The following is a 57,671-nucleotide window of genomic DNA, read 5'->3' as shown; positions in this document are numbered from 1 at the left end:
CTAATTTCTCTACCTAGTGACTTTTCTGGTCTAGCTGTCGATGGCTTTAAAGATCAGTTTGAAGAAGTTGCGCACGGCAAACAGCAAAGTGTGGTACTCGATTTTAGCTCTACCACGTTTATTGATTCATCTGGTATTGGTGCCATGGTGTTCCTATACAAACGCATCGAGAAAAAAGGACAAAAATTATCACTGCTTAATGTGTCTGGGCAACCACACAAATTAATGAGTCTATTAAGAGTTGATAAGACGATTCCATTTATCGAACAAGCTGATATCGCGTGAGGTGATTTATGAAGCACATACTATTTACAATCATTTTGCTAACGCTTGGTGGATGTGCTTCTTGGCCTGATGAGGGGCAAGGAGGCTGGGCTGAAAAATATCAAAATTATCCGCTTACTGATGAACAACACGAGATGATTTACGACACACAAGAAACCGTGGTGCTAAGCGAATTTGAACATCATGTTTTAAAGTTAGATTTATTAAAAGCACAAGGTATACAGCAATGTATGCCAGCACAACTGCTAAAAGCACAAATATACGAAAACCGTATAAGACGTCTAATAGCAGCGCAAATGTGGTCTGATGCTGAGCATGATTTATTGATTCACTATCACGGTTTAAATCAGCTTGCCAAGCACTTTGAAACTGTTAATGCGATGAGCCAATGTGCAGGTGTTACTGACACTGAAAAAAACATGACAGCATCACTTAAAGACCAGATCACTGAGCTTCTAAATAGTGATAACCAGTTTTCGTTGAATGATTTTCAGGTTACTCCTAAATACATCACACGTTTAGCACAAGCGGCTGACTTAATTAAACAAGTTGATGAGGTTAACTTATTGCTTGTTGGTCATGCTGACATTAGTGGTCAGCAACAAAACAACTATGAGTTAGCACTTAAGCGTGCAGAAACAGTAAAACACTGGCTAGGTATTTATGGTGTAAACCCAGCAACAATAACAACCTTAACACAAGGTAGTTTAACGCCGTACAGCGACGAACCTGACTCACGCTCAAAACGTCATTCAGATAGACGAGTAGAGGCAATTATTATCGACATGAGTGACGATAAAGCCACTAAACAAAAACATGCATTATCCAGCTGGACCAAAATCTTAAATGGTCCTAAGGAGCAATAACATGAAACAGTTAATCTTACTTTGCTTACTTATATTCGCGTTACCTTGACGTGGTCAACCAAATTCAGACACCTCAGTTAAGCAACCATAGTTAATTCTTCAGCCACCAATTCAAAGTTATTTGGACTTTGATAATTCAGATAAGAATGAAGCCGTTGGCTGTTGTACCACATCGTTATGTAATTCATAACATCTTGCTGCGCTGCATAGCGGGTTTCATAGTGACGCCAGTGAACACGTTCCTGTTTCAAACTGCCGAAGAAGCTTTCTGCAACCGCATTATCCCAGCAGCAACCTTTTTTACTCATGCTACCAATAAAGCTATGTTTTTCTAATAATCGCCGATATTGATGGCTCGCATATTGAACGCCTTGATCTGAATGAACAATCAATCCCGATAGTGGCTGACGTTGCCAAATAGCCATAGTCAACGCATCACAAACCAGTTGAGCTTTCATTCTCGCTCCCATACTCCAGCCGACCACTTTACGAGAATATAAATCAATGACAACCGCTAGATATAACCAGCCTTCGGTTGTCCAAACATAACTGATATCCTGCACCCACGCTTGATTGGGTGCTGCAACAGTAAAATTTTGCTTCAGTTCATTGGCGTAAACAGGCTTATTGTGGTCACTGTTTGTTGTCACTTTGTATTTCTTTTTATAACGAACCCATACACCCGCTTCTTTCATGAGCTGCGCGGTTTTTTGCCGACTCACGGGATAACTCAGCGCGTTTAACACTTTTTGAATACGTCGCTCGCCATAGGTGTTATCGCTGAACTTGGCAATATCTTTGACCCAATCAAGCATTTCTTGATGCGTTGGGTCTTCCGGTTTGTTAACGTTACGTTTTTGATAACTATAATAATTATTACTCTTAACACCCAGTACATGGCACATTATGACCACAGGCCAGATCTTCTTATGTTGGGCAATAAACGAATACTTTACTTCGTTTCTTTGGCAAAGAAGACCGTTGCCTTTTTTAATATTTCACGCTCCATTTCGAGGCGTTTTACTTGTGCTTTTAAGCTGCGGATCTCTTCTTGCTCTGGGGTTAGTTTGCCATTCCCCCGAAAAGCATGACCATCATCATTTTCGGCTTCTTTGATCCAACGGCCGAGCATGTTGGGATTAATCCCCAGGTTTCTCGAAGCTTCCGCTTGACTATAGTTTTGCTCAACGACCAATGCAATCGCATCCAATTTGAATTCTTTTGAATATTTTTTACGTTTTGTCATTTTCGATCTCCAATTAAGATTATTATCTCTTAACTGGGGTAGTCGAATCCATTAAACCACGTCACCTACTTTCGCAGAAGAGATTGAAGTCGGTAATAAACTTTACTTATACCTACCAGGCGAAGCTGAATTTAGCGAACCGTTTGAAGTTGATAAAGAAGGGGCTATTACCTTACCAGAGCTAGGTCGTTTTAAAGTAGCAGGCTTACAACTAGATGATGTGCAAAGCCAGCTCCGCACAGCATTAAGTGAAATGTATGTAGCGATGGATGACTTTTATGTGGAAATTCACTCTCGAGATATTTTCATCAATGTCATGGGCTATGTGAATGACCCATCACAAGTAAGTATTCCTAAAGATGGCAACATTCAAATGGTCATCGCCCGTGCTGGCGGCTTAAAACCAGGCGCTCAATTAGACCGTTTACAAATTCGCCGTGGCACAGAGATGATTGAATTTAACTATAAAGCCTACTTAGACTCAGGCAACATTGATTTATTACCTGCATTACAAAGCGCTGACACTGTCTTTGTGCCTGTTTCTCCACTGTTAGGTAACGTCCAAATTGACTTTGATGCACAAACCTTAAGTGCATCAGGTGATGCAAGTGATAACAGTGCTATTACTTTACTTGGTGAGGTGCACAACCCTGGTAGCTTTTCATTTAAAGAAAACATGAGTGTACTCGATGCGTTAATGCGTGCTGAGGGTGTAACCCGCTATGCAGATGTAACCAAAATTCGCGTTATCGTTGATAAAACCCCAGTAGTATTCGATTTAAAAGCGTATTTAGATAAACCTAATAACGACACTATGCCTGAGCTAAAAGCGGGTTCTACTATTTATGTGCCTATCATGGTTGATGATGTAAATACCACTTCAAGAACAGTTTATATCATGGGTGAAGTACAAAAGCCGGGCGCTTATGAAGCAGGTGAAAGCACCAGCTTTTTGGATATTCTGGCTAATGCAGGTGGCCCAACCCGTTTCGCTGAAACTCGTCAGATTAAAATCTTAACTCCAGCAGGAGAAAGCATCCTATTTGATTTACAAGGTTACAGCGAAGGCATAGTTACAGTAAAAGTGCCAAGCCTTAACCCAGGTGATGTAATATTTGTACCAGAGAAAACCGATCAAAACGAAAAAAGCTGGTTAAAAGTACCGCCAAAACGTGCCATCAAAATTATCGGTGCCATTTTATCTCCTGGTCGTTATGAGTGGAGCCCTGAAATGGACTTTACTGATTTACTTGCTCATGCCGGCGGCCCAACTAAGGGTGCCAATATCAATGATATTAAAATTGTAAGAAACGGTGAGGTGACCAAACGTTTCGATTTAGAGCAATACACTATTAATGATTCGGGCAAATATACACTACCAAATTTAATGGCTGGCGATACCATTATTGTTGAAGAGTTACCGGTTGACCCTGCAGACAATAAATCTCAATGGATCCGTCAAGAATCAAGCAAGTCTATTTACATTATGGGGCAGGTGGGCTCACCAGGTCGCTATGCATTTAATACTAATATGCACTTTATCGACATTTTAGCCGCTGCTGATGGCCCTACAGATAACGCTGATTTACGCAATATTCGTATTACTCATCGTAACGGCAATGCAGCAAGAGTCAGCAAATTAAACCTTGCACTCTATTTTGAAACCGGTGATGAAACCTTATTTCCACACGTTTTACCGGGCGATACCATCTATATCCCAGAAAAAGATAAAGACTGGTTACGTACGCCAAAAGAGCAAGTAGTTCGCATCATGGGTGCTGTTGAAAAGCCAGGTCGTTACAGCTTTGATGACACCATGACGGTACTTGACGTACTAGCAGAAGCGGGCGGCCCATCAAGCTCAGCGCTTATCGACAAAATCGTGGTGGTAAATCATTCATGCTGTAAAGAACAGTCTCGTGTATTTGATTTAGAAGAATTCGTTAAAAACCCTAACTCAGCGTATATCCCTGTGTTACGTGCTGGCGATACTTTGTATGTACCAGACAAAGGCCAGGATTTAATGAGCCAGTTTAAATCAAACTTCTTAGATTTTATTACTGTTGTAGCTTTAGTGGTGGGCTTATGAAACTAATACCAGCGCAATACCAAGAACTTGAAGCCGTGTGTAACGAAATAGATAACAGCAAAGCCCGTTGCATCTGCTTTATTTCGTTAACCGGCAACGAAGGCTCTACATCACTTTGTGCTAGTGTTGCACAGCGCTTAAGTTTGCAAGCCGCCAAAGTACTTATAATCGACTTAAATCCGTTAAATCCATTTAAGTTTGATGAACCAAAAAAACCAGAATCTTGGTGCTTCAGCGATATTTCGTGTCAGCTGAATATCATCAATACTGAACAGGTAGACCTGCTCACCATGGCGCATCTTAAAGAGCTTGAATCGGTGAAAAACAAAAGCGTACTAAATGATGCAATAGAACGCATAAAACAAGAATATGACTATATATTTTTAGATATGAGCCCAGCTCTTAAATGTAATCGGGGCAATGTACCGCTGCATGCGCTTAGTTTATGTACCGAACTGACATTTTTAACGGTATCGCTTGGTTATAACGACGAAGAAGCTCTATGTCACGGTATGGCAAATCTTGAACACGCAGGCGTCAATAACGTAAAGATTGTTGTTGCGCAGCATCAGTTTGCTCCATTGGGTAGCCGCATCGTGAAAACGCTCAAAGCGTTTCAACCAAAATGGCCTAAACTCACAGAGTACTTATTAAACAAAGTTATTAAACAGCGCTGGTTGTTTTTACCTTATTGAGAACCTGTATGGACTGCTTATATCAAAAATCATTTAGTCTAGATTGGCCCACAGTCAGTGAGATTCGCCATATTTTAAAACATGTTTTGACGGCGATCAGTGTTAAAAATCAAGATATAGATGCAGCAGGGTTAGTAGCAACCGAATACCTAACTAATCTGTTACGCCATAGCCAAGAAACGTCAATGCATGTGCAGTTTGCTATGCATAAACTGCCCGATAAACAGCTGCTAATTGAATTTAAAGACAGTATGCCAAGCTATGATTTATTTAATCAACAACCATCAGGGTGGCAATTAGACAGTGGTGAATTAGTTGAAGGGGGTATGGGGGTGGCGCTCATCAAGCATTACTTTCCAAACGCTTGTTATAAAACTGTTGGCCAACAGAATACATTCTCTTTTTGTTTAACCAATATCGATAAACGACCCACGCTTATCTACATAGATGATGATAAGGCACAACTTGCTTTATTGAATGCTTATTTATCTGAGCATTTTCAGGTTATTTGCTGTGAGGATAGTGAATCGGGGTGGCAAGAAATTCTCACCTCTGGGGCAACAATTTTATTACTCGATCATAAACTTAAAAATGGTACTAGTGAGCCTTTACTTAAAAAGCTCAATCAATCCAACCTAAAAACTAATTTATCTGTGGTTATGCTGACAGGTGATGACAGTGAAGAACTTATAAAACGTATAAACCTATTAGGGGTTGATGATTATTTAGTAAAACCCGTAAGCAAAACTCGCTTATTACAAAGTATTGAACGCATTGTGCATCGTTTTTCTGCATTAAAGTATTTAATTAACGAAGAGCGCATGCAAACAAGGCAAAAAATAGGGGAGTTTAATGCCTATAATTTTGGCTCCATTATCAGCCAAAATGGGGGGGATTTTTGTATGTATCCCCACCAGCAGCAAGCGCCTGTGATCATTGGCGATATGATGGGGCACGGTATAACAGCACTAAAAGAAAGTTTTGCCATAAAGGGCTTTTTAAGTGGCTGTTTAGCAACAGAAGTACCAATACAAAACGTTTTAACAACCTTGAACCAAGCCCTGTATGAACAGCGGTTATGTAAAACTAGTTTAGTCACTTTACTAATAAGTTTTATTGAAAATAACACACTTCACTGGTTTAACGCAGGTCATCCAGCCCCCTGTGTGATAACCAAAAATGGTAAATTGATCCAGCTAAGCGGCACTGATCCCTTACTGATGATCATGTTTATCAACATTATAGTTATAACTTAAATGACGTTGAACACATTTTATTATTCACCGATGGTTGGCTTGATAATCAGCAATTAAGTGATGTAGACCAAATTATTACTAAATTAACTGACGAAAATGTGCAAAGTGAAGAGTTTGCTTATGCACTTTGGCAGGCAAGCCAAGTTGAGTTAACTGCTGAAATAGACGATGCCTCGTTAATTGTGATCAATAAACACTAAAGTTTGAGTTTACAAACCGGTCAAATACGCACTAAGCTACTAATAAGGAACTGTTAAATAATCACTTTATCTCAGCATTAAACGATAATAAAGGAAGTCTGTAATGCCACCTAAAATACTCATTGTTGAAGATACAGAATCGCTAGCGCTGATGTACCAATCATATTTGATCCCAACCGGGGTCGAAACACGCATTGCCTACAATGGTGAACAAGCCGTCGTTGCTCTGCAGGAGTTTGAGCCTGATTTAGTGATTTTAGATGTTATGTTGCCAGATATGAACGGGCTAGATATATTATCCTCTTTAGACCCTGACTCAGCTCCACAAGTGATTGTTTTAACAGGGCATGCCACTAAAGAAATGGCAATCAAAGCTATTAAACTCGGGGCCAGTGACTTTCTAGAAAAACCAATCGAAGCCGATCGTTTTCGCATTACAGTAAACAACGCATTAAAACTTAAAGATTTAAAACAAACAGTCAAAAGCTATCAAACAACTTACGAGAACGGTAAATACTATGATTTGATTGGTAGCTCATCAGAAATGCAATCTGTTTACCAAATCATAAAATCAGCATCGGCAAGTAAAGCCACTGTGTTTATCACTGGTGAAAGTGGAACCGGTAAAGAACTGTTCGCCCGTGCGGTACATTTAGCGTCACCGCGTGCGAATAAACCCTTTGTAGCCCTTAACTGTGCAGCAATACCAAAAGATCTAATCGAAAGTGAAATATTCGGTCACTTAAAAGGGGCGTTCACTGGCGCGATTGCCAATCGTGAAGGGGCGGCTGGCCAAGCTGATGGTGGTACGTTGTTTTTAGATGAACTATGTGAAATGGACATCAATCTGCAAAGTAAGCTACTGCGCTTTATTCAAACCGGTTGTTACCAGCAGGTAGGCAGCGAAAAAGAAGTTAAAGTTGATGTGCGCTTTGTGTGCGCCACCAACCGCGACCCATTATTAGAAGTGCAAGAAGGCCGTTTTCGTGAAGACTTATATTATCGCCTACATGTTATCCCTATTGCCTTACCACCGTTGAATCAGCGTGGCAAAGATGTGATCGAAATTGCCGATGCATTATTTAAAAAAATAAGTAAAGAAGAAGGCCGTGCATACAAAGGCATGTCAGAAGGCGTTAAAAATCTATTTTTGAGCTATGGCTGGCCTGGTAATGTTCGCCAATTAGAAAACACCATACGTAACATTCTTGTTTTGCATGATGAATCCTACATTGAAGCGAGTATGATACCAGCACTACCAAACGCACAAAATCAATCACAACCAGTAGCAGCAACTGTAAATACTGTAGCCTCGGAGGTGATGCTGTCACAAAGCTTTACATCGCCATCAACTGAAGCCACTCCTGTTATCAGCGAAGTTGCAACAGCATTTTCTCAAGCCGATATTGAACCGCTTTGGTTGGTAGAAAAACGTTATATTGAGCAAGCCATTGATGCTTGTGATAACAATATTCCTAAAGCTGCAGCTCTTTTGGATGTGAGTCCATCTACGATTTATCGTAAAATTAAAAGCTGGGAAGAGATGCAAGTAAGCTAGAGCTATAGACTCTATCTAGCTGCTTAAATTGCTGCTCTCCAGAAAAACGTTGTTTAACAAGTCTTTGTGCATTGCCTAGCATGTAGCTTCTTTGATCAACACTCAACATAATTACGTTGTTCAGCTGTTTATGCAAAGCATCGCTTGTACTTTCAGTCATCATTAACCCATTGGATAGGTGATTAATTATCTGAGGTAACTGACCAACAGGCGATGCAATAACGAGTACCCCGTGTGCCATTGCTTCTAATGCCACCATAGGTAGACCTTCAGCCCGAGAGCAGATCACCAATACATCAAGTTGTTGCCATATTTGTTGTTGCTCACACTGTCCATGATAACTCACCGCTGACATATCAAGCTCATTGAGCATAGGGCCATCACCAAACATATGAAATTTTAAGTTTGCCGTGTTGAATCGCTTGGCTGTTTCAATAAAAATGTCAGGGCCTTTTTCATGGGATAAACGACCAACAAATCCGACGTTTAATTCATTATTATGTTTAAGACCTAAAACTTTGGTAGATTCATTTACCTGAATAAAATTTTCGAGTAATTCAGCATTGTACAGCTCTTCGGTGAGTTTGCTAGACACAGCAAAGTTAAGTGAAAAGTAACTTAGTAGTTTGTCGAGCTTATTGTAAAAATAAACCTTACCCGTGCCTGCTTCACCGGCATGATAGGTTGAAATACAAGGGCGGTTTTGCCAGCGACACACTAACTTGCCCATGATACTTGCCTTGTACCCATGGGTATGGAGTAACGCTGAGCGAGGAAACATTTTTAGTATTTCGTTCAAGCTTTTTAAATTTCCGCCAGCAAAACCGAAAGTGATATTTGCATTTTCTAAGCGATTATATAATTCACGGTTATTATGATCTTGATAAAATAGTACCGAGCTCATAATATTATATCGTTCTAACAGCTTACTCATGGCAATCAAATGGCTTTCGATGCCACCAATTAAGCTTGAATCTACGAATAAAATAACACTATATTTCATATTCACTCCAAGGTGAGACCATGATAGATACTGCGACCTATACGCAATTACAACAGGATGTTGGTGACGACCTAGCAAAACAACTTTTGCAGGTATATATCACTGAGTCCCGCCAAATCGTTGCTGATCTTGCTGACGCAACGAAACAGTCTGAAATCGAAATAAATGCCCACAGTTTAAAAAGCAGTAGCCGTAGTTACGGGGCATTAGCCGTAGGCGGCCTTGCAGAACAAATTGAGCAAAAGGCTAAGGCATCACAATTTGACGATGAACTACAAAGCTTAATAGCCTTACTGCAAGACCAATTTGCACAAACGCTAACTCACGCGCAAAGTTTGATTGCTACTGACTAGTTCCTCAGCTTCTAGGCTTAACGGCATTTTTAATATTTCGCCAAATACATTACTTAGCTGCTCAATGTCGTGCTGCTGGTTTGGCGATTTAACAACATCGTCAAAGTGAGACACAATTTCACTAAGCGCATCTAAAGAGATACTCATGTCACAAAACCGGTAACCAAGCATGCCTTCGAGCCAATCAACCGGTTTCATATCGAGCGATTTAATTACGCTGGCTTCTTTGGCAATATTTTCGATAAACAATCGGCATGCTGATGTTTGTTGCACCGCTTTAGCTATGTCTTCAACTAACATGGCAGGCATTACACTGGTAATTAAACTTCCAGGGCCAATTATTAGCATATCGGCGTTTTCAATAGCTTGAACCACACCAGGAGCAGCATTCACATCTTGTGAGAGCGTTAAATAGTCTGGGAGCTCTTCTTGTGAATCAATATCGCATTCACCAAATACTTTTATGCCTGATGACATAACAGCTAGTAAATCGGTCGGCTCGTCTGACATGGGTAGAATCGTTTCTGAATTACCCAACATGGCATTGAACCATGCAACCGCTTGAGTTGCTGAGTTAGTTTGTTGGGTTAAGCTTAATAAGGCTAAATTACCAAGGCTGTGGCCATTGAGTTCACCCCCATCAAAACGGTGGTGAAAAACTTGGTGGATTAATGAGTCACTATCAGCTAATTGCAAACAACAACGTCTAATATCACCAAGGGCAACTACATCTTGGCTTTGACGTAATTTACCTGTGCTGCCGCCGTTGTCTGTGGTTGCAACGATAGCTGTCAGTTCGGCGCAGTGAGGTCTAATTGCACTTAACATATGGGATAAACCGTGTCCGCCGCCTATGCATACTATTTTCATAACAGTCACCTTGGTTAAACTTGATTAATATTTAGTTTGCATGGCCCGTACCAAGTGTTCGGATTTATATAACACAATGAAATTTAAATAATTTATTTTGATATTTTTATGGCTAAACTGATAACTGTTTTCTATATTTGCAATATGCGATGCAATATTAACTAGGAATGGCAATGGCAGAGTTAAACTTAGAGCAATTACAACTTGAGCTAACGGCATTTCATGGCATAAATGATAGCCGTGCATTAAAAGCTCAACTTGAAAAAGTGCTTCTGCCATATTTTTCGTTTAAAGAGTTTTGTTTAATAAATTTCGAAGATTCAAAAGCATCCCTCGAAATGCGTACTATTAAGTACATTGAATTTGACGAAACAATATTAAAGTCAAAGATACAACAAGCGCAGTCACAGTGGTTATTTAATGAAGATAACTCACTGTTTTATAGTAATGAGTTCGTAAATAACCTAATTTTTCATGTTGATATCTCTGAACACACAACGCAGTGCTTGGTCTTTTTCGATATAAAAGAGCAGGCTAGTTTTAATGATAAATCACAAACCGCAATCAAAATCTTATTACAGCAAGTAGCGGTTCAATTAGCTGCGCAAACAAGGCTTAACCGGCAAAAGTTTCACTCAACCTCTTTACTAACAAGACTAGGCGAGTTATCTGAGTTATTTAGAGACTTTGCCAGCGAATGGTTTTGGCGTACTAATAAAGATGAGCACTTTATTAATGTTTTAACTACCGCCAGCCACAGTAACTTATACAAACGTCATTTTTTACATAAAAATTTTGATGCCATCATCACTGAGCAGGAACAAAATCAGTTAAAAAAGTGGTCGCACTTTAAACACTTGCTGGCTGAGCATGCCGAGTTTTTAGATTTTGAATTTGAAGTTAATTCGTCGCCTCCGGCCTGGGTCTCTTTAAGTGGTAAGCCACAATTTGATTCAAGCGGGAAATTTCGCGGCTATTTAGGTATTGCCAAAGATATCACTGTCAATAAAGACCGCGAGCAAGCACTACAATTAGCAAAAGAAAAAGCAGAAGAAGCAAACCAAGCAAAGTCTCAGTTTTTAACGGTGATGTCTCATGAGATCAGAACACCTATGAACGCCATTGTAGGCATGTTGGAGTTGTTAGCCGATTCAGAACTTAATGACAAGCAAACACGTTGGCTCGATTACGCAAACTCAAGCGCTGATTTATTACTTGATTTGATCAGTGATGTGCTGGATTTTTCAAAAATTGAAAGTGGCTCGATGGAGCTTGATGTTAAAGCGACAGATATAAATGCGTTAGTTAAAAATATAACCGCACAGTTTCAAGAAACAACTCAAGGCTCTAATGTCTTGTTTACCACAGAGATAAGCGATGGCTTACCCAACAAAATTAATATTGATGGGGTTCGGGTCGGGCAAATTCTGTTTAATATTTTAGATAATGCCTTCAAGTTTACCAAAGTAGGCACAGTCAATTTCAGAGCAGATTTTAATGATACCCATTTGTTATTTGAGATAGCAGATACTGGGCAGGGGATATCTCAATCTCAAATAGCCAGCATTTACGATGCCTTTAAACAACATGACTATGGTGTTAATCGACAAGTAGAAGGGATTGGCCTTGGGCTTAGCATTACCAAAAGCCTTGTTGATTTAATGAAAGGCGAGATTAGAGTAGCTAGTGCAATCAATATTGGTACTAAATTTAATATTTACATACCATACTCTATCGTCGCCGATGATCAGCAATCAATAGAGCATGAACAAACTCTTGAGCCCATGTCTATTCTTGTTACTGAAGATAACAAAACCAACCAAGTGCTAATCAAAACCTTTTTAGAAAAGCTCAATCACCATGTCACCCTTGCAGATAATGGCCAACAAGCAATCGATAAAGTACAACAGCAAAACTTCGATTTAGTTTTAATGGATATGATGATGCCAGTGATGGATGGTATTACAGCAACTAAATACATGCGTGAAGAATTAAAAATGACTTTACCCATTGTCGCCTTAACAGCCAATGCATCTCATCAAGATAAAGCCACTTGCTTAGAAGCAGGAATGAACAAAGTGCTGACAAAACCCATTCGCTTTCATGATCTAAACCGCGCACTGCGTATTTTGTTTAGCCAATAAAAAAGCCCCAAATGGGGCTTTTAAAATGAAACTCGACTTTACAACACCATTGCCGCAACCCAGCCAGCAACAAGTAGCGGAATATTAAAATGGATGAAAGTAGGTACTACTGAATCCCAAATATGGTCGTGTTGACCATCTGCATTTAGGCCAGATGTTGGGCAAAGTGTTGAGTCGGAGGCAGGGGAGCCTGCATCACCTAGTGCTCCAGCAGTACCAACCAGTGCTGCAGTAGCCATAACAGAAAAGTTTAATTCCATACAAAGTGGTACAAACAAGGTGGCTATAATTGGCACCGTCGAAAACGAGCTACCAATGCCCATGGTGATTAATAGCCCAACGAGTAAAATTAACGCAGCGGCAAGGGGCTTGTTACCTTCAATCATTCCTGCAGCAGAGCTAACTAATGAAGCTACATCACCCGTTGCTTTCATCACCGAAGCAAAGCCTTGCGCCGAAATCATAATAAAGCCAATCATCGCCATCATAGCAATGCCTTTGCTAAATACATCGCCGTTTTGCTCAAGCTTTACAACACCAAATAAGGTAAATATAGCTACCCCAACAAGACCACCTAGGATCATAGAGCCGCTAATATTTTGTGCCACTAATGAACAAAGTACGGCGGTAATTCCCACTGCTAACACCTTTTTAGGCTGCTCAATGACAACCTCTTGCTGTTGCTCTGTTAGGCTGTGAGACTCGTAACTACGGCGTTTTCGATAAGATATAAACACCGCAACCAATAAACCAAATGACATCCCAATGGCTGGAATGATCATTGCCATCGGCACTTGAGTATTAACAATCTCTAGGCCATTTTCAGTGAGGTTCTTGTGTAGTATCGAGTATAAGTAAATGCCACCAAAACCATAAGGTAGCACCATGTAAGAGGTGGCTAAGCCGAAGGTTAAGATACAGGCAATGGCACGTCTATCAAGGCGTAACTTGTTAAACACCACAAGTAGAGGCGGAATTAGAATTGGGATAAAAGCTATATGTACGGGTATCAAATTTTGCGACGAGATCGCACACAGCAAAATAATACTCAATATAAGATAACTAAGCGTCGTTTCGCCTTTGTGGCCATTCTCGTTTACTTGCTTTAGTAACTTAGACGCTAAAATACGTGTTAAACCTGACTTAGAAATAGCCACCGCAAATGCACCTAACATCGCATAGCTAAGTGCTATTTCAGCGCCGCCCGATAAGCCATCATTAAATGCATTAACGGTTTGTGATAAACCAAGGCCTGCGGTCAAACCCGCAATAATTGCGCTTACCGTCATCGCCACAATGACATTAATTCGACAAAGTGTCAGGATCAGCATCAACATAACGCCGACAATTACTGCATTCATATTGTTCTCTATTTGGCTGTTTTGAGAGAGTTTAACAGAACTCGTACGCGGTTTTTGCGATTTTGGTTATATGATTGCTGTTGATAACGTACTTCGATGATTATTTGCTCAAACTCACTTAAATATGCCTCTGTTCTAGGCTTTTGCTGTTTAATTAATGCAATATTTTGTAGTGGCGTGTTGGTATCAACTGGCTCAATGCCTTGCTTTTTTGCCCACAGGTAAAACTCAGTGATGTCATCAACAAGCGGCTCTCTACTTCGAATAGGGCGTTTGTTATATAAGAAATAGCCAGTAAAGATCAGTAATAATGTACCTAACACAATTAAAGGCGTTAGCCATGCTGACTTATTACCAAACAGTGAATCAAATAAATTTTGTTGTGATTCTTGGTCAAACGTAAGCACCCAGTTAGTCCATTTATAGTCGAGCTCTTCAAGATGAATTCTAAGCCAGTTTATTGCTTTAAAATGACTCCAGCGCTTTAGACCAAAGTTAAGATTGTCGTTAAAGTTTTCGTTTAAATCACCCAGTTGTGATAACGAACCGTTTAAACGCTCAGGAGCAACAACAGCGGTAGCATCAAATATGTGCCACTTTTCATCAAAGAACACTTCGACCCATGCATGGGCATCGTATTGATAAATGTTAAGCGTAGCAGCTTTAGTTTGTTCTCCGCCTAAATAACCAGACACAACACGGGCGGGGTAACCGGCGACACGAAACATAAATGCAGCGGTGCTGGCATAGTGACCACAAAAGCCACGTTTGGTATCAAACACGAACTGGTCTAGCGTATTATCACCATACATTGGTGTAGGCGTTAATGTATAAGCAAACTGTTTCTGATTAAAGTAATCAAGAAGCGCGTTAAAGTAAGCTTGCGCATTTTCATGCTCAGCAGCCAGCTCGTTTGCCAGTGCCGTTGTTTGCGGATTGGTTGTTTTCGGTAAGCGGGTATATAAGCGTTTTTCAAAGTTATTTAGGCTCAGCGAGGCTTGGCTACTAGTTACCGCGTATTTAATGTTTTTGTTTAAGTTACCTTTACGTTTTAACAAGCCATTGTAGGTTGAGTGCACATCAGAATTAGCACTTTGCGCAAAGCCAAGCCCAAACAACCAGTTTGATGATGAGGGCTCTGCAATAACCTGATAATTAACGCTATTACTTTGAGTAATTGTACGGCGAATTGGGTTAAATTGTTGAGAGTTCAAAATGTCCGATATTAACCATTCACTGCCATTAAACTCATCATGAATAAGGCTGCGCCAGTAATAGGGGGCTTGTAGGTCTTGCCCTGGCTGTTGCTCTACCCGAAAAACCAAGTCATCTGACTCAGCTAATTTCGCAATAGAAAAGGGGTTAACTTGCTCTGATAAACCCGTTTTAGCAAGCTTTGGCCCCGGTAGCTGCCAAAACGCTGGAATTTTAGGTAAAAATAAAATCAAAAACGCCGCTATGGGTAAGGCTAGTAGTATGGTTTTAAAACTTTGTTTGTTAGCGGCCTTAAAGCTTTGCGGGCTAGTTAAATAGCCAAGTACCGCGAAGTTAACAATATAAAGTACACTGACTACCAAGGTTACAAATAACCCTTGATGAAACAAATACACCGTTGAAAGGTTAAAAAACACCAGTAAACACACAGTTTGATACTGTTTAACAGTTTTCGCTTGTAGCAATTTAAAGCTGCTAGCAAGTAGCATCATGGATACAAATAACTTGACCGTATCGCTCAAACCAACCAGAACAAATAAGGCAACTAAGCAAACCGCAGCCAAAATATTCGCCACCAATCCATTTAGTTTTTTATAAAACTTACCTAAAAAAAAGTTTAAAAAGCTTAGGCCCGCCAATATGGCTAAGAATGGAGTAGGTACTTCAGTAAACAAAAAGCCACTGGTAACAATAAACAGCAGTGATAAAACGGTATTTATAAGCGGTGTATTCATAATTAAAACTCCGCTAATGCTTGCAAGCAGGCTTTTTGATGGTTGACCCCTTGGCCTTTCGCTATGGGTTTATTGGGTAAGGTTAACGAAAACGCCATTTGTTGGTCGGTTAATTGGTTCACCAAAAAACATAACTGGCTTAATCTATGCTCATTATTGCCACTCAACATATTGAAATTAAGCGCTAATTCCTTTGATGCGTCACTGGTAAATTCTTTCGTTAATAGTTGCTGAGTTTTAGCGTAGTGTTTCCACGATACCTTATTAAGCGCTGTTCCTTGCACAAAAGGGGTAAGCTGATAAAAGTCATCATTACCGGCTTTAACTTGTGCGTTATCGCCATCGTGTTCGTCATTGTCATGGAGCTGAGTATCAAGCTTTTCAGCGGCGATAGGTTGTGGGTAAACATAAACCGTTTCGGTTGGCTCTATATAACTCCACACAGACACCAAACCAAATGGAAAGTGGCTAATGATTTTTATTCTATCAAAGCCATATGCACCACGTTCACTGCATTTTAGCGCTATTTCAACGGTCTTTTTCTCTTTACTTTGCAGTGACACAGTTTCAGATTCAAAGTTGTCATTAATCAGTTTTATAAGTTCACAGTATGATTGTGCTTGAATTTGAAAACGCGCAATAGGGGCTTTTGGCGCATAACTTTCGTTTACTGACAGGTATTTAACCGACAAACCTCTCAAATTTTTATAGCCGGTGAGTATCGCAAACACCAAAACTACCACCATTAAATACGCCATGGCTAAAATCAGGTTGTTTTGATAGTTAATGCCCATTACAAAGTTTAGTAAGGCAATTAGTAAAAACTGCCCACCAAGTTTTGAGGGTAATACATAAATCGTTTTATGTTGAAGCTCAATTTCGTTGGTTTTATGTTTGTTTTTTAATAACTTATTAAAAACAGACTGACGAAATTGATCAATAAAAGCAGGGCGCTTAAACATGTTTTATAAGCTTACAGGCACATGTTTAAGTGCATAGCCACTGTCACCAGCGTTTAAGCCAAGCCTGTGATCAGTCACGCTAGGAAAGACAGCTTGTACATCTTCAGGCATTACAAAATCACGACCTTCAATATACGCCCATGACTTTGCAGCTCGGGCAAGCGCAATGCTGGCTCTTGGAGATAGTGGGTTTACAAAATGGTTATCTTGGCGAGTAAACGCAACTAGCTCAAGGATATAATCAACCACCGAGTTGCTGATCGTTACTTTGTTAATTTCTTTTTGAATAACAGCAAGTTGCTCAGGATTAATACGAACAGGCAAGTCGTCATAATTACGATTGTTTAGGCCTAAAATGAGGTTTTTCTCAGCTTGTTCATCAGGAAAGCCTAAACTAATACGCATGAAAAAGCGGTCTAATTGTGACTCAGGTAACGGATAAGTACCAGATTGATGCACTGGATTTTGCGTAGCAATCACAAAAAATGGTGATGGTAGGGCATGTTTAACCGAATCTACCGTAACTTGTTTTTCTTCCATTGCTTCTAACAGTGCACTTTGTGTTTTAGGACCTGCACGGTTAATTTCATCACCTAAAACAACTTGGCTAAATACTGGGCCTTGATGAAATGAAAAACTATGTTCTTTAGCATCAAAAATGTTTGTACCAAGAATGTCAGAAGGTAATAAATCGCTAGTGAATTGAATGCGTTGATATGACAAGCCAAGAACTGCGGCAAGTGCATGAGATAAAGTGGTTTTTCCCATGCCTGGTAAATCTTCAATTAACAGGTGGCCTTCACTAAATAAACACGTAAGGGCGAGTTTGATTTGTTGTTGTTTACCAAAAATAACCGTTGATAAGTCATCTATAATGAGTTGGATTGTCGAATTCATAAACTACTTAGTTTGTTATGGTTTCCATCAATTCTAGACGTTTCATAACAGAGTCGACTTTTTTTGCGTTGAATGGTTTAGCGATAAAACCTTTAGCACCTAATTCCCAGGTGTTTTGCACATTCTCAAGACTATTATGGCCAGAGCACATAACAACATGAGTATGAGGATGGCGGTCATTTAAGTATTCAAGAATATCCGTACCGTCAGTATTAGGTAGTTCAATATCAAGAAAGATAACGTTAGGCGACTTTTCTTCAATAACGGTTTTAGCTGATTCAAAATCTCGACTTTCTAAAATATCGTCAAAACCAAGACCAGTTAAAATTTGATTTAGATAGTCGCGGATATCTTGCATATCATCGATTATCAAAATAGGTTCTAACGGCTTCACAAATTCCATATCGTTTACATCTTATCGTTACATCTCAAGTTGATAGTTTTAATATAAGTCATGAGATAACTAAGCTCAAGAAACAAGCACTAATAAAATGAATAATATGATAAAACATCACCTTAATGTCCGATACCGTCTAGTATTGGACTTAACATACACGAAGAGTGGTCATAGCTATGTATAAATACGTTACTACCTATAATTTATATTATGTTAAATAACATATTTATCTTTATAAGCAGGTTCATTAGTCGTTAGATTTTAAGGTTTTTAGCCCCTTTTTTGCTTAATTTGGGTTTAAGCGAATTTATAGCTTTCTATGCAGTTCTCATTTTACTTTGTAAATTTTCAACAAAACTTGCTTCATTTCAATAAGACTACAACTGTGAATTTTACGAACCTAGATTTGAAATGTGTTTCTTGTATGGCTTCCAAAAATTTTGTTTTCACTGCCTGTAACCGTTATAACCATGAAATCTTTTTGCCAACCTCATAGAAGAATATTAAGGTGGTTATATAAGCAATGAAATATGGAACTATAAAATCAGAAAAAGTTCTTTTACCAACGAAAATTTTAATAGATATATTAATACTATTAATTATGCCTACTTTTGTGCTTTTTTCATGTTGAGACCCGTAAGAATTTTTTGGCTTAGCATATCCATCTGACCATACTAGGTATCTACAATAAGCAGTTCTTATATATAGGCTTTTGTTTGTGTGATAAAGATCTTGAATAAAATAACCACCTTCTGTTTTTTCATCAGCAATTACAATGTTGCTCTTGTTACATATTTTTTTTATTAGTTTGTTCTTTCTAAACTGTGATAATTCCTTATCAAACATTTTTTTGACTTCACCTTTTGAAACAACCCAATAACGGTATAAAGACCAAAAAAATGCCAACCATACGAAATATACAACTTTTGCAGTATCTTCAAATTCAATACTTATAGCTTGAATTTTTAGAATGTTATTAGTTATTTTTCCATCACCTATGATATAAATCATTATCCCCAAAGCAATTACCATGAGGTTTCTTCTTTCTGGGTGAGAGTCTTGATATTCCATACGCTCTTTGACACTTTGTCACACTTAGATTTTTATCACCTTATAACAAAAAAGGGCTTTTCACCCTTTTTTTCTACACTTTAATATAAATTATAAGCAAAGCCTTAGTAGTACAACCATAAGAAACTAGTGCTAAAACTCTTTCACCTTCCCCAATTAATTGCCCTAGTTACCCCTAACCCAATTTCATGCAGCACAACAAAACCAGCACCATATAAGGTAGCCCAAACTGGGATAATGATGAAATCGAGGGTTGAGGTAGATGATGAAACAGCGACTTCTTGGTAATTTGTAAGCCAAGGGTAAAATCCAAAACAGTAAAGAATAACTATTGGGGCTGCAAAGAGTATTAATCGCAGTTTTCGCTGTTTAAAAAATGGCATAAATGACATACCTAGCATGAGTAATAACGGCACGAACACGTAGATCACCGAAGAAAAATCATTCAGCGTCATACCTAAACCTATGGTTAGAATCAGCATGAATAAAGCAGTAAAAATGCGGTAGGCGGCTGTAAAATTCATAGTCATTCCTTGTAATGTACCTACAACCACCCTAGCACGCTTATTTATAAATGACTATTTTATAGACCAATTTGCCTATTACAGCCGATACTTTCTACAAAATATTTATCATGACTCACAAGTATAAACCCACCTTTAAAGCCCTGTAATGATTGAGCCAAGAGCTGTTTTGATTCAAGGTCGAGATGATTATCGGGCTCATCGAGTAACAAAAATGCGGTGCTTTCAATATTACTGACGATACACATGGCGAGCTTCATTTTCTCGCCACCACTTAAAACTGCGGCGTGTTTAAAAACAGCGTCTTTTCTAAAGCCAATACTGGCAAGTAGAGTTCGTGCGGTGCTCTCATTAAGGTTACTACAGTAAGTCATCACGTTTTCAAGCAGGGTTAGCTTGTTGTTTATTAATGTAAAATGTTGGTCTAAATAATAGAGTGCTTGATTGCAATGTAACTGCCCTGCTTTTACTGGTATGTCATATGTCAGAGTTTTTAGTAAAGTTGATTTACCAATGCCATTAGCACCCGCTAAATGAATTTTATCATCACTGAATACCTGAAAATTAATTGGTTTTTTTGTGCCGTGTGCTAATACCACATCCTCCAAGCTAAGTACTTTTTGGTGCTTAGCTTCATTTGATTGCGCTAAATAAAATTGCTGCGATTTAGTTTGTTCAAGCTTGCTAGAAAGCTCTTGTTTATTACTAGTCAGCATACTCTCTCGTTTAGCCGTATTTTTACTTTGTGATGATAAATTAGCGCTGGCTTTATCTTTTTTAGCATCCATCAGCACTTTAGGCTGGCTGCCTGATTTTCTGAGGGCTGCGCCCTGGCCTGCTCGTTTTTGTGCTTTTTGCTTTTGTAGTTGCTCTGCTGCCTTGAGCTTACTTTGCTGCTTAACAACGTGGTTTAATTTATTTTCAAGGGCAGCAACTTGCTGCTGCTTTTGTGCTTGGTACTCAGAGAAATGCATACCATATTGTGTTAAGCCAAGGGTTGTTAGCTCCCAAACTTCATAGGCTTGTTCTAATAATTCTTGATCGTGACTTATTAGTAATAATTGCCCTTTAAAGTTGTGTATTTGCTTTATCAGCCAGCTTTTACCTTTTGTATCTAAGTGGTTTGATGGCTCATCCAGTATTAAAATATCGGGCTTTATGCAGGTAAATAGTGCCCAAAGCTTTAATTGGCTAAGCTGGCCGCCACTTAAATATTTGCCTAGTGAGTAAGGGGTTTTGTTGTTTACGCCAAGCCTTACAAGTTCTGCATTAAAGCGCTCTGGTAAGTCCCATTTTCCTTCAAGCAAAGTTAAGTTTTGCTCTGTAACTTGCCCTTGGTTTATCACATCGAGGGCATTAAACACAGGTTCTAGCCCTATACCCTCTGCAATTGTTAGGTTATCAACCTTATTCACATCGTTCATTTGCTCATAAAAGCCAAGGGCTGAATTACAAATAACCGTACCAGAGCTAGGCTCTTTTTGCTTAGCAAGTATTGACGCTAAGATAGATTTACCACAGCCATTTCTGCCGATTAGCGCGGTGACTCTAGCAGTGAGTGAAAATGAAAGGTCGTTAAATACAACATCGCCATTGCCATGTTGGTAACATAAATTAAAAGCTTGAAGTTGTGGCATAGTGCCTCCTGTATTACAGGGGCATAAGCGCTTGATCACACGAGAAGTAACATAATTAAGGTGATAGTGAGCAACGCCTACTAACCCTGTTGGTCCAAAAAGATAATAATGAAATTGGATAACAGGTTTAGTTGTTCATGTTGGCGGTAACTCCTAAAAAGTGAGGCTAGATAATAACCACCCAGTGCTCAAATGGCAATGAGTTATGATAGTCTTAAGCTACATACTGCTTAAAGGAATGTATTTTGAATTTAGTTAAAAGCCCTCTTGCCTCGCAAAACCCAATTCAAGTTAAGATGCAAATTAATGAAAGTAAACGTGTATTTGTTATTGGCGATTTAGATGCAGATTTAACTAAATTTGAACAGGCGCTTTGCTCTGTTAATTTTAACCCAAGCGAAGATATCTTGTTTTCATTGGGCGATGTGATTGACCGGGGTGAGCACAGCATTGCGTTACTTGCGCGTTTTAAAGAGCTTGGTGTACATATGTGCCTTGGTAACCATGAGCATATGTTGCTTGAGTCATTACTTGCTAATGATAAAGGTTACTACCGTTTATGGGTTGAGAACGGCGGCCGTTGGCACCTAGAAGCAAGCGATGAAGAGCTCGCTTTTGCCTGTAAGCAGCTACTTAAATGCCCGCTTTCTTACTATGTTGAATACGGTGCATTAAAAATTGGTTTATCACATACCATCTGTGCTGATTGGGATTGGCAAAACCCTACAACCGACAAACAACAAGCGATTGGCGCATTGCTTTGGGATAGAAGCTTAACCAATGCGAAAAAGCCGGTAATAAATCCAAGTATCGACTTTTCTGTGCATGGCCATAACACCACCCAAAAGCCCTATTGGCTTGGCAATAGTTACCATCTTGATACCAATTATCTCAGCGGTAAGCCCACCATTGTTGAGCTTAACACGCTGTTCAAGCAGTTTTCATCAATGTAAACTTGCCAGTCGTTCGACCGTTTTCTCTTCAAGGTATTTTTTGTAGGTTAACCTTGCATGCCACAGTTGCTCATCGGTTTCTTGAATGTAGATGATAGGGCCGGCAATTTTGCTCGCTAAACTCGTAAGTTTACTGTATTCACGCGTATCAATTTTGCCATCGCTGAAGTAGCTTTGCGCGGTATTTAAAAACTGATCGTCTTTATAAATATCGCTATGCCAAATAAGCGAGCGATACATACTAGCGGTTATTTCGGTTGGCTTATCGTTTGAACGAAAGATTTTAACTTCGGTGTAAATTGAATTACCGGTAATTACAATCCCTATTAACGACAGCGTCGTAAGAGTCATCATCCATTTCATGCTCTATTCCTCACAGTTAGGTACTAATTTAACTATAGGAGAGAAAGATGAATGTATGCTGTTTATTTAATCAATTAGGATTGCCAAAACTATTTTCTGGAGACTTAATTATTGTTTTTAGTCCCTAATTTACTGCTTTGGGATAAAACATTAATTTGTGTATTAGGCTAAAAGGCCTAATACACAAGCATCACACTAGTGAAGCGCTGCTGTAAACGGAATATTTTTACAGATTTCGGCTTCTGCGATGAGGATCTCTTCAAGGCGTGTATCAACATCTTGCTTATCGAAATACTCGTAGGCAAGTTCAACGAATAAGTTTTTATGTTTTTCTTCTGATTTAGCAATCGCGACATAAAACTCTTTTTCTTTGCCTGCTGGTAAGGCTTCTGCTACAAGCGAAAAGCGCTCGTGTCCGCGTGCTTCAATAACGCCTGCTACTAATAAACGGTCCATTAAAAATTCATCACGACCATTTCTAAATACCGCACGAATTTGTTTGATGTAAGGATCTTTTTGGTCATTGCCAAGAGATACATCACGTTCCATTAATAGCTTTAAAACTTGCTTAAAGTGAATCATTTCTTCCAGTGCTAAGTCTGTCATGGCTCTAACAAGCTTACGACGGTCAGGATAATGAGAAAGCATAGACATAGCCATACCAGAGGCTTTTTTCTCTGCTGCAGCATGATCTTGTAAAAAGGTATCGAAGTCAGCTAAGACACCTTCTGTCCATTCAAATGGCGTGTGGTATTTCAATTCAAACATGATAAGGAACAACTAAACTTATAATGGCGGCGATTTTAACGTATTTTACGTGTGATTATAACCAAGAGATTTATCAATTTTACCACTTCGGGTCGATGATACTTTATCGGGGTGTTTTATATCATTCCACGCTGTGACCTTACCGCCTATATTAAGCTGTTTAAAGTTAATTGGCTGCTGAGTGTTTAAAAACTGCTGAAGTAATTGCGAGCTGTTTGGATCAGCTACATCGAGTGTTAATAACTGCTGTTCACGCCCTTTGAAATAGTTTGCCACTTGTTGTTGGTGGCGGTTATAACACGCTGTTAAGTATTCATCAGATTCTAATTCTGCCAAGCTGTAATGGCCAAATACATCGAGGTAGCAGCGCTTTAAATGGATATTAAAGCCACCGTCTGGGCGCATTAAATTAGTGTGCATACGTGCTAATAACTGCCTAATCGAAGGCAGCCATTTAGTTAAATTGCGCTCAAGGTTGATAAAACGGCTATTTGCAAAATGTTTATCAAGTAAGGCGTATTCGCTAAATACCGGAGTATCGGCAATAACGTCAGCGGTTGTAATTGCTTGCTGGGTATAGGCTGTGTGGGCGGTTTTATATCCGAGTTGTAAAAAGCTGTTACAGATACTGGTTGTGCCGGTTCGTGGTAAACCGATTATAAATATTTTAGAGCTCATGGCACCTGATCAAGTGATAACCACAGAGACTTATCATCTACAGGAGTTAACTTAGGTAATTGGTTATTCTTTAATTCTATAATAATTTTGTCATGAAGATGGGCATTTTTAATGAAATCACCATTATATTTAAAAAATAGCTCGTCAAACTCACCACTTTTACGCATAACTTTTAAACCCTCATTCACTGCTTTTGCAATTTCAGGATTATCTTTATTAAAAAAGAAATAAATTGGGCTTTGATATTTCAGCATTAGTTGCGGTAATACAACTAGGTCAATTTTTTTCTCATAAAAATTTTTTTCACTCTCTATTTCAAGCAAAGAACGTGGAAATAACTGCCCTCTACCTTTATCAAGCATAACAAACAGTGACTCAAAATCTTGTGCGGTAGCGACGGTCAAATCGTTATCCCTTAAAATAAAGGTATCTGGCCAGTCCTCACCTTGTATAAAAATAATATTCTTTAAATCTTCTAAGGTTTTTACTTGGCTAAGATAAGGTAATTGTTTCTGTGTTGTGAACATTAACCGCCAACCAAAAAGCCCTTTGAAAATGGGGGTTCTAAGTGGTAACAACCTATTTTCACGATCAATATTAGTCATACTCCAGTTTACGTTTATGCCTGACCCTGTCTCTATTTCTTTAATAACTCGGTTTTGACCTAACAGCTCAGATGCAGGATCGAGAGTAAATTTATAACCACTTCTTTCAAGAGCGGTACGGAGGAGTATTAGCGGGTAAAGTGTTTCTTCATTAAGGTTAGGCATCGTCTTAGGGTAAATCACCCTAAGAGTTTCAGGAGGAGCGTTAATGCTTTTTTTAGCATTGATTGTTTTCACATTAGCCATACTGATACTTGATAAAAGCAGAAGAGATAGTGTGAAAACAACTTTTTGCATATTAGAACACCTGTGTAACTAATAACATCACTGCACTGATCAACATAGTTAAGAAAGTTAGCATCATCCCTAATACACGTAATTTCATCAGATTATCAGCGAGTGCATAACTATGACAAAAACGGCCAGCCAAGAGCATTGCCCCTAAAATATAGCAATAATGGCTTGGAAGACCTTGGTACTCTAATAAAAATAGCATAATCAAGGAAAATGGCACATATTCAATAAAATTAGCATGAGCGCGTATTGCCGCTTGTAAGCTAGCATCGCCACCGTCGCCAAGTGAAATGCGTTTTGCTTTACGCAGTTTAATTACACGAAAGCTAAGTTGAATGTATAAAATGGCCAAAATGGCAGCAAACGTTGAAACAATCACAGTTTTTCCAATTTTTATTTAAAGTTAGACGCTTAGCACTGTTTATTGCTAGGCTGTTAAGTAAGTAGTTAGGTTAGCTCAGTATGATATTTAATGTCTAACAGTTCTTAAGGAAGTGCATGTTTACGCCAAGAAAAATCGCCGATAACTACCGCGAGATGATCAGTAGTATCGGTTTTTACCCTTCAATGCTCTCTGTGGTGTTTTTAGTATTTGGATTAGTTACCACAGCAGTCGAGTATTCGTCTTTATCAATGGAATTTAAAAAGCTGATTGGCGTGTTACTGGTCGATAGCGAAGAGAACGCCCGAACGATCCTCAGCACACTTGCAGGCAGTATTATCTCATTAACCGTTTTTAGCTTTTCTATGGTTATGGTGGTGCTTAATAGTGCCAGTGCCAGCCTTTCACCGCGTGTGTTACCTGGGCTTATTACCCGTAAGTCACACCAATTAGTGCTAGGGTTTTATCTTGGCAGTATTATCTACACCATTTTAATGCTGATAAACATACGTACCATTGGTGATGGCGACATGGGGATCCCATCGCTCGGTATCTTCTTTTCTTTGGTGTTTGGTTTAATTTCGCTGGGCTTTTTTGTGTTTTTTATTCACTCAATTTCAAAAGCCATTCAGGTCGATAATGTACTAAACGACTTGTTTAAAAATACCAAAAGCGAGCTTAAATGCATAATTGACATGCAACAAGAAAACCCTGTTGAACATTTTCCTGAGTTTGATGACTGGCATAGTGTTAAGAGTAAAACAGAAGGCTACTTTAAGGGCGCTCATACCGACAAATTGTGCGCCTTGTGCCAACAGCACGGTATAAAAATTTATATTTCGGTTAAGCAAGGTTTCTTTACGGTTAAAGGTTATCCGTTTTTAAAGTGTGATACTGACTTATCTGACAAACCTGAGCTAGTAGAGGAATTACTAGACTGCTTTATCTTTTATATCGAAGAATATATTAGCGATCATTACCGCTACGGTATGACGCAAATTTCAGAAATCGCGGTTAAAGCTATGAGCCCGGGTATTAACGATCCCGGTACTGCGGTAAAAGCCATTGATATGTTGAGTATATTGCTTATATTGCGTTTAGATATTTACGATGTGAATTACTCGCTTAAACGATGCGAGAACAATCAACCACACTTGTTTATACACGAAACATCATTCGATGAGCTGCTGCATGATAACTTTACGCCAATTCGTAACTATGCAAAAAATGATGCTTATGTAATGGTGAATGTGTTAGAGGCGTTTAAAAACATATTGTTTAGAGCATCTGATAACGAAAAGGCAACAGATAGCCTATTTGTTTATTTAGGGGCGATTATTGAAGATGTAGATACGCATATTAGTAATGAGTACGACCGTGAACAAATTACTAATATGCTAAAAGCGATTGCCCGTATTTCAGAGCAACAGGGTGAAAAATTGCTGGCAAGGTTTGCCAGCAAAAAATAACTGAATTTAGTTTTCGATTAGATATACCGCATAGCTGCTTGCGGTAATCGTAAGCTCACCACCATTGTATGCATCAGGTACATAGTTATCTGGTGCTGCTTCTGCCATAACCATTTTACTGGCACGCATATAAGGTTGGCTACCTGTATCGAGTGGGCTACTTGATGCAGTATAAAGGCCTTTAAGTTCAACCCCATAATCACTGGCAAATTCTTTTGCAGCAGCACGGGCATCTTTAATAGCAAGTTTTTGCGCTTTCTTTTGTAGCTCTTCGTACTTACTTGATACAAACTGAGTTTGATTAATCTCATTAATACCCGAGTTCACTAGTTGCTGAAGCATTATTGGGTATTTTTTTATATCAGTTAACGTAACAGATAAACTACGCGTTACTCTGTAGCCTACAAAGTTTTGCTTACCTGTTTCGCGGTTATATTCTGTTTGGCGATGAATTGAGATATTAGAGGCATAAATGCCCTTTTCTTCTACACCTTGGCTTTTAGCAAGCTTAATTGCTTTCGCCATGGTTGCATCGGCTTTGTTTTTAGCGGCAATTAAATCTTTATCTACTTCAACAATACCTACTGTCAGTTTAACGTTATCTGGGATTGCTTTAACCGTTGCGTTACCTTGAATATAAATATGTGGCGCATCAGGTGTTGCTTCTGCTAATGCATTAAAACTTAGCGCGGCGGCCATAGCGGTAAAAACTAACTTACGCATAATACTGTTCCTTAATTTAAAACTCCGTTCATTATCACCTTAAAGGGTTAATTCAATATGAACAAGACCCTATTATTCAGATATAAAAAAACAGGCGTTAAAAGCCTGTTTTTTCAATTACTAAATGCGTTATAGCTTAGATACTACGACGCTTGTAGTTACGGTACTCTGGAAGCCAGTAGTTTTTCTCGATTGCTGCCCATAGTGCTTCATCGCTCAGCTCAAGTGCAACACCTTCTTCCATCGCTTTTTTCGCTACTGCAAATGCAATACGTTTACTTAACGATTGGATTTCAGTGAGTGCTGGTAATAAGCTGCCTTTACCAGAGTTTGCAAGTGGTGAAGACTCAGCCAGTGTTTCACTTGATACAATTAGCATTGCATCTGTGATGCGAGTTGCTTTAGCAGCAATAACACCTAAACCAATACCCGGGAAAATGTAGCTGTTGTTACATTGTGGGATTGGGAACGTTTGGCCGTTATACTCAACCGGATCAAATGGGCTACCAGAGGCAACAATCGCTTGGCCGTCTGTCCATTCGATTACATCAGAAGGAAGCGCTTCAACTTGCTTAGACGGATTACTTAACGGGAAAATAATCGGTTGTGGGCAAGATGCGTGCATTGCACGAATAACTTGTTCTGTGAATAAACCAGGTTGGCCAGATACACCAATTAGGATGTCTGGTTGTGCACAGTGCATTACATCTAATAACGATGCGTACTCACCACTGTAAGTCCACTCGCTTAAGCCTTCTTTAGATTGGCAAAGTGCTTGTTGGAAGTCACGTAAGCCTTCCATACCTTCAGTAAGTAGACCAAAACGGTCAACCATGAAGATTTGAGAACGCGCTTGTTCATCGCTAATGCCTTCAGCAACCATGGTACTGATAATTTGCTCTGCAATACCACAACCAGCAGAGCCTGCACCAACAAACACAACTTTTTGCTCAGAAAGCTTCGCGCCTTTAACACGACATGCAGCAAGTAAAGAACCTACAGTTACCGCAGCAGTACCTTGAATGTCATCGTTAAAGCTACAGATTTCATCGCGGTAGCGTTTTAGTAATGGCATTGCATTTGGTTGTGCAAAGTCTTCGAACTGAAGTAACACACTTGGCCAACGACGTTTAACGGCTTTAATGAATAGATCTAAGAATTCGTCATACTCTTCTTGAGAAATACGTTTATGACGCGCACCCATGTACATAGGGTCGTTAAGTAGTTTTTCGTTGTTTGTACCAACATCAATCATTACTGGTAACGTATATGCTGGGCTAATACCACCACATGCTGTGTAAAGTGATAATTTACCAATTGGAATACCCATACCACCAATACCTTGGTCACCTAGACCAAGAATACGCTCACCGTCAGTCACAACGATAACTTTTACTTTGCCTTTAGTAGCGTTACGTAAAATATCATCAATTTGGAAACGATCTTCATAAGAGATAAATAGACCACGGGCACTGCGGTAGATGTCTGAGAATTTTTCACAGGCATCACCTACCGTAGGTGTGTAGATAATTGGCATCATTTCTTCAAGATGATCACGCACTAAACGGTAGTAAAGTGTTTCGTTGTTATCTTGAATAGCACGTAGGTAAATGTGCTTGTTTAAATTATCGCTAAAGCTTGAATACTGTTGGTAACAACGCTCAACTTGTTCTTCGATCGTTTCATAACGCGGTGGCAGTAAACCGGCTAAGTTGAAATTTTCCCTTTCTTTTTGTGAAAAAGCACTGCCTTTATTTAATAGTGGCGTTTCGATCAGACCTGGGCCTGAATAAGGAATATAAAGATAATTTGGATCGGTATTTGTAGTCATATTTCCAAGCTTTGATGCGTCATAATTATGACCTGACATTATTACTCTTGAAGGCGAAATTGCAATGACAATTCACCTTGTCAGACCATTGAAGAAAATGAATTTTATGCTCTAAATAGCATAGCAGATAGTATACATGAAAACTCAGCAGCTTTAAGGCTGCTGAGCTTGTTTTTAGTGGCTTTTATCACTTAAAGCGATGCCTTCGCGGCGCGGATCGGCTGCGCCATAAAGTTTACCGTCTTTAACTTCAACAGCATGTAAACCAGAGTTTAAATCTAGGATACGAACTGTGTGTCCGCGGTTAACAAATTCAGCTTCAGCATTGGCAAGTTCAGTGCCCTTTTCTAGGCTTGTGTAATTATTGCGATTAGTAATGCGCGGTAAGTTAATAGCTGTTTGCGCATCTAGGTTCCAATCAAGCACACCTACAACCACTTGAGCAACATAATCAATGATACGGCTACCACCTGGTGAGCCAACCACTAAACGTAAGCTGCCGTCTTTGTTAAACACCATGACTGGCGACATTGAACTACGCGGGCGTTTACCCGCTTCAACGCGATTAGCTAATGGCTTACCATTTTTGGTAGGCGATAAAGCAAAGTCTGTTAGTTGATTGTTTAAAATATACCCGTTCACCATTACTGTTGAACCAAACGCCATTTCGATAGAGCTGGTCATCGAAACCGCATTACCTTGGCTATCAACAATCGATACATGGGTGGTTGATGGTAACTCGTATGCATCATCTTGCGCGTACGCAAGTGAGTTAGGCGGTGTGCCTGCTTCTGCGTGAGCATCTTTTTCAGAAATAAGCTTTGCACGACCTGCAAGGTAGTCTTTATCGAGTAATCCTTGTGTTGGGATTGGCATAAAGTCAGGGTCACCCATATACACGTTGCGATCAGCAAACGCTAAACGCGATGCTTGGGTAAAGTAATGCAATGCTTGAACAGAGTTTGGTTTGAGTTTGGCCATGTCTTTATGTTCAAGTAAGGCTAAAATCTGTAATACAGCTACACCACCACTACTTGGTGGTGCCATTGAGCACACTTCGTATTGGCGATAATCAACACAAACAGGTGCACGCTCTTTACTTTTGTAATTAGCTAAGTCTTCAACCGTTAAAGTACCCGGTGCAACTGCTGAGTTTTGCACTGCATGCACAAGCTCTTTGGCGTTTTCACCTTTATAGAAAGCATCAATGCCTTGTTTCGCTATATCTTTATAAAGCGCAGCAAGTTCTGGGTTCTTTTTAACGGTACCTACAGCAAGTGGTTTACCATCAGGGAAAAAGTAGTCACGAATAACAGGTAGCTTAGTAACCCCTGGGTTTAATTCTTTAGCCAATAATTGATGTAAACGCGGCGAAACAATAAAGCCTTTATCAGCCAATTCAATGGCAGGGCCAAACAAGGTTTGCCATTCTAACTTACCGTAACGTTTATGGGCTGTGGCAAAAGCGTCTAAAATACCTGGAACACCAACAGAACGACCACCTACAACGGCTTCAATCCATTTTACGGCTTTACCGTGCTTATCTAAAAATAGTGTTTCATCAGCATTGCTTGGAGCCGTTTCGCGGCCATCAAAGCTGGTTAGGCTTTTGGTTTTGCTGTCGAAGTACATCATAAATGTACCACCACCGATACCCGACGATTGCGGTTCTACCAGTGTCAGTACTAATTGCGTTGCAATGGCTGCATCAACTGCAGAGCCGCCTAGCTCAAGCATTTTTTGGCCAGCTTTTACTGCATAAGGGTTTGCTGCTGCGACCATGTACTTATCGCCTTCAACAACCTGTTTATGAGCAAAGCCTGTAGCAGCTTCAGGTTCGCGAGTTTCAATTTTTGCAGGGGTTGCAAAAATAGCCGTCGAATAAATTAATGAGGTGGACAGAGCTAACAGCGCTTTGGTTTTGAATAACATAAATAAACTTAATCCCGTAGTGTATTTGGCATCTTAAAATTAAACGTGCACAATAGACGACAATCTCAGATACAACAAAAATAACATGATAAACCTGCCCCTGAAACTAGAATATATTCTGCCGCCATTGTGTTTAGTAATACTAAGTTCCTTATTTGCTACTTTTAACTTAAATGAATATCTCGAATTTAACCGTGAGTTAGTTGCAAATGGTGAATTTTGGCGCATTTTCACTAGTCAATTTGTACACGCAAATTGGCCCCATTTAGGCTTAAATTGTGCCGGAATTTTATTAATTTGGGCACTCCACGCTGAACATACAAGCCCTGCTCGCTATGCGTTTAATATTGCCATTCTTGTATTATGGTGTGGCTTAGGTGTGTGGCTATTTTGCCCAGATATCCAAATTTACACCGGGTTAAGTGCCCTACTGCACGGTGTGATCATTTGGGGTGCAGTTAAAGATATACAAGCAGGCATGTTTTCAGGCTGGTTATTGTTTGCTGGTACTTGGGCTAAAGTGATTTGGGAGCAAATAGCAGGCCCGAGTGAATCGGTGAGTCAGCTAATCGCCTCTAATGTTGCCATTGACGCCCACTTTATTGGCGCAATTGGCGGCACACTGTTGGCTTTACCTGTCTTTATAAAAATAATAAAAAATCGCGAGTAACTAAAACTTTTAATACAAACAAAAACAGCCACTTAAAGTGGCTGTTTTTCATTTACGCTTATTAATTAAAGCGTTTCTTTAAATAGCTTATGAATACGGCGGTATTCATCTAACCAGCTTGATGGTTGTACAAAACCATGTGGTTCAACTGGGAAGATCGCTGTTTCAAAGTTTTCTTTTTCTAGCTCAATTAAGCGCTGTACTAAGCGTACTGAGTCTTGGAAGAATACATTGTCATCAACCATAGGCGCGTTAATTAATAAATGGCTCTTAAGACCTTCAGCAAAGTAAATTGGTGAGCTCTTTTCATAGGCAATTGGGTCAACATCTGGGTGGTTTAAGATGTTAGACGTATAAGGACCATTGTAGTGAGCCCAATCAGTTACCGGACGAAGTGCAGCACCTGCTTTGAATAAATCAGGTTGTGTGAATAGCGCCATAAACGTCATGAAACCACCGTAAGAACCACCATAAGTGCCTACAGCTTGTGTATCTACGTTTGCGTTGTCTGCCATCCAGCTTACGCCATCTGCTAAATCTTGGATCTCAGGTGTACCCATTTGACGGTAAATAGCTGTACGCCAATCACGGCCGTAACCTTTCGATGCACGGTAGTCCATGTCCATTACTACGTAGCCTTCTGAAGCCAATAGTGAGTGGAACATAAACTCACGGAAGTAACCAGACCAACCCATGTGTGAGTTTTGTAGGTAACCAGCACCGTGGTTAAAGATAACCGCTTTACGGTTTTTACCTGTTTCGCCTTCTTTATAATCAGCTGGATAATATACTTTTGCGTAAATTGGCTGATCAGTGTGGCTTGAAGGTACAGCAACAATCTTAGGTGCAATTAGTTTTTTCGCTAAAAACTCATCAGATACTGTATGCGTTAACTGAGTTGCTTGGGTATTTGCTTTTGCGTCAGCAACATAAAGCTCAGGTGGCGACATAATTTTTGAGTGAGTTAGCAATAGTTTGCTTTCATCTGGGCTTAACTGATAATCAGTCATACCATCAAGGTTGGTTACTTGCTCAGATTCACCGGTTGCAGGGTTTACACGATAGATTTCGTAAAGACCTGGGTGCTCAACGTTTGCTTTGTAGTAAATCGCTGAGTTATCAGCTGTTAAAGTTAAGTTAGAAACAACAAATTGGCCTTTAGTAAGCTGCGTTGCTTTACCATTAAGTGGCTTTTTATAAATGTGGCTGTAACCAGACTCTTCAGATAAGTAGTAAAGCGTGTCTGAGTTGTTCAACCAACCAAAATCGTTGTATGCATAGTTAACCCATGCATCGTCGTGTAAGCGGTGCTGCGAAACAAGTTTGTTGTTTTGTGTATCAACAGTGGCTAACCAACGGTCTTTGTTGTCCCATGCTTCAAGCATAAGTGCAACTTTCGAACCATCTGTGTTCCATTGGATTGCACTTTGGTCCCAGCCCCAATCCATCATTAAGTTGATGGCACGTGGTGCTTTTTCAGACTTATAAGTTTTGCCATCACGAGCGTAGTTTTCTTTCTTAACTGCTGCAAGTACGTCTTCATCAAAACCTGGTAAGGTATCGAATGCAAGGGTTGTTTGCTCGCCTGATTTAAGGTCAATGTAAACAACGTCTGAGCTGATTGGTTTTTCATCAGCAACACGACGGCGTACTTTTTCTGCTTTTACGCGTGCATCATCGGCAATGTAATTAGGCATTATATCGCCTTCATCACGCCATGAACGGCTTTCTGTGGTTACTGCAACAAGGGCTTGGCCATTTGGTGAAAGCTGTACATCGGCTAAACGCTTACCTTTACCTAAATAAAATTGTGCGTTAGCAATGCTGTCGTTTTGCTCGTTAATTTGTGCTTTACGCTCTTCACGATCTTTTTTGTTTTTGTGCGTCAGCGCAATGTAATCAATTAGTTTGTGCTGCTCTTTTGCGATGTAAGTATCAGGCTCTTGTACACCTTTAGGTGCATCGTCTAGGTGTAAGTTAACTAATTCAACTTGACGACCCGTTGCTAAATCAACTTTATAAAACGCATTACCTTGGCGATATGCAAGGCTACCATCAGTTAAAAACTGTGGTTTTGATTGTTGTGCGCTGTCGTGAGTGATTTGTGTAATTTGACCAGTGCTTAGGTTTTTAACGAAGATATTACCTTCAAATGCATAAGCCTGTTGCTTTTTATCAGCTGAGTAAACGGCATTTTTAGCACCTACAGTGTGTAGTTTGTTTAACGCTAATTGTGACGCAGATTGGCTATTTACCGCTTGAATGTATAAATCGCGTAGCTCATTGCCTTGTTGCTTTTGTGCATAAACGATGCTGTTAGAATCACCATTCCAGAAAGCACGCTCAGGCTGACGGCCTAACCAATCAGGGTGAGCCATTGCTTGCTCTAACGTGATTTCAGCTGAACCTGTATCAGCAGGAGTAGCAACAACTGGGGCTACATTGGTAACTTGTTCTTCAGAAGGCGTTGAGGCGGTTGATTGACAACCTGCTAGCATGAAGCTAGATGCGACTGCGAGAGCCACTAACGTTTTATTAGCAGTGGTTTTGAATTTCATAGTGCTTCTTACGGGTTATTATAATTCGCCCTATTTAAGCAGAAGCACTTATGAAATAGCAATTTTTATAGGATAAACAGCCAAAGATTTCCGTTTAATAACAGCTTATTTTAAGCTGATATCAAGCCATACCATACGGTGATCAGACGATGCGTTACGATCTTTAATCAAACGGAACAGTTCAGAGTTTTTCTGTGGCCAAAAAACTCCACCATCGTTTATCTCAATACCATAATTTGATGGTAAAACGTAATCAGCACGAGCTTGCCAATAAGCGGTATAGTTTTTAGCGTAATCTTCTTTATACGATTCTTTAGCGCCTTTGCTTGTTGGCGTAAAAGAAGTATTCACTAATGGATTTTTTAAAATTTGGTCTGTGGTTTTCGGGCGTGCCTTACCCCCTTCTGGCGCAGCATTTAAATCACCAACAATAACAAAGCGGCTTTTCGCTTTTAAGCCACCTTTTTGACCTTTATCATCGTAAATGTAGTTAGCATTGTTGATGTAATCAGCAACTAGGCGTACTTCATCGTGGTTACTCTTACCGTTACGGTCTTCGTCACCATCAAAAACTGGCGGCGTTGGGTGCGATGCAAGCAAATGAAACGTTTTACCTTTTACATCTATTGGTAAATCCCAAAAAGACTTAGAGCTTAGGTGAATTGCTTGCCATTCCTCAGCAGAATACCAGTCTTTACCTGTTTTAGGGTCAATAGGCATTTGTGCATTTGGCATATCTTTGTATTTGAATGTTTGTAATGTACGCGCTTTATCTAAATCGATTGGGTAGCGCGACAATACTGCCATTGCATAATGCCCCTCAAAGAAGCCAAAGCCGTGTGCGTCACCTTTGTAATGCCCCTTTACACCATCGTTGTCTAGGTCAAACTCAGTAGGTAAACCAGTGTTAACAGGTGCAATAAAGTAATACGGGTAATCGATGGCAACTTGCTTATTTTGCGATACTTGCAGGTAGTTTTTACGAAATACGTTAATGCCTTTGTCGGCATCAATATAATCAAACTCATTGAGTAAAATTACATCAGGTCTTACGCGCTGAATAATTTCGGCAATATTACGAATTTGCTGGTGGTTGCTCGCTAATGCTTTGCTTAAAGCGTCTTTATCTATTGCTTCGCCTTTTTTAGCATAGTTGGTTGCATCCATACTCACGTTAAAGGTAGCAACACGTAAATCAGCAGCCGATACATTGTTTGCAAATAAGCCTATAGCCAGTGTTAATGAAGAAGTTAATAAAGCGTTTTTCATGAAATAAATCCGTCTACTATAAGTAGTAAAATAATACTGCTGACAATGATCCATAAGATCATCGCCATAATAAAAGGTTTAATGCCCGCTTGTTTTAAGACTGAAATAGATAAACCACTACCAATCAAAAATAAGGTCATTACTAACACTTGTTTAGCACCAACATTGAGTGCATGCCACAGTGTTTGATACTCAGGAAAGCTCGAATTAATCAGTGCAGCCGCTAAAAAACCAAATATAAACAAAGGGATACTTGCTTTTTCATCTGATTTCCAAAACACACCCGCAATACTTGTATAAGGGATTATCCACATCGCTCTAGTAAGTTTAATGGTTGTGGCAATAGCAAGCGCTGATGCGCCATACGCAGCGGAAGCCCCTACTACACTACTTGTGTCGTGAATCGCAAGTGCAGCCCAAACACCGAATTGTTGCTCAGTCAGGCCAAAGTAATGGCCAATCATCGGAAACAACACTAAGCCAAGGGCATTTAATAAAAACACCACAGCGAGTGATATAGCTACTTCGTGATCTTTGGCCTTTATAACCGGCGCCATTGCAGCAATTGCGCTACCACCACAAATGGCAGTACCAAATGAAATAAGTACACCGGTGTTTTTATTTAACTTAAATAACTGAGATAAAATTTCACCAAGGCCAATAATAGCGGTAATACTGACAATAGTAAGCACAATAGAGCTACGCCCTACTTCTATTACTTGATTAAAGTCAACAGCAAAACCTAAGCCAACTACCGCCAACTTTAGCATCCATTTACTTATTTTTTGTGACTGTGCTGCAAATGGATTACCCAATATCATTGCAAATAAAGCACCTACTACAAGTGCCGTAGCAGAACCAACAAATGGTAATGCTGATACTAAAAATAGCGCAATAAATAGAAACTGCTTTGGGCGTTCGGCTATCACAACGGTGCTCTGATAAGTTTATTGGTTAGCTTATGCACCACAGGTGCAACAAAAATAACGGTAGGAAATGCCACACAAAATGCAAAAGCCCATGCTTTAAGCCAAATGGTTGCAATGTTATCGATTAAACCAACGTTAAAGATGCTGATCACTAAAGACATAAATCCAGACATAAACAGCGCCATAAAGAACGCAAATACGACTGTTCTAAATCGAGGATGTAACATAACGAACTAATATTAATATAAAAATATTAGTCTATAGCAAGATGTTCCTGACGCAAGTGCTTTGAGACAAGAGGTACAAAATTAGCGAAGTTTGTGGATATATAATAGCGATTAAAAAGCCGAGATAAACTCGGCTTTTAAGAATTTAAACTGATTAGTTTAAAATAAGTTGAGTGCTGGTAGCTGCTACACCTGGGTAGTCTTGCTCTGGCAGAATTTCAGCCAGTGCCGCTAAACGCTCACCTAATTGGTGAAGGTTATCGGCCGATACATTGATATGACCCATCTTACGACCCGGTTTAGCCGTTTTACCATACCAGTGACTTGTAACGTCTTGCGTTGCGAGTACTGAATGTGGGATTGAAGGCTGACCTAATACGTTGATCATAGCAGTAGGACGAAGACACTCTGTACTACCTAATGGTAGACCTGCAACAGCGCGCATGTGGTTTTCGAACTGTGAGCAATGTGTACCCTGCTGTGTCCAGTGACCTGAGTTATGAACCCGTGGCGCAATTTCGTTTACTAATAACGTACCTTGTACATCGAAAAACTCAATTGCTAATACACCTACATAATCAAGTTCTTGCGCTAACTTGTTAAATGCCAGCTCTGCTTGTTCTTGAATTGCTGCTTTTTCTTTACCCGCAACTGAAAGCGTAAGTACACCATTGGTGTGTTGGTTTTCAGTTAATGGATAAATAACTGTGTTACCCGCTTTGTCGCGAGCACCAATGATAGATACTTCACGGTCAAATGGGATCATCTTTTCAGCGATAATAGAATGCGGCGCACTTTCAGTGCCTGATGCTATGAAATCTGCCATTTCTGACCAGATTTGGTCAATTTGATCATCAGACTTTAAGCGCCATTGCCCTTTACCATCGTAACCCGCTTGGCAAGTTTTGATCACAAGCGGCTTGCCTAAACGCTCTACAGCAGCAACAAGGTGCGCTTTTTCTGTAATTAATTGGTAAGGCGCACATTCAACATCTGTTTTATCAAGTAATGCTTTTTCAAGTGCGCGGTCGCCACCTGTTTTAATTGCCGCTTTACCCGGATAAAACTTATTGCTTTGACAACATAGTGTAAGTACATCATCAGGAATGTGTTCAAACTCTGCTGTTATCGCGTCTGCGTTATCAATAGCTTGTTGTAATGTGCTGTTATGAACTTCACCAGTTAATGGATGAATGATTTTTTCACTACCCACATCGTAGGCAACAACATTTAAATCAAGCGGTGCACCCGCTAAGCTCATCATGCGAGCTAACTGACCTGCACCTAAAATTAGAATATTCATATTACTCTGCAGGATTAGGGTTAGCTAAGATAGTGTCTGTTTGTTCTTTACGGAAAGCTTCTACTTTTGCGAAGATTTCAGGCTGTTGGCAACCTAAAATTTGTGCCGCTAAAAGGCCAGCATTTGCAGCGCCTGCTTCACCAATAGCAAGAGTACCTACCGCAACACCTTTAGGCATTTGGCAGATAGATAATAACGAATCAACACCATTAAGTGTTTTAGACTTAACTGGTACACCTAAAACTGGCAGTGATGTAAACGCCGCAGCCATACCTGGTAGGTGAGCAGCACCACCGGCACCTGCGATAATAATTTTAATGCCACGATCTGCAGCTGAGCTTGCATAGTCAGCAAGTAATTGAGGGGTACGGTGAGCAGAAACAACTTTAGTTTCGTATTCAATGCCGAATTTTTCTAGCATTAACGCCGCATGTTCCATCGTTGGCCAGTCTGATTTGGAACCCATAATAATGCCAACAGTCATAAATACACCTCAGTTAAATAGTTTTCTAAAAAGCGGACTTTTGTCCTTATTTTGTGGCGGGTATTATATACCTAACTCACATCAAGATGCGAGTTTCAGTTGGAATTAAAAGCGATTTTGCAAGGCGTTGATGCAAATAATAGAGGTTCTATTGTTAAAATCGATAACGCAGTATAAATCGCTCTTAGACCACATCAAGATGCGACTCTAGAAGCACAAAAAAGCCATGACATGCATGGCTTTTAATCACTCATCAGCTAATTAAGCTTCTTTGCTTGCTAGGTACTCAGTGTATGTACCTTTAAAGTCGATAACTTTACCGTCTTTGATTTCCCAAATACGGTTTGCAAGCGATGATACAAATTGTCTATCGTGTGATACGAACAATAATGTCCCTTCGTATGCTTCAAGCGCTAGGTTAAGCGCTTCGATAGATTCCATATCCATGTGGTTGGTTGGCTCATCCATTAATAAGATGTTTGGTTTATGCATCATAATTTTGCCAAACAACATACGGCCTTGCTCACCGCCTGAAATCACTTTTACTGACTTTTTGATATCGTTTTGTGAAAACAGCATACGACCTAAGAAACTACGAACAACTTGTTCGTCGTCACCTTCTTGTTGCCATTGTTCCATCCACTCAAATAAGTTCATGTCTTGTTCGAACTCGTCAGCATGGTCCTGAGCGTAATAACCGATATTAGCGTTATCAGACCATTTAAATTCACCTTGTTTTGGTGCTAAACGACCTGCAAGGGTATTTAATAGTGTGGTTTTACCAACACCGTTCTCACCGATAATTGCAATGCGCTCGCCTACTTCAACCAGGCCTTCAAGGCCACTGAATAATGTTTCTTCAAAGCCTTGTGTTAAATTTGTTAGCTCTAAGGCATTACGGAATAACTGCTTTTCTTGCTCAAAACGAATAAACGGGCTTTGACGAGAAGAAGCTTTAACTTCTTCAAGCTGAATTTTATCGATTTGTTTAGCACGTGATGTTGCTTGTTTTGCTTTTGAAGCATTCGCAGAGAAGCGCGATACGAACTGTTGAAGTTCGGCAATTTGGCTCTTCTTTTTCGCGTTTTCGCTTAGTAGACGCTCACGAGCTTGCGTTGCAGCAAACATGTACTCATCATAATTACCAGGGTAAATACGAAGCTCACCGTAATCGATGTCAGCCATGTGTGTACATACTGAGTTTAAGAAGTGACGGTCGTGCGAAATGATGATCATGGTACAGTCGCGCTGGTTTAGCACGTCTTCTAGCCACTTGATGGTGTAAATGTCCAAGTTATTGGTAGGCTCATCGAGTAGCATGATATCTGGATCAGAAAACAGCACCTGCGCAAGTAACACACGCAGTTTAAAACCTGGTGCAATTTCAGACATAGGGCCGTAGTGTTGCTCTGTGCCAATACCTACACCAATTAGTAACTCACCTGCTTTAGCTTCTGCTGAGTAACCATCCATTTCGGCAAACTCAGTTTCTAGGTCTGCTACACGCATACCGTCTTCTTCGCTCATCTCAGGTAAGCTGTAAATACGGTCACGTTCTTTTTTTACTTCCCACAGCTCTTTATGACCCATGATCACTGTGTCGATTACAGAAAACTCTTCGTAAGCAAACTGGTCTTGGTTTAGTTTAGCAATACGCTCGTTTGGATCTGTGCTGACATTGCCTGAAGATGGCTCTAGTTCACCACTTAGGATTTTCATGAAGGTTGATTTACCACAGCCATTCGCACCGATTAAACCGTAACGGTTACCATCGCCAAATTTTGCTGAGATATTTTCGAATAAAGGTTTAGCACCAAATTGCATGGTGATATTAGCTGTACTTATGATAGCGGTACCCTCCAGCGGGTAAAAAGTAAAAACGAAACTGCGTGCAATTTTAAACTAAAGCCGCTTTGCACGCCATGAAAGTTTAATTAAATACACAGGCTAATTTTACAAGATCAACACTTACGACTACCTTTAGTGAGCGCGCTCACTTAATTATATGAGCACGCTCACTTTTAAAATAACTAAATACAAACAGTAGGTTAAGAATGAGCAAACATGGAGACACTCACCAACGTATTTTAGATGCGGCTTGGCACCTTTTTACTGAGCAAGGGTTTAACGATACCTCTACACGGCAAATTTCAGCAGCAAGCAACATAGCGGTTGGCACCTTGTTTAATCATTTTGCAGATAAAGTGGCTATTTTAGAAGCTTGCCTCGAAGATAAATTCAATGATGTGTTAGAGCGCGCAAAAGAAACCGACATACACCGCCCTGCTCGCTTAAAGATTAATCATTACGCACAATATTTTTATCAGTTTTATTGTTTACATCACCGCTTTTATAAAGTGCTTTTTAGCCAGCGATTATTTTCGCAATCATTCCAGCAACAACACATGGAGCTAATTCAATCATTGGTTTTTGCCGACCAACCGCAATTTAATAAAGTAAAAGCAGCTATATTGCTCGACTGCTATTTTATGACCTTGTTGTATGGCTTAGGCGCCGAAACCCCAAACACTAAACTTATGCTCAGAACGCTAAGCCAGAAAGTGTCTATTTTTTAGGCTTAGTAACTCATTGATAATTCAATATAGTGAACCTAAAGTGAATAATTTTTCCTCAAAGTCGGTTTGTTGCATGATAATTTTTCACTTTTGACCCTATTTTAGCTTTGATAATCTCCGTTCCTTAACTAAATTATACCTATTAGGGACAATATTTAATCAAGGTACTTTATGAAAAGAACACACACTGCCTTATTTGTTGCAGGCATGCTTGCCATACCTACAGCCACTGCCATCGAGATCTATAACGATCAAACCAATAGCGTTACTTTTGGTGGCTTTATCGATGCAAGGGTGATTAATACGCAAGGCGAAACTGAGGTAGTAAACGGTGCATCACGCATTAATTTTGATTTTAAGCGCCAATTAAAAAACGGCTGGCAAGCGTTTGCTTTGCTTGAATGGGGTGTAAACCCTGTTGGTAGCAGCGATATCGTTTACAGCAATCGCTTTGAGTCTATTCAAGATGAGTTTTTATATAACCGCTTAGGTTATGTTGGCCTTAAACATGACGATTACGGCCAAGTGACATTAGGTAAACAATGGGGCGCATGGTACGACGTTGTTTACAACACCAACTACAGCTTAGTGTGGGATGGTAACGCTGCAGGTGTTTATACCTACAATAAAGATGATGGTGCTGTGAATGGTACAGGCCGCGGCGATAAAGTACTGCAGTATCGAAATACCTGGGGTGATTTTCATTTAGCACTTCAAGCACAGCTAAAATCTGATGAATTTTATACCTGCGACATCGTTGATATTTCAAGAAGCTCTTGTGAAGTACTTTGGAACCAAGGAAACAATGCTGCACAAAAAGTAGAATTTAACTCGACTTATGGGGCCGCACTCACCTACTCGGTTAGCCCTAATTTAAAAGTTACTGCCGGTGTTAACCGTGGCCAGTTTGATATTGTGTATGCCGGTGGCAGAAATCAATCAGTAAACGATTTAATTTATGGTATGGGCATTACCTATGGTGATTTTTATAAACCGGGTTGGTATGCATCAGCGAATATAAATAAAAACGAAAACCACGATACCGACAACTTAGGCCGCTTAATAAAAGATGCTGTTGGTTTAGAGTCAATTTTAAGCTACCGCTTTGATAATGACATACGTACTTTTGTTGCTTACAACGTATTTGATGCAGGTAGTGACTATGTTATTCAGCCGAACTTTAATGCCGACCCTGAAGATGTGTTTAAACGCCAATTTGCTGTGATAGGTGCGCACTACTTTATGGCAGAAGACACCATTTTATATATCGAAGCGCGTAAAGATTTTAGCGACTTCTCGAGTAATGACGCTGAGCAAGAAGCACAGATGTCACAAACCGAAGATGACGGTATAGCTATCGGATTTAATTACACTTTGTAGTTACGATAAACACTAAGCCCACTATTGTGGGCTTTTTTCTAATCCAATTGCACACTTTCAAGATTGTTCGCAATATCAATCAACAACTGCTATTACTTAACAATCTTAAAATTAAAATACGTCAATATTTGAGGTTGTTGTGTCTAACAAGATAAAACTAATTCTACTTTCTTCAATTTCTAGCGTTTCGTTCATGCTCTTTTACTGGCTAACAAATGTCAGAGAGTCGGATAATGTATTAGGTTTTAGTTCCGACTTATCGGGTGGTTTAGTAATGGGGTTTGCTATTGGTGTGATGCTAGTTACATTAAGCACATTTAAGTTAAACAAGTATTGAGTGTTTTTTGGAATCAAACGTTTAAACCCTTTTGACTCTTCGCTTCCAAATAATGTGATTGTGGCTAATTATTTCATGAGCTCCTTTTTAGATCCTACACACTTACCCTGCTTATTAAAAAGCTTAAATTTAGGGGTTATGCTGAGATTGAAATTAACCCCTAAATAGTATGATGTGTTCTTTTTGTGGTTAATGGCTATTACAATGAATAATCACGTTCTACTTTAGCAATACGCGTTGTAAACGCACTGTACCATTTGTCTTTGCCGAGCTGTTGTGCGTTTAAGTGCTCAACGTTTTGTTTCCAGGCTTTTATTGCATCTAAGCTTTGCCAATACGACACCGTAATACCCAAACCATCACGAACAGACTCCATACCTAAATACCCAGGTTGTTGCTCTGCAAGTTCTACCATTCTATTAGCCACTTCTTCATAACCGGTGGTATCGTTAGATAAGATATTCGTAAAAATCACGGCGTAATATGGCGGTTTTGGTGTATTCGCTATCATGGCTGTTACTTCCCTCTACTTGGTTCAAAACCATCATAACATGGGATTTTTGTGTTAAACGTATCCCAATTTGCTTTAGAGCTTACAAAGTTATGACTGATCGGGCGCTCATTTATATCGCTATCTAATAAACCTAAGCGAATACGTAAGCGGCTTGGGTCATCTTTATTCTCGCTATAAATAGGCGAGCCACAACAGCTACAAAAATAGCGAATTCTGCCGGGTTTAAATTCAAACGCGTTTAGATGCTGCTTACCTTCTGTGACGTTAAAACCATCTCGTTGAATAAAGCCATTGGTTGCGTAGGCTGTGCCTGAGTTTTTACGACATAAGGAGCAATGACAATGAATAATTGAGTCTATGCCACCAGCAATAGTTACTTTTACTTTCCCGCACAAACAACTTCCTTGATACATAGTCCCTCTCAGGTTTAAAGATTAATAACCGCGATGCTTCCAAAACTCAGTGGCAGTGCCTTCGGCTTCCTTTAATAAGTTAAAGGATTTATCAGCAATTATATGGCCATTTAACTCAATAGTCATGCACCAAATACCTACTTTATTATCAACAGGTGCCCATATCGTATCACCTAAATAAAACTGCCAATCGTTTGTTTTAACGTACTGTTCGCCCTCAAACGGTGGCATGATCTCGCCATCTTCATCCGGAATATCTGGGTGGTAAACGCAAAATTTAATTTTTTGTCCTTTGGCCTTTTTAATGTTAACTATAAAGCCAAATTCAATATCTAACTGTGCAGGAACGTCTGTTGTAAATTCGGTGATTTGAGGCAGGTCTTTTTCTTTTGCATCCCAATGACTGTAAATGCCGTAACTTTCAATACTGGTAATTGGTTTGGCTTTTGCCATAGCTGCAAGCGCTCCTTTTTAAAAATGAGGCGCTATTTTATAGTAGCAACCCTAGCAGAACAAGATTGTACTATTATAGTAATTAGCTAACGTATTTTACCCAGTGAGTGTCATGTTGTTGAAAGCCACATTTAGTTAAAAGTTTAATACTTGCGCTATTATTTGGGTTAACTAAAGCTAACACACTGTTTAGCGGAGCAGGTACAAAGGTCGTCAGTTTATCAAATAGCATATCTAGTACCTTTTGCATTATTCCTTTGCCAAAGTATTGCGATGCCAATTCAAATCCCAACATGCCCTGCCCGTCAATTATGTTAAATATGCCTACGCTGCCAATAACCTGCCCACTACTTCGTAAAACAATAACTAAACGAATGCCTTGTTGATTATAAAAACGTTCTATGTCGCCTTGAATAAAGTCGTAGACGTCACCTTTCGTTATATCAGCGCCGTAATCATTAAACGTTTGTACTTGCGGATCTTTTAAAATATCCCATATCGCTTGGCAATCTCTATGACGAATTGGGCGTAAGTCAAAGGCTAAGTCATCGTGGCTAGACACGTTAATTTCTTCTTTTTGCTTTATGAGCTGGCATTATTGTCTTACTATAAACGCAATTTCAAGCAATTAGATTAAGTTCGATGAGTGAAGAATTTAAAGTAATTCAACCTACCACAACAGTATACTGTAAAGAACGCGGTGAAGGCTGGACCTTAACAGGGATCACCAGTATCGATGAGCATACTTCTGTGATGTTTGATGGCGTAAGGTATACCTTACCGGCCCGTGAAATTGTTGAGGTATTATTACCACAACAACTCGAGCGAGAGAAAAATCAACAATAAAAAAAGCCAGCTTGATGCTGGCTTTTTCGTGTTTAAAATTAACGTAATGCGTTAATACGCTCATCAAGTGGTGGGTGCGATGAGAATAACTCGGCAACACCTTTACCGCTTGCAATACCAAATGCCATCATTGAACCTTCTAGTTGTGATGGGTGGTTTTGTTTTAAACGCTCAAGAGCGCTACGCATTTTATCTGCACCTACTAGTTTTGCTGCACCCGCATCCGCAGAGAATTCGCGTTTACGGCTGTAGTAAGCAACAATCACACTTGCTAGAACACCAAATAACATTTGGAAAATCATATCGAACAAGAAGTATGTCCAGCTACTACCGCCCTCTTCCTCATCACTATTAAGGAAGTTATCAACAATACCTGCCAATACTTTCGCCATAAAGATAACAAAGGTATTCACTACACCTTGAATAAGAGTAAGCGTTACCATGTCACCATTTGCAATGTGAGATACCTCATGAGCCAATACCGCCTCAGCTTGATCTCGATTCATGTTGTGTAATAAACCTGTGCTCACAGCCACCAGCGAGTTGTTCTTACTTGGGCCGGTCGCAAATGCGTTCATTTCAGGGCTATCGTAAATAGCCACTTCTGGCATCGCGATACCTGCTTTTTTCGCTTGCGCAGCTACCGTCGAAACCAACCATTGTTCTGTTTCAGAACGAGGCTGTTCAATAACATGTGCACCGGTTGATTTTTTTGCCATCCATTTCGACATAAATAACGAAATAAACGAGCCACCAAAACCAAATACAGTTGAGATAACTAAAATGCCGCCTAAACTGCGATGGCTAATACCCAGTACGCTCATCACAATAGACAACACAATACCTAACACTAGCATTACCGCTAAGTTTGTAAGTAGAAACAAAAATACACGCTTCATAAAAACCTCAGAATAAACATACCAATTGTATTAACTAACGACATGGTTAAAAATCGTTAGTTAATAAAATTATCTGGGTGTTCTACCAACTCAGTTTAGGGCTTATGCAATTGGTTGCAAGGAACTAATTGCAACCAATTTTGACAGAGTATGTCAAAAGTAACAACTCAATTATTATGGGTTGATAGATAAAATTTCAAGTAAGGTTTTGTAAATTTTTAATTTAGGGGTGCCGTCTGTATACGGACTAATCGCTAAAAGCGGGAAAGGTAATGCTGATTTTAAAGTTTCTAAATTGGCGTCTTGTTCACGCATGTTTGGGTCTACATGATTTGCTATCCAACCTACACAATTTACACCGAGCGCTTTAAAGTGAGCAGCTGTCAGTAGTGCGTGATTAAGGCAACCAAGCTTCATGCCTACTACTAGCACAACATTAAGGTTTTGTGATTTAACCCAATCGCTGAGTAAATCGGTTTCGTTGATAGGTAAACACCAACCGCCTGCACCTTCTGTAAGAATATAATCGGTATGGAGTGCTTTTACATTTGCATAAGCAGTATCGAGCTTATCAAATGTCAGTCTGTCACCTACTTGGGCAGCTGCAATATGCGGTGCAATGGGTGGCTCATAGGTAAAGGGATTAACTATGTTATATTTAACCCCAATCGATGAGCTTTCCATTAAGGTTAATGCATCATCATTGACTAGCTGCCCAAATGCTTCTTCTGCACCTGCTGCAATGGGTTTAAAACCCACCGCACGCTGTTTATGTTGCGCTAGTAAGTTTAATAATAAACTGGTGACATGGGTTTTTCCGGCATCGGTGTCTGTACCCGTGATAAAAAATTCTTTCATTTTTGAGTTAATTCTATTTTTCTAGTTCTAAAAAGACAACTTGATAGCTCACTCTAGCATGCCCATCAACCAGAGGGTATGCCCTACAAACACTATTAAGTGCCTGCCTCGTTAATAACCCTTGGCGTTTTTGCTTAGTTTGCAATGAGGTAGCACCAATCGCTTTTATCGACCGCAGCGCATCTAAAGGAGAGTTATAGGCATCTATATAACATCTATCAGCGGCAAAATTAAGTTTAAACCCCGCCAATTTTGCATACTCAATAATGTGACTAGCACAATGAAACTGATTAATATGGTTTTGCTCGTCTAAACAAGCGAAAGCCTGTTTGATTTCTTTAAGTGATCCATCTACCACACAGCTTAAATAAACCTTACCACCCTCTTTTATAGAATAAAAAAGACTTTTAAGTAGCACTTTTAAGTCAGCAGACCATTGCATTGCAAAATTACTAAACACACAATCTAGCGAATTTTGCTGTAATGGTAGGTTATCCATATCAGCACACACTTTTAAACAATGCGGGTTTTGTTCTGTGCTTAACATGGAATGACTTAAGTCCATTGCCAATACAGTATCAAAGTGTGTTTTAAGCATTGCCGTGTTAACTAAAGGCCCAGCACCTAAATCAAGGCAAGTACCCTGCTGATGTTTACTGGCCATCATTTTGAATAAGTGCGCAGCCGCTTGTTTTTGAACATTAGCATGGCTCGCGTAATTTGCAGCCGCTTTAGAGAACTTAGTTTGTGTTGTTAGCTTATTACTGTGTTGAAAGCTTAAAGGCGCTTGCAGTTGAACACTCATAAACACTCCACTAGCGAATAAACCAGCTGTTTTATATCGTCAGCTTGATGAGCGCTACTTATGGTTACTCTAAGTCGTGCCGTATTAAATGGCACAGTGGGCGGTCGAATAGCGGTTAACCACACGCCTTTACCTTTAAGCTTATTAGCAACGGCTAGCGTGTGTTCTGCATCACCCAATACCAAAGGTTGTATAGCCGTTGATGATTCCATTAATGCTAAGTTATGCTCTTTAGCAAGCGCTCTAAAGTAGGTAATATTCTCTGTCAGCTGAGAGCGTCTCTTATCAGCTATTATTAACTTTTCGAGTCGTTCAAGAGTACAACTTGCCATCAGTGGTGACATCGCCGTTGAATATATGTATTCACGATTAAACTGCAACATGTAATCAATCATTTGCTTTGATGCAAGCAAGCAAGCGCCACTACTTGCCAATGCCTTGCCAAAGGTGATAATCAGTAAATCAGGCTTGATTGCCTCACAGCTCCCTAAGCCTTGCTCGCCTGACACGCCAAAGCCATGTGCGTCGTCAATCATCAACCACGCATTGTATTGTTTAGCAAGTTTACAGAGTGCTTCAATGGGGGCTTGATCGCCATCCATCGAAAACACCCCTTCGCTTACTATGAGCTTATGCTTTGCTTTCGACTTTTGTAACCGAGACTCTAAGTGCTTAAGGTCGTTATGATTAAAGCGCACCATAGCAGCGGCAGAATGAAGTCCGCCATCAATTAAACTGGCATGATTAAGCTTATCTTGAAAAATTGCCGATGATTGCGCCACGCTTTTATCTTGAAACAGCGCTTTTAATACGCTGCTATTAGCACTAAATCCGCTATTAAATAACATGGAGCTTTCATAGCCTAATAACTCGCATAAACGCTGCTCAAGCTGTTGTTGTGGTTTATTATAACCATTCACTAATGCTGAACTGTGGCTACCTAGTTGCTGCGCTTGTATTTCAATAAAATCATCAGCAAAGCCAAGGTAGTCATTACTGGCAAAATTTAAATACTGTTTACCTGCAACCTGAATAAAGCGCCCGCTTGATTGCTCAACAAGTTGACGCTTTCTCAGTAATGCATCTGCTTGTCGGTCAACAAGATGCTCGGCAATAAAATCAAAAGCCATTTAAATATTACGCTTCGTAAAATAGTTCTGATGTTGCTTTATCAGCAACTTTTGATGAAAGTGATGCTGCAACCGCTTCATCAGAATAATCTTCACGTGTTTCTGGGTTCATGCCTAATTTTTTAATCAGCATCATGTCTGCGTCTGCTTCAGGGTTTTCTGTAGTCAGTAGTTTATCACCGTAGAAAATTGAATTAGCACCAGCAAAGAAACACATAGATTGCATTTGTTCATTCATCGCCGTACGGCCAGCAGATAAGCGAACATAACTTTTCGGCATCATTATACGTGCAACAGCAATGGTACGAATAAACTCAAAGTGGTCTAAGTCTTCGACATCTTCAAGTGGCGTGCCTTTAACCTTAACCAACATATTAATTGGCACACTCTCTGGCTGCTGCGGCAAATTAGCTAATTGCATTAATAAACCAAAACGGTCAGCTGCCTGCTCGCCCATACCAACAATACCGCCAGAGCACACTTTCATGCCGGCATCACGCACGTTATCGATAGTGTTTAAACGGTCTTGGTAAGTACGTGTTGTAATGATCTGCTGGTAATACTCAGGTGATGTATCTAGGTTATGGTTGTAATAATCAAGGCCCGCGTCTTTTAATGCGTGGGCTTTTTCGTTATCTAGCATGCCAAGGGTCATACAGGTTTCAAGGCCTAGCTCTTTAACCTCTTTTACCATTTTTGAAATATAAGGCATGTCACGTTCTTTCGGATCAGACCACGCAGCCCCCATACAAAAACGGGTTGCGCCTTTTTCTTTGGCAACACGCGCTTGCTCAACCACTTTTTCTACTTCCATAAGGCGTTCACGGTCTAAGTCTGTTTTATAATGACCTGACTGAGGACAATATTTGCAATCTTCTGGGCAAGCACCGGTTTTAATCGATAACAAAGTAGAAATTTGTACTTCATTTGGGTTGAAGTTTTCACGATGCACACTGGCCGCTTTAAATAACAAATCATTGAACGGCATTTCGAATAATGCTTTTACTTCTTGGTGAGTCCAATCGTGACGGACGACTGCGTGCTCCATAATAGTCTCTTTTTTTAAATTATTGGGACGGTTTGATTGGCTTAGTCTACGACTTGACGTAACATTGTCAACGAATCGAAGCGATATAAAGTTTGCATATGATTAATAAACAACCAATAGATTTAGATTTTGATCGTGAGCATATTTGGCACCCTTATACTTCTATGACTCAGCCCCTTCCTGTGTACCCAGTCAGTCATGCCAATGCAAATCGTATTTTCTTAGAAACAGGCGAAAGCCTAATAGATGGTATGGCCTCTTGGTGGAGTGCGATTCATGGTTACTGCCATCCTGTTTTAAATGAGGCAATCACTACACAGGTTAGTAAAATGAGCCATGTCATGTTTGGTGGCTTAACTCATGAGCCTGCTGTTGAGTTGTGTAAAAAGCTAGTCAGTATCACACCTAAGTCACTCGATAAGGTGTTCTTAGCCGACAGTGGCTCTGTGAGTGTTGAAGTCGCCATAAAAATGGCCTTACAGTACTGGCTTAGCCAAGGTTACACCAGCAAACAAAAGTTAATGACACCGCTTAAGGGCTACCACGGCGATACTTTTGCCGCCATGAGCGTTTGCGATCCGGTTAATTCAATGCACAGCATGTACTCAGGGTTTTTACCTGAACATGTTTTTGTACCTTCGCCGAGTGCTAAATTTAATGGCGAGTTTAGCCCTGCTGAAGCTGATACACTTGAAAGCTATTTTGCCGCTCACCATCAAGATGTTGCGGCATTTATCATTGAACCCATTGTACAAAATGCTGGGGGCATGAATTTTTACCACCCTGATTACTTAAAACACCTGCGCATTCTTTGTGATAAGTATGATGTTTTACTTATTTGTGACGAAATCGCCACAGGCTTTGGTCGTACCGGCACCTTGTTTGCTGTTGAACACGCCAACATAGAGCCAGATATTTTATGTATTGGCAAAGCATTAACGGGCGGCATGATGACCCTATCAGCGACATTAACCACTAGCAAAGTCGCTGTTGGCATTAGTGAGGGTGAAGCCGGCGTATTAATGCATGGCCCAACTTTTATGGGTAACCCGCTTGCCTGTGCCACAGCCTGCGCGAGTATTGATTTACTGTTAGAGCAACCTTGGCAAGAGCAAATTGAACATATAAATGATGTGCTAACAACCCAGCTTGCTAAATGTAAGCCGCTTGATGCAGTCGTTGATGTACGCACATTAGGTGCAATTGGAGTTGTTGAGCTTAATCGAAGTGTAGATGTAGCAAAAATTCAACGCTTTTTTATCGAGCAAGGTGTGTGGATCCGCCCGTTTGGTAAATTAATTTATTTGATGCCGCCTTACATAAGCGACGAACAAAGCTTAACTAAGTTATGCAATGCTATTTATGCAGCCATTGAACAACAGGCGTATTAAAAAAGGAAGCTAATGCTTCCTTTTCCTTTAAACTTTACCATTCAAACATATAAGCCATTTTACTGATCATTCGAAGCGGTACTTTATGTTCACAGCGCTTGGCGTAAAGATGCTGCAATGATTTATCTTTAATTTCACCAACGATCACTTCTTTTACTTGATAACCCAGTGCAGTGGCCGCTTGTGCGTAGGCGATAAATTCCCACTTTTTAATATTAGTGTTATCAACAATTACTAACGGGATTTCTTCTGCTAGGGCATTAATAAAGCGTGCAAGGTTTAGATTGTGATACTCAGATAACTTGTACTTATCAAATTGATACACACCTTCGCTATTGTAAAAATAATCATCTGTTGCGCACACGACATAATCACTTTCATTACCAGCTACCAACTCATCAGCAAGGCTTTGTGCGTAATATGATTTACCTGAGCCTGGTAAGCCGCGAAGAATAAAAACTTGTTTCATAGCACCTGTTATACAATTTAATTAAAGACTAAAGGACAGTTATCCTATTGAGAATTGTTAATAATGCCACAAAATAACCAATTAGCGCAGCGAGAATTTAAATAAACGCAAATTTTACGCAAAATATTGCTGCTATTTTACTCAATTGAAGAAAAACTACTAAAGAGTACGCCTCAATAGTTTTTTTATTTGATTTACGAGGGTAAGATAGTCGATTCAAGTGCAATGCACAGCATTATTATATTAGGCAACTTATATCATTGGAGTGAAGATGAGCCATTTAGCGATTTCAGAGCTATTAAAAGGCAAGGTTGCGGTAGACAGCCAAGTAACAGTAAAAGGCTGGATCCGTACACGCCGCGATTCAAAAGCAGGAATTTCATTTTTAGCCGTTCATGACGGTTCGTGTTTTGATCCTATTCAAGCGGTAGTACCTAATTCACTCAATAATTATGATGAAGTAACACGTTTAACTGCAGGTTGTTCTGTATCTGTAACAGGTGTTCTTGTGCCTTCTGCAGGTCAAGGTCAGTCTTTCGAAATTCAAGCTAACTCTGTAGAAGTATTAGGTTGGGTTGAGAATCCAGACACCTACCCTATGTCTGCGAAACGTCACAGCATTGAATATTTACGTGAGCACGCACACCTTCGCCCTCGTACTAACATCATGGGCGCGGTAACCCGTGTACGTAACTGTTTAGCACAAGCGATTCACCGTTTTTATCACGAGCAAGGTTACTACTGGATCAGCACACCGATCATCACTGCAAGTGACTGTGAAGGCGCCGGTGAAATGTTCCGTGTGTCTACTTTAGATATGCAAAACTTACCACGTACAGATAAAGGCGACATCGATTACAGTGAAGATTTTTTCGGTAAAGAAGCATTCTTAACAGTATCTGGTCAATTAAATGGTGAGACATATGCCTCAGCAATGTCAAAAATCTATACCTTTGGCCCTACTTTCCGTGCTGAGAACTCAAATACATCTCGTCACTTAGCAGAGTTTTGGATGGTTGAACCTGAAGTTGCATTCGCAGATTTAGAAGATATCGCAAAACTTGCTGAAGACATGCTGAAATACGTTTTCAATGCAGTATTAACTGAGCGTCGTGATGATATGGAATTCTTTGCACAACGTGTTGAGAAAACAGCTATCTCTCGTTTAGAAGAGTTCGTAACTAAAGATTTCGCACAAGTTGATTACACAGATGCTATCGAAATCTTAAAAGCGTGTGGTAAGAAGTTCGAATACCCTGTTGAATGGGGTGTAGATTTACAGTCTGAGCACGAGCGTTACCTTGCTGAAGAGCACTTTAATGCGCCAGTAGTTATTAAAAACTACCCGCGTGATATTAAAGCCTTCTACATGCGTCAAAACGAAGACGGCAAAACAGTCGCTGCAATGGACGTAGTTGCACCAGGTATTGGTGAAATCATCGGTGGTTCTCAACGTGAAGAGCGTCTAGATGTACTAGATAAGCGTCTAGAAGAAATGGGCTTAAACAAAGAAGATTACAGCTGGTACCGCGACCTACGTAAATACGGCACTGTACCGCACTCAGGTTTTGGTCTAGGTTTTGAGCGTTTAGTTGCATATGTAACAGGTATGGGTAACGTACGTGACGTTATCGCCTTCCCTCGTACAAAAGGCAGCGCGACTTACTAATAAGAAACGCTACATAGTCTAAAAGCCGCTTTCGAGCGGCTTTTTTGTGTGTAAATCATTAAATGTTTTAAAAAATTACAGTAGAAAGAATTAGCAAAGCCAGACATATTGCCTATATTGATAAGAAGCTAACTATTAAGGAGTTTGCGTCTACTATGCTATTTCGCTCTATGAAAGCCCTTTTGCTATCTACAACCCTTATCTCTGCACATAGTGCGTATGCAATTGAAGAAAATATTAATTCGAAGCCTATTTTTATTGCCGGCTCAACCACTGTCACTGAACTATTAATCGATATGAAAGCCGACTTAAGCCAAGAGTTTGGCAATAGCATACAAATCAGGCCAATGGGCAGTGATAAAGGCATTAAAGCCATTGCAGAAAATGTTATAGATATCGGCACCAGCTCTCGTTATTTAACAAAAGAAGAACAACAACGTTGGCCTTTTTTAAGGCAAATTATTATAGCCCAAGATGCAATCGCATTTTTTGTAAATAAAAACTTAAACATTACTGAAGTTACCACTAAAAAGCTGAGCGATATCTACCAAGGAAAACTAAAGGCGTGGTCTGAAGTTTCACCTTATACACCTGAGCTCAGTGCCAAAAATGACGAGATCCTACTTTTTAGTAAAGGCACTAGTCACGGTAGTTTTGATGTCTTTTTAGAGTATTTAAATTTAGATTATATTCAAGAACCAGGCAGTAACTTCATACGCTTAAAAATGGCGGGTAATAGAGGTTTATTTTCTAAACAAAAAGTAGAACTTTACGATCAGTTCAATCAAGCATTGGGTATAGTGCAGCGTATTCCAAATGCCATTGCTTACGATTCATATGGCGCTATTAGTAAATTAGAAAATGACAGACGTATTAACAGAGTAACTTTGCTTGAGATTGACGGTGTAAGCCCTTCCGTTGAATCAATTCAAAGTGGCGAATATGCCTTTGTTAGGCCGCTAGTGCTAATCATTAATACACAATCACCTCGTTCAAAAAAGATTGGCGACAAACTTGCTGTGATTGTTAAATCAAACAAGATTCAACAGAAAATGCTTGAGTTTGGTTACCTTCCGGTAAAATAGTAATCTGAAGATATAATACCAGCCCGCAATAATACTTAATCATTTTGAGGGATTAAACCTGTCGCTAACTGCGTCAAAAATTTCTGATTTACGACTGCATGGATGCAGAAGCTAGAGCAATGCAGGAGCAATTGCCGAGAATAACTAAATAACGAAGTTTTTGCCTTGTTATCAACAAAGTTTTTTTTGCCTCAAAATAGACTACTTAATTAAGCGGATTGGTATAAAACGAAAAAAAGCTGCGCACCTAAAAGGTGAACAGCTTTTAACAACCAGAATCGTTATGAATTACAGAGCCCTTTCAAGCTCTGGTAACACATCAAATAAATCAGCAACTAAACCATAGTCAGCGACTTGGAAAATTGGTGCATCAGGGTCTTTATTGATGGCAACAATCACTTTTGAGTCTTTCATACCCGCTAAATGTTGAATCGCACCACTGATACCCACAGCAATATATAAATCTGGCGCAACAATTTTACCGGTTTGACCTACTTGCATATCGTTTGGTACAAAGCCCGCATCAACAGCAGCACGTGAAGCACCAATGGCTGCGCCTAGTTTGTCGGCAATACCATTTAATAACGCAAAGTTTTCACCATTTTGCATACCACGACCACCTGAAATAACCACAGGCGCGGCTGTTAGCTCTGGACGCTCAGATTCAGTTTGTTCTTCTGATACAAACTCACTCAGACCAACAGAACCTTTACCAGTAACACTAGTTACAGCTACTGGCGCTTGCTCTTGTGCAATATCAAAGCTACTTGCACGAACAGTAATAACCTTTTTGCTATCTAGTGATTTAACTGTCGCAATTGCATTACCTGCATAAATAGGACGCTTAAAGGTATCTGCATCAATAACGTCGATGATTTCAGAGATTTGTGCAACATCTAAAAGTGCAGCAACACGTGGCATAAAGTTTTTACCCGTTGTTGTTGCGCTTGCGACAATGTGTGAATAGTTATCAGCTAAAGATAAAACTAGATCAGCTAGGTTTTCTGCAAGTTGATTAGCATAAGCTGCATCATCGGCAATCAGTACATTGCTAACACCTGCAATTGACGCTGCTTGCTCGCTCATTGCAGCTAAATTTTCGCCGGCAAGTAGTAAATCTACATCAAAGCCTAGTTTAACAGCAGCAGTAATCGTTTTATTGGTTTCAGGCTTTAGAACACCTTTATCGTGTTCGGCTATCACTAATGTTTTCATTTAGATCACCTTCGCTTCTGTTTTTAACTTTTCTACTAATATCGCAACATCTTCAACGACAATACCGCCACTGCGTTTTTCTGGCTCGTTTACTTCTACCAGCTGTACGCGAGGCGCAAGGTCTACACCTAGGCTGTCAGCAGCAATTACATCTAGAGGTTTACGCTTTGCTTTCATAATGTTTGGTAATGAAGCATAGCGCGGTTCATTTAAACGTAAGTCTGTGGTTACGATAGCAGGTAGTTTAAGAGCGACTGTTTGTAAGCCACCGTCTACTTCACGCGTTACATTAACAGTACCTGCTTGAACATCGACTTTAGATGCAAAGGTACCTTGGCCACGACCCGTTAAAGCAGCAAGCATTTGACCGGTTTGATTGTTGTCAGAATCAATCGATTGCTTACCTAAAATAACCAGCTCAGGTGATTCTTGCTCTACAATCTTGCTAAGTAATTTAGCAACATGTAAAGATTCAAGCTTTTCTTCTGTTTCAATATGAATGGCTTTATCAGCACCGAGTGCTAAGGCCGTACGTAATTGCTCTTGAGATGATTTATTACCAATAGTTACAGCAACAACCTCAGTGGCAGTTCCTGCTTCTTTTAAACGAATAGCTTCTTCAATTGCAATTTCACAAAATGGGTTCATCGCCATTTTTACATTAGCTAGATCAACATCCGTTTTATCGGCTTTAACGCGTGCTTTGACGTTGTAGTCAATTACTCTTTTAATTGGAACGAGGACTTTCATCGTGACTCCATCAATTGTGTGTTCTCAAAGTTGACCTAAACGTCAACTTATTTATTTTATGAATTCAGACTACTTCCTGTTGACGTAAACGTCAACCTAAAATAACCTTAAAGTATTCACAGCCTGTAACGTTTCATTTGCAAGTATGAAATAAGGTTCTTTATAGCAGGTCCGTCACCGAGAAGAGGTTTATATGGTCGAACGCGAAACCATGGAATTTGATGTAGTCATCGTAGGCGCAGGCCCAGCAGGTTTATCAACTGCGATTAGATTGGCTCAACAAGCACAAGAAAAACAACAAGAATTAATGATCTGTGTGGTAGAAAAAGGCTCTGAGGTGGGCGCACACATTTTATCGGGTGCGGTTTTTGAAACCAAAGCGCTGGATGAATTATTACCTGATTGGCAGTCATTAGGCGCTCCAGTTACCACTAAAGTAACGCAAGATGATATTTACTGGTTCAATAACAGTGAAAAAGCCACCAGCATCCCCCACTTTGCTAGCCCTAAAACATTCCATAACGAAGGCAATTATATTGTCTCTATGGGTAATGTATGTCGCTTTTTAGCAGAGCAAGCGGAAAACTTAGGAGTAGAAATATTCCCTGGCTTTAGTGCTCATTCTTTGATTATTGAAGACGAAACAGTGAAAGGCATTATCACTGGCGATATGGGCCTTGATAAAGACGGCAACGAAAAAGATGGTTACATGCCGGGTATGGAGCTTAGAGCTAAATACACAGTATTTGCTGAAGGCTGCCGCGGTCATTTAGGTAAAGAGCTAATCAAACACTTTGCCCTTGATAAAGATGCGTCTCCACAGCATTACGGTTTAGGATTCAAAGAAATTTGGCAAATCGACCCGAGTAAACACAAAGAAGGCACAGTCGTACATGGCACAGGGTGGCCGTTAACCGGTGATACCAGTGGTGGTGCATTTATGTATCATAGCGATAACAACCAAGTTGTGGTGGGCTTAATTGTTGACCTTAACTACTCAAACCCACATCTAAGCCCGTTTGATGAATTTCA

General features: G+C 39.9%; 55 protein-coding genes and 1 pseudogene (2 of these 56 only partly in view). 18 read left to right on the top strand and 38 right to left on the bottom strand.

What is annotated here, in order from left to right:
• A protein-coding gene (locus J8Z28_RS09190; RefSeq protein ID WP_054561490.1) for an STAS domain-containing protein crosses the window boundary here: on the top strand, window positions 1–285 show its 3' portion. 36 nt of this gene lie to the left of the window's left edge; only the last 285 of its 321 coding nucleotides appear in the window; the start codon falls outside the window, past its left edge; the stop codon is at window positions 283–285.
• Between the two features lie 8 nt (window positions 286–293).
• Window positions 294–1,151, top strand: a complete 858-nt coding sequence (locus tag J8Z28_RS09185; protein ID WP_054561489.1) for an OmpA family protein — start codon at window positions 294–296, stop codon at window positions 1,149–1,151.
• A 77-nt stretch (window positions 1,152–1,228) separates the two neighbouring features.
• On the opposite strand, the gene J8Z28_RS09180 is transcribed toward J8Z28_RS09185, so the two are convergent.
• Window positions 1,229–2,397 (bottom strand): IS3 family transposase gene (locus J8Z28_RS09180; protein WP_502934611.1). Its coding sequence is split into 2 segments (ribosomal slippage): window positions 1,229–2,151 and window positions 2,151–2,397, totalling 1,170 coding nucleotides; the frame shifts between segments, so codons are not numbered across the junction.
• 76 nt (window positions 2,398–2,473) lie between these two features.
• Here J8Z28_RS09180 and J8Z28_RS09175 point away from each other — a divergent pair.
• The 4 genes and pseudogenes from J8Z28_RS09175 to J8Z28_RS09160 form a co-directional block, all read left to right on the top strand.
• Window positions 2,474–4,486 (top strand): annotated as a pseudogene (locus tag J8Z28_RS09175) (SLBB domain-containing protein); the annotation flags it as partial.
• A complete protein-coding gene (locus J8Z28_RS09170; RefSeq protein WP_054561487.1) occupies window positions 4,483–5,181 on the top strand; it encodes a cellulose synthase operon protein YhjQ/BcsQ in 699 nt (232 codons plus the stop codon). The pseudogene J8Z28_RS09175 and the gene J8Z28_RS09170, both read left to right, overlap by 4 nt.
• An 8-nt stretch (window positions 5,182–5,189) precedes the next feature.
• Window positions 5,190–6,437 carry a SpoIIE family protein phosphatase gene (locus tag J8Z28_RS09165; RefSeq protein WP_250659279.1) on the top strand — a complete coding sequence of 416 codons (1,248 nt, stop codon included), beginning with the start codon at window positions 5,190–5,192 and terminating at the stop codon, window positions 6,435–6,437.
• A gap of 303 nt (window positions 6,438–6,740) precedes the next feature.
• Entirely contained in the window at window positions 6,741–8,195 is a 1,455-nt protein-coding gene (locus J8Z28_RS09160) for a sigma-54-dependent transcriptional regulator (protein WP_250659278.1), read from the top strand.
• Here J8Z28_RS09160 and J8Z28_RS09155 read toward each other — a convergent pair.
• Window positions 8,164–9,198, bottom strand: a complete 1,035-nt coding sequence (locus J8Z28_RS09155; RefSeq protein ID WP_250659277.1) for a glycosyltransferase family 4 protein — start codon at window positions 9,196–9,198, stop codon at window positions 8,164–8,166. The two genes, J8Z28_RS09160 and J8Z28_RS09155, sit on opposite strands and share 32 nt — an antisense overlap.
• A gap of 20 nt (window positions 9,199–9,218) precedes the next feature.
• Here J8Z28_RS09155 and J8Z28_RS09150 point away from each other — a divergent pair, with 20 nt between their 5' ends.
• Complete coding sequence (locus J8Z28_RS09150) at window positions 9,219–9,551, top strand: Hpt domain-containing protein (protein WP_054561483.1); 333 nt, start codon at window positions 9,219–9,221, stop codon at window positions 9,549–9,551.
• Here the strand turns inward: J8Z28_RS09150 and J8Z28_RS09145 are convergent.
• The gene (locus J8Z28_RS09145) at window positions 9,516–10,421 is read right to left on the bottom strand and encodes a gluconeogenesis factor YvcK family protein (RefSeq protein ID WP_250659276.1); all 906 of its coding nucleotides are present in this window, start codon (window positions 10,419–10,421) and stop codon (window positions 9,516–9,518) included. The two genes, J8Z28_RS09150 and J8Z28_RS09145, sit on opposite strands and share 36 nt — an antisense overlap.
• A gap of 173 nt (window positions 10,422–10,594) precedes the next feature.
• Here J8Z28_RS09145 and J8Z28_RS09140 point away from each other — a divergent pair, with 173 nt between their 5' ends.
• On the top strand, window positions 10,595–12,565 hold the full coding sequence (locus J8Z28_RS09140; protein ID WP_250659275.1) for a response regulator: 1,971 nt from the start codon (window positions 10,595–10,597) through the stop codon (window positions 12,563–12,565).
• 38 nt (window positions 12,566–12,603) lie between these two features.
• Here J8Z28_RS09140 and J8Z28_RS09135 read toward each other — a convergent pair whose 3' ends face one another.
• The 8 genes from J8Z28_RS09135 to J8Z28_RS09100 form a co-directional block, all read right to left on the bottom strand.
• On the bottom strand, window positions 12,604–13,926 hold the full coding sequence (locus J8Z28_RS09135) for a Na+/H+ antiporter family protein (RefSeq protein ID WP_250659274.1): 1,323 nt from the start codon (window positions 13,924–13,926) through the stop codon (window positions 12,604–12,606).
• Window positions 13,927–13,934: 8 nt separating this feature from the next.
• On the bottom strand, window positions 13,935–15,875 hold the full coding sequence (locus J8Z28_RS09130) for a transglutaminase TgpA family protein (protein WP_250659273.1): 1,941 nt from the start codon (window positions 15,873–15,875) through the stop codon (window positions 13,935–13,937).
• Window positions 15,876–15,877: 2 nt separating this feature from the next.
• Complete coding sequence (locus J8Z28_RS09125) at window positions 15,878–16,837, bottom strand: DUF58 domain-containing protein (RefSeq protein WP_250659272.1); 960 nt, start codon at window positions 16,835–16,837, stop codon at window positions 15,878–15,880.
• A 3-nt stretch (window positions 16,838–16,840) separates the two neighbouring features.
• A complete protein-coding gene (locus tag J8Z28_RS09120) occupies window positions 16,841–17,734 on the bottom strand; it encodes an AAA family ATPase (protein WP_250659271.1) in 894 nt (297 codons plus the stop codon).
• Window positions 17,735–17,741: 7 nt separating this feature from the next.
• The gene (locus J8Z28_RS09115; protein WP_054561476.1) at window positions 17,742–18,137 is read right to left on the bottom strand and encodes a response regulator; all 396 of its coding nucleotides are present in this window, start codon (window positions 18,135–18,137) and stop codon (window positions 17,742–17,744) included.
• 456 nt (window positions 18,138–18,593) lie between these two features.
• Window positions 18,594–19,202: a hypothetical protein gene (locus J8Z28_RS09110; protein ID WP_250659270.1), complete on the bottom strand. Its 609-nt coding sequence runs from the start codon at window positions 19,200–19,202 to the stop codon at window positions 18,594–18,596.
• Between the two features lie 143 nt (window positions 19,203–19,345).
• On the bottom strand, window positions 19,346–19,726 hold the full coding sequence (locus J8Z28_RS09105; RefSeq protein WP_250659269.1) for a hypothetical protein: 381 nt from the start codon (window positions 19,724–19,726) through the stop codon (window positions 19,346–19,348).
• Between the two features lie 59 nt (window positions 19,727–19,785).
• A complete protein-coding gene (locus tag J8Z28_RS09100; protein WP_250659268.1) occupies window positions 19,786–21,363 on the bottom strand; it encodes an ATP-binding cassette domain-containing protein in 1,578 nt (525 codons plus the stop codon).
• A gap of 245 nt (window positions 21,364–21,608) precedes the next feature.
• Here J8Z28_RS09100 and J8Z28_RS09095 point away from each other — a divergent pair, with 245 nt between their 5' ends.
• Window positions 21,609–22,316, top strand: a complete 708-nt coding sequence (locus tag J8Z28_RS09095; protein ID WP_250659267.1) for a metallophosphoesterase — start codon at window positions 21,609–21,611, stop codon at window positions 22,314–22,316.
• On the opposite strand, the gene J8Z28_RS09090 is transcribed toward J8Z28_RS09095, so the two are convergent.
• The 5 genes from J8Z28_RS09090 to J8Z28_RS09070 all read right to left on the bottom strand — a co-directional run bounded on the left by J8Z28_RS09090 (window position 22,308) and on the right by J8Z28_RS09070 (window position 25,403).
• Window positions 22,308–22,679: a hypothetical protein gene (locus J8Z28_RS09090; protein ID WP_055197077.1), complete on the bottom strand. Its 372-nt coding sequence runs from the start codon at window positions 22,677–22,679 to the stop codon at window positions 22,308–22,310. The genes J8Z28_RS09095 and J8Z28_RS09090 overlap by 9 nt on opposite strands.
• 195 nt (window positions 22,680–22,874) lie before the next feature.
• Window positions 22,875–23,447 (bottom strand): MiaE family protein, encoded by a 573-nt coding sequence (locus J8Z28_RS09085; RefSeq protein ID WP_054561468.1) that lies wholly within the window; start codon window positions 23,445–23,447, stop codon window positions 22,875–22,877.
• Window positions 23,448–23,492: 45 nt separating this feature from the next.
• Window positions 23,493–24,125, bottom strand: a complete 633-nt coding sequence (locus J8Z28_RS09080; protein WP_054561467.1) for a sulfotransferase — start codon at window positions 24,123–24,125, stop codon at window positions 23,493–23,495.
• Entirely contained in the window at window positions 24,122–25,027 is a 906-nt protein-coding gene (locus tag J8Z28_RS09075) for a substrate-binding periplasmic protein (RefSeq protein WP_250659266.1), read from the bottom strand. The genes J8Z28_RS09080 and J8Z28_RS09075 overlap by 4 nt, the downstream gene beginning before the upstream one ends.
• A 1-nt stretch (window position 25,028) precedes the next feature.
• Window positions 25,029–25,403, bottom strand: a complete 375-nt coding sequence (locus J8Z28_RS09070) for an MAPEG family protein (RefSeq protein WP_054561465.1) — start codon at window positions 25,401–25,403, stop codon at window positions 25,029–25,031.
• 119 nt (window positions 25,404–25,522) lie between these two features.
• On the opposite strand from J8Z28_RS09070, the gene J8Z28_RS09065 reads away from it, so the two are divergent.
• Window positions 25,523–26,875 (top strand): DUF2254 domain-containing protein, encoded by a 1,353-nt coding sequence (locus J8Z28_RS09065; RefSeq protein ID WP_250659265.1) that lies wholly within the window; start codon window positions 25,523–25,525, stop codon window positions 26,873–26,875.
• Between the two features lie 6 nt (window positions 26,876–26,881).
• On the opposite strand, the gene J8Z28_RS09060 is transcribed toward J8Z28_RS09065, so the two are convergent.
• From J8Z28_RS09060 to ggt, 3 genes are all read right to left on the bottom strand, one after another.
• Entirely contained in the window at window positions 26,882–27,598 is a 717-nt protein-coding gene (locus tag J8Z28_RS09060; RefSeq protein ID WP_054561463.1) for an SIMPL domain-containing protein, read from the bottom strand.
• Between the two features lie 136 nt (window positions 27,599–27,734).
• Entirely contained in the window at window positions 27,735–29,429 is a 1,695-nt protein-coding gene (locus J8Z28_RS09055; protein ID WP_250660384.1) for an NAD-dependent malic enzyme, read from the bottom strand.
• Between the two features lie 174 nt (window positions 29,430–29,603).
• Window positions 29,604–31,361 carry a gamma-glutamyltransferase gene (ggt, locus tag J8Z28_RS09050; RefSeq protein ID WP_054561462.1) on the bottom strand — a complete coding sequence of 586 codons (1,758 nt, stop codon included), beginning with the start codon at window positions 31,359–31,361 and terminating at the stop codon, window positions 29,604–29,606.
• 85 nt (window positions 31,362–31,446) lie between these two features.
• Between ggt and rrtA the strand changes: the two genes are divergently transcribed.
• Window positions 31,447–32,031: a rhombosortase gene (gene rrtA / locus J8Z28_RS09045; RefSeq protein ID WP_250660360.1), complete on the top strand. Its 585-nt coding sequence runs from the start codon at window positions 31,447–31,449 to the stop codon at window positions 32,029–32,031.
• 65 nt (window positions 32,032–32,096) lie between these two features.
• Here the strand turns inward: rrtA and J8Z28_RS09040 are convergent, their stop codons facing one another.
• The 7 genes from J8Z28_RS09040 to J8Z28_RS09010 form a co-directional block, all read right to left on the bottom strand.
• Entirely contained in the window at window positions 32,097–34,589 is a 2,493-nt protein-coding gene (locus J8Z28_RS09040) for a prolyl oligopeptidase family serine peptidase (protein WP_250660359.1), read from the bottom strand.
• A 105-nt stretch (window positions 34,590–34,694) separates the two neighbouring features.
• A complete protein-coding gene (locus J8Z28_RS09035; RefSeq protein WP_250660358.1) occupies window positions 34,695–35,858 on the bottom strand; it encodes an endonuclease/exonuclease/phosphatase family protein in 1,164 nt (387 codons plus the stop codon).
• Window positions 35,855–36,787 carry a YeiH family protein gene (locus J8Z28_RS09030; RefSeq protein WP_250660357.1) on the bottom strand — a complete coding sequence of 311 codons (933 nt, stop codon included), beginning with the start codon at window positions 36,785–36,787 and terminating at the stop codon, window positions 35,855–35,857. Before J8Z28_RS09030 ends, J8Z28_RS09035 begins: the two co-directional genes overlap by 4 nt.
• A complete protein-coding gene (locus tag J8Z28_RS09025) occupies window positions 36,784–37,014 on the bottom strand; it encodes a DUF2798 domain-containing protein (RefSeq protein WP_054561456.1) in 231 nt (76 codons plus the stop codon). Before J8Z28_RS09025 ends, J8Z28_RS09030 begins: the two co-directional genes overlap by 4 nt.
• Window positions 37,015–37,168: 154 nt before the next feature.
• On the bottom strand, window positions 37,169–38,317 hold the full coding sequence (locus J8Z28_RS09020; RefSeq protein WP_055021802.1) for a 5-(carboxyamino)imidazole ribonucleotide synthase: 1,149 nt from the start codon (window positions 38,315–38,317) through the stop codon (window positions 37,169–37,171).
• A 1-nt stretch (window position 38,318) separates the two neighbouring features.
• Entirely contained in the window at window positions 38,319–38,801 is a 483-nt protein-coding gene (gene purE, locus J8Z28_RS09015; protein ID WP_054553887.1) for a 5-(carboxyamino)imidazole ribonucleotide mutase, read from the bottom strand.
• Between the two features lie 261 nt (window positions 38,802–39,062).
• Entirely contained in the window at window positions 39,063–40,649 is a 1,587-nt protein-coding gene (locus tag J8Z28_RS09010; protein WP_082401562.1) for an ABC-F family ATPase, read from the bottom strand.
• A 206-nt stretch (window positions 40,650–40,855) separates the two neighbouring features.
• Between J8Z28_RS09010 and J8Z28_RS09005 the strand changes: the two genes are divergently transcribed.
• On the top strand, window positions 40,856–41,377 hold the full coding sequence (locus J8Z28_RS09005; RefSeq protein ID WP_054561452.1) for a TetR/AcrR family transcriptional regulator: 522 nt from the start codon (window positions 40,856–40,858) through the stop codon (window positions 41,375–41,377).
• Window positions 41,378–41,548: 171 nt separating this feature from the next.
• On the top strand, window positions 41,549–42,757 hold the full coding sequence (locus J8Z28_RS09000; RefSeq protein ID WP_055197061.1) for a porin: 1,209 nt from the start codon (window positions 41,549–41,551) through the stop codon (window positions 42,755–42,757).
• 536 nt (window positions 42,758–43,293) lie between these two features.
• Here the strand turns inward: J8Z28_RS09000 and J8Z28_RS08995 are convergent.
• The 4 genes from J8Z28_RS08995 to J8Z28_RS08980 form a co-directional block, all read right to left on the bottom strand.
• Window positions 43,294–43,605 (bottom strand): antibiotic biosynthesis monooxygenase family protein, encoded by a 312-nt coding sequence (locus J8Z28_RS08995; RefSeq protein ID WP_250660356.1) that lies wholly within the window; start codon window positions 43,603–43,605, stop codon window positions 43,294–43,296.
• A gap of 5 nt (window positions 43,606–43,610) precedes the next feature.
• Window positions 43,611–44,021 (bottom strand): GFA family protein, encoded by a 411-nt coding sequence (locus J8Z28_RS08990; RefSeq protein WP_250660355.1) that lies wholly within the window; start codon window positions 44,019–44,021, stop codon window positions 43,611–43,613.
• A gap of 21 nt (window positions 44,022–44,042) precedes the next feature.
• A complete protein-coding gene (locus J8Z28_RS08985; RefSeq protein ID WP_250660354.1) occupies window positions 44,043–44,474 on the bottom strand; it encodes a DUF3859 domain-containing protein in 432 nt (143 codons plus the stop codon).
• An 82-nt stretch (window positions 44,475–44,556) separates the two neighbouring features.
• Window positions 44,557–45,036, bottom strand: a complete 480-nt coding sequence (locus tag J8Z28_RS08980; RefSeq protein WP_055021807.1) for a GNAT family N-acetyltransferase — start codon at window positions 45,034–45,036, stop codon at window positions 44,557–44,559.
• An 80-nt stretch (window positions 45,037–45,116) separates the two neighbouring features.
• Between J8Z28_RS08980 and J8Z28_RS08975 the strand changes: the two genes are divergently transcribed.
• A complete protein-coding gene (locus J8Z28_RS08975; protein ID WP_054561447.1) occupies window positions 45,117–45,320 on the top strand; it encodes a hypothetical protein in 204 nt (67 codons plus the stop codon).
• A gap of 38 nt (window positions 45,321–45,358) precedes the next feature.
• On the opposite strand, the gene htpX is transcribed toward J8Z28_RS08975, so the two are convergent.
• From htpX to bioB, 5 genes are all read right to left on the bottom strand, one after another.
• Window positions 45,359–46,219 carry a protease HtpX gene (htpX, locus tag J8Z28_RS08970; protein WP_250660353.1) on the bottom strand — a complete coding sequence of 287 codons (861 nt, stop codon included), beginning with the start codon at window positions 46,217–46,219 and terminating at the stop codon, window positions 45,359–45,361.
• Window positions 46,220–46,393: 174 nt separating this feature from the next.
• Complete coding sequence (bioD, locus tag J8Z28_RS08965) at window positions 46,394–47,077, bottom strand: dethiobiotin synthase (protein ID WP_250660352.1); 684 nt, start codon at window positions 47,075–47,077, stop codon at window positions 46,394–46,396.
• Between the two features lie 13 nt (window positions 47,078–47,090).
• On the bottom strand, window positions 47,091–47,882 hold the full coding sequence (locus J8Z28_RS08960) for a methyltransferase domain-containing protein (protein ID WP_250660351.1): 792 nt from the start codon (window positions 47,880–47,882) through the stop codon (window positions 47,091–47,093).
• Window positions 47,879–49,012, bottom strand: coding sequence for an aminotransferase class I/II-fold pyridoxal phosphate-dependent enzyme (locus J8Z28_RS08955; protein ID WP_250660350.1), 1,134 nt, complete (start codon window positions 49,010–49,012; stop codon window positions 47,879–47,881). Before J8Z28_RS08955 ends, J8Z28_RS08960 begins: the two co-directional genes overlap by 4 nt.
• A gap of 7 nt (window positions 49,013–49,019) precedes the next feature.
• On the bottom strand, window positions 49,020–50,060 hold the full coding sequence (bioB, locus tag J8Z28_RS08950) for a biotin synthase BioB (protein ID WP_054553903.1): 1,041 nt from the start codon (window positions 50,058–50,060) through the stop codon (window positions 49,020–49,022).
• Between the two features lie 98 nt (window positions 50,061–50,158).
• Between bioB and bioA the strand changes: the two genes are divergently transcribed.
• Complete coding sequence (gene bioA, locus J8Z28_RS08945; RefSeq protein ID WP_250660349.1) at window positions 50,159–51,451, top strand: adenosylmethionine--8-amino-7-oxononanoate transaminase; 1,293 nt, start codon at window positions 50,159–50,161, stop codon at window positions 51,449–51,451.
• A 34-nt stretch (window positions 51,452–51,485) separates the two neighbouring features.
• Here bioA and J8Z28_RS08940 read toward each other — a convergent pair whose 3' ends face one another.
• Window positions 51,486–51,920, bottom strand: coding sequence for an ATP-binding protein (locus J8Z28_RS08940; RefSeq protein ID WP_054561441.1), 435 nt, complete (start codon window positions 51,918–51,920; stop codon window positions 51,486–51,488).
• Window positions 51,921–52,191: 271 nt separating this feature from the next.
• On the opposite strand from J8Z28_RS08940, the gene asnS reads away from it, so the two are divergent.
• Both asnS and J8Z28_RS08930 read left to right on the top strand, forming a co-directional pair.
• On the top strand, window positions 52,192–53,589 hold the full coding sequence (asnS, locus tag J8Z28_RS08935; RefSeq protein WP_054553906.1) for an asparagine--tRNA ligase: 1,398 nt from the start codon (window positions 52,192–52,194) through the stop codon (window positions 53,587–53,589).
• Between the two features lie 155 nt (window positions 53,590–53,744).
• Window positions 53,745–54,674, top strand: a complete 930-nt coding sequence (locus J8Z28_RS08930; RefSeq protein WP_250660348.1) for a substrate-binding domain-containing protein — start codon at window positions 53,745–53,747, stop codon at window positions 54,672–54,674.
• 288 nt (window positions 54,675–54,962) lie between these two features.
• Here J8Z28_RS08930 and J8Z28_RS08925 read toward each other — a convergent pair whose 3' ends face one another.
• Both J8Z28_RS08925 and J8Z28_RS08920 read right to left on the bottom strand, forming a co-directional pair.
• Window positions 54,963–55,889, bottom strand: coding sequence for an electron transfer flavoprotein subunit alpha/FixB family protein (locus J8Z28_RS08925; RefSeq protein WP_250660347.1), 927 nt, complete (start codon window positions 55,887–55,889; stop codon window positions 54,963–54,965).
• Window positions 55,890–56,639 (bottom strand): electron transfer flavoprotein subunit beta/FixA family protein, encoded by a 750-nt coding sequence (locus J8Z28_RS08920; protein ID WP_250660346.1) that lies wholly within the window; start codon window positions 56,637–56,639, stop codon window positions 55,890–55,892. It lies immediately after the preceding gene.
• A gap of 193 nt (window positions 56,640–56,832) precedes the next feature.
• Between J8Z28_RS08920 and J8Z28_RS08915 the strand changes: the two genes are divergently transcribed.
• Window positions 56,833–57,671: the 5' portion of an electron transfer flavoprotein-ubiquinone oxidoreductase gene (locus J8Z28_RS08915; RefSeq protein ID WP_250660345.1), read on the top strand. The gene runs 808 nt beyond the window's last position; the window shows 839 of its 1,647 coding nt (coding positions 1–839); the start codon lies at window positions 56,833–56,835; its stop codon lies off the right edge, out of view.

The organism is Pseudoalteromonas sp. SCSIO 43088, from assembly GCF_023650795.1.
Taxonomy (GTDB): Bacteria; Pseudomonadota; Gammaproteobacteria; order Enterobacterales; family Alteromonadaceae; genus Pseudoalteromonas; species Pseudoalteromonas shioyasakiensis.
This window is presented reverse-complemented; position numbering and strand designations above follow the sequence as displayed.

Coding starts and splice junctions, on each gene's coding strand:
- J8Z28_RS09185 (WP_054561489.1), top strand. CDS start 294: ATGAAGCACATACTATTTACAATCATTTTGCTAACGCTTGGTGGATGT.
- J8Z28_RS09170 (WP_054561487.1), top strand. CDS start 4,483: ATGAAACTAATACCAGCGCAATACCAAGAACTTGAAGCCGTGTGTAAC.
- J8Z28_RS09165 (WP_250659279.1), top strand. CDS start 5,190: ATGGACTGCTTATATCAAAAATCATTTAGTCTAGATTGGCCCACAGTC.
- J8Z28_RS09160 (WP_250659278.1), top strand. CDS start 6,741: ATGCCACCTAAAATACTCATTGTTGAAGATACAGAATCGCTAGCGCTG.
- J8Z28_RS09155 (WP_250659277.1), bottom strand. CDS start 9,198: ATGAAATATAGTGTTATTTTATTCGTAGATTCAAGCTTAATTGGTGGC.
- J8Z28_RS09150 (WP_054561483.1), top strand. CDS start 9,219: ATGATAGATACTGCGACCTATACGCAATTACAACAGGATGTTGGTGAC.
- J8Z28_RS09145 (WP_250659276.1), bottom strand. CDS start 10,421: ATGAAAATAGTATGCATAGGCGGCGGACACGGTTTATCCCATATGTTA.
- J8Z28_RS09140 (WP_250659275.1), top strand. CDS start 10,595: ATGGCAGAGTTAAACTTAGAGCAATTACAACTTGAGCTAACGGCATTT.
- J8Z28_RS09135 (WP_250659274.1), bottom strand. CDS start 13,926: ATGAATGCAGTAATTGTCGGCGTTATGTTGATGCTGATCCTGACACTT.
- J8Z28_RS09130 (WP_250659273.1), bottom strand. CDS start 15,875: ATGAATACACCGCTTATAAATACCGTTTTATCACTGCTGTTTATTGTT.
- J8Z28_RS09125 (WP_250659272.1), bottom strand. CDS start 16,837: ATGTTTAAGCGCCCTGCTTTTATTGATCAATTTCGTCAGTCTGTTTTT.
- J8Z28_RS09120 (WP_250659271.1), bottom strand. CDS start 17,734: ATGAATTCGACAATCCAACTCATTATAGATGACTTATCAACGGTTATT.
- J8Z28_RS09115 (WP_054561476.1), bottom strand. CDS start 18,137: ATGGAATTTGTGAAGCCGTTAGAACCTATTTTGATAATCGATGATATG.
- J8Z28_RS09110 (WP_250659270.1), bottom strand. CDS start 19,202: ATGGAATATCAAGACTCTCACCCAGAAAGAAGAAACCTCATGGTAATT.
- J8Z28_RS09105 (WP_250659269.1), bottom strand. CDS start 19,726: ATGAATTTTACAGCCGCCTACCGCATTTTTACTGCTTTATTCATGCTG.
- J8Z28_RS09100 (WP_250659268.1), bottom strand. CDS start 21,363: ATGCCACAACTTCAAGCTTTTAATTTATGTTACCAACATGGCAATGGC.
- J8Z28_RS09090 (WP_055197077.1), bottom strand. CDS start 22,679: ATGAAATGGATGATGACTCTTACGACGCTGTCGTTAATAGGGATTGTA.
- J8Z28_RS09085 (WP_054561468.1), bottom strand. CDS start 23,447: ATGTTTGAATTGAAATACCACACGCCATTTGAATGGACAGAAGGTGTC.
- J8Z28_RS09080 (WP_054561467.1), bottom strand. CDS start 24,125: ATGAGCTCTAAAATATTTATAATCGGTTTACCACGAACCGGCACAACC.
- J8Z28_RS09075 (WP_250659266.1), bottom strand. CDS start 25,027: ATGCAAAAAGTTGTTTTCACACTATCTCTTCTGCTTTTATCAAGTATC.
- J8Z28_RS09065 (WP_250659265.1), top strand. CDS start 25,523: ATGTTTACGCCAAGAAAAATCGCCGATAACTACCGCGAGATGATCAGT.
- J8Z28_RS09060 (WP_054561463.1), bottom strand. CDS start 27,598: ATGCGTAAGTTAGTTTTTACCGCTATGGCCGCCGCGCTAAGTTTTAAT.
- J8Z28_RS09055 (WP_250660384.1), bottom strand. CDS start 29,429: ATGACTACAAATACCGATCCAAATTATCTTTATATTCCTTATTCAGGC.
- ggt (WP_054561462.1), bottom strand. CDS start 31,361: ATGTTATTCAAAACCAAAGCGCTGTTAGCTCTGTCCACCTCATTAATT.
- rrtA (WP_250660360.1), top strand. CDS start 31,447: ATGATAAACCTGCCCCTGAAACTAGAATATATTCTGCCGCCATTGTGT.
- J8Z28_RS09040 (WP_250660359.1), bottom strand. CDS start 34,589: ATGAAATTCAAAACCACTGCTAATAAAACGTTAGTGGCTCTCGCAGTC.
- J8Z28_RS09035 (WP_250660358.1), bottom strand. CDS start 35,858: ATGAAAAACGCTTTATTAACTTCTTCATTAACACTGGCTATAGGCTTA.
- J8Z28_RS09025 (WP_054561456.1), bottom strand. CDS start 37,014: ATGTTACATCCTCGATTTAGAACAGTCGTATTTGCGTTCTTTATGGCG.
- J8Z28_RS09020 (WP_055021802.1), bottom strand. CDS start 38,317: ATGAATATTCTAATTTTAGGTGCAGGTCAGTTAGCTCGCATGATGAGC.
- purE (WP_054553887.1), bottom strand. CDS start 38,801: ATGACTGTTGGCATTATTATGGGTTCCAAATCAGACTGGCCAACGATG.
- J8Z28_RS09005 (WP_054561452.1), top strand. CDS start 40,856: ATGAGCAAACATGGAGACACTCACCAACGTATTTTAGATGCGGCTTGG.
- J8Z28_RS09000 (WP_055197061.1), top strand. CDS start 41,549: ATGAAAAGAACACACACTGCCTTATTTGTTGCAGGCATGCTTGCCATA.
- J8Z28_RS08995 (WP_250660356.1), bottom strand. CDS start 43,605: ATGATAGCGAATACACCAAAACCGCCATATTACGCCGTGATTTTTACG.
- J8Z28_RS08990 (WP_250660355.1), bottom strand. CDS start 44,021: ATGTATCAAGGAAGTTGTTTGTGCGGGAAAGTAAAAGTAACTATTGCT.
- J8Z28_RS08985 (WP_250660354.1), bottom strand. CDS start 44,474: ATGGCAAAAGCCAAACCAATTACCAGTATTGAAAGTTACGGCATTTAC.
- J8Z28_RS08975 (WP_054561447.1), top strand. CDS start 45,117: ATGAGTGAAGAATTTAAAGTAATTCAACCTACCACAACAGTATACTGT.
- htpX (WP_250660353.1), bottom strand. CDS start 46,219: ATGAAGCGTGTATTTTTGTTTCTACTTACAAACTTAGCGGTAATGCTA.
- bioD (WP_250660352.1), bottom strand. CDS start 47,077: ATGAAAGAATTTTTTATCACGGGTACAGACACCGATGCCGGAAAAACC.
- J8Z28_RS08960 (WP_250660351.1), bottom strand. CDS start 47,882: ATGAGTGTTCAACTGCAAGCGCCTTTAAGCTTTCAACACAGTAATAAG.
- J8Z28_RS08955 (WP_250660350.1), bottom strand. CDS start 49,012: ATGGCTTTTGATTTTATTGCCGAGCATCTTGTTGACCGACAAGCAGAT.
- bioB (WP_054553903.1), bottom strand. CDS start 50,060: ATGGAGCACGCAGTCGTCCGTCACGATTGGACTCACCAAGAAGTAAAA.
- bioA (WP_250660349.1), top strand. CDS start 50,159: ATGATTAATAAACAACCAATAGATTTAGATTTTGATCGTGAGCATATT.
- J8Z28_RS08940 (WP_054561441.1), bottom strand. CDS start 51,920: ATGAAACAAGTTTTTATTCTTCGCGGCTTACCAGGCTCAGGTAAATCA.
- asnS (WP_054553906.1), top strand. CDS start 52,192: ATGAGCCATTTAGCGATTTCAGAGCTATTAAAAGGCAAGGTTGCGGTA.
- J8Z28_RS08930 (WP_250660348.1), top strand. CDS start 53,745: ATGCTATTTCGCTCTATGAAAGCCCTTTTGCTATCTACAACCCTTATC.
- J8Z28_RS08925 (WP_250660347.1), bottom strand. CDS start 55,889: ATGAAAACATTAGTGATAGCCGAACACGATAAAGGTGTTCTAAAGCCT.
- J8Z28_RS08920 (WP_250660346.1), bottom strand. CDS start 56,639: ATGAAAGTCCTCGTTCCAATTAAAAGAGTAATTGACTACAACGTCAAA.